The following is a 56,436-nucleotide window of genomic DNA, read 5'->3' as shown; positions in this document are numbered from 1 at the left end:
GCCGCCGACGCCATCGCCGCGGGCCACGCCAACGCCGTGCTCCTGGTCTACGGGTCCACCGCCCGCGCCGACATCAAGGCGCGGCGGCGCACCTCCAACCTGTCCTTCGGCGCGCGCGGGCCGCTGCAGTTCGAGGTGCCGTACGGGCACACGCTGGTCGCCAAGTACGCGATGTCGGCCCGGCGCCACATGCACGAGTACGGGACCACCCTCGAACAGCTGGCCCAGGTGGCCGTCCAGGCCCGCGCCAACGCCGCGACCAACCCGGACGCGATGTTCCGCGACCCCGTCACCGTCGAGGAGGTCCTCTCCGGCGACATGATCGCGGACCCCTTCACGAAGCTGCACTGCTGCATCCGCTCGGACGGCGGCTGCGCGGTGCTGCTGGTCGCGGAGGACCTCGTACCCGACACGGCGAAGGCGCCGGTGTGGGTCCTCGGCACCGGGACGGCCGTCTCGCACACGACGATGTCCGAGTGGGACGACTTCACCGTCTCCCCGGCGGCCGTCTCGGGGCGCCTGGCCTTCGAGCGGGCGGGGGTGACCCCGGCGGACGTCGACGTCGCCGAGATCTACGACGCCTTCACCTACATGACCCTGGTCACCCTGGAGGACCTCGGCTTCTGCGCGAAGGGCGAGGGGGGCGCCTTCGCGGAGAAGGGCCGCCTGCTGCGGGACGGCGACCTCCCGGTCAACACCGACGGCGGCGGCCTGTCCGCCTGCCATCCGGGGATGCGGGGCCTCTTCCTCCTGGTGGAGGCGGTCCGCCAGCTGCGCGGCGAGGCGGGGGCGGGCCAGGTCCGCAAACGGGGCGAGCGCCTCCCGGAAATCGCCCTCGCCTCGGGCACGGGCGGCTGGTTCTGCTCCTCGGGCACGGTCATCCTGTCCCGCTGACGGGGGGCGCCGCGCCACCCGGGCCCGCCGGAACGCGCCCTCAACCGCCGGGCGGGCCGGATCCGCCCTCGGCCGGCCCTGCCATACCCCAGCGGGCTTCGCCCCCGGTCGGCCCTGCCATACCCAGCCCCGCCGGCGTTTGAGGCGCCCCCGGAGGGCCGACGACCTGCGGCGCCCCATCGCCTCCGGCGGGCCCTCAAGCGCCGGGCGGGCTGGGTTTGCCGGGGAGGCCGGGTTTGCTCAGGCAGGCCGGCTTCGCCCGGGCAGCGTGGAATGGCCGGCCAGCGCGAAAGGGCACGGCTACCGCCGACCCGCACCCCACCCCAGCCCCGCCGGCGTTTGAGGCGCCCCCGGAGGGACCGGCCGCCCGCCCCGCCCCGGTCGGCCTCCGGCGGGCCCTCAAACGCCGGGCGGGCTGGGTTTGCCGGGGAGGCCGGGTTTGCCCGGGCAAGGCCACAACGCCCGCGGGGCACCCGCAGAGGCCCACCCCGGTGGTTCCATGGGCCGCGTGACCACCGATGACACCGCCGCAGACACCTTCCGTACGACCCTCCGCTCCCTCCGCGTGTGGGACACGGACGACCTCCCCGCCTTCGACCCGGAAACGGCCCCCGCCACTCCCCTCCCCCTCTTCCACACCTGGTTCACGCACGCCGCCCAGGCCGGCCAGCCGGAACCGCACACCATGACCCTGGCCACCGTCGACCCCGACGGCCGCCCCGACGCCCGCACCGTGATGCTGCACGGCGCCGACGCCGCCGGCTGGCACTTCGCCTCGCACTCCACCAGCGCCAAGGGCCGCCAGCTCGCGGCCCACCCCGAGGCCGCGCTCGGGTTCTACTGGCCCGCCGTCGCCCGCCAGGTCCGCGTCCGCGGCCGGGTCAGCACGGCGGGCGCCGCCGAGAGCCGCGCGGACCTCTCCGTACGCTCGCGCGGAGCGCTCGCCGCCGCCCTCACCGGCCACCAGAGCGAGGTGCTCGGCTCCCTGGACGAACTGGCCCGCGCCTCCGCCGACGCATGGGCGCTGGCCGCCGCCGAGCCCGACGCCCCCGCGCCCACCTGGACCCGGTACGTGCTGGACGCCGACGAGGTCGAGTTCTTCCAGGGCGACGCCCAGCGCCGCCACGTCCGGCTGCGCTACCGCCGCACACCCGACGGCACCTGGACCCGCGAGCTGCTCTGGCCCTGACCCACCGCTGGACAGTGGACAGGTGTCCATTTACTCTGGACACCTGTCCATAACGTGAATGTGAACCGAGGAAGGGACGGCCACCCCGTGCACACCACCGCACAGGTACTCGTCGGGCTCGTCGCACTGCTCCACACCTACATCCTGGTGCTGGAGATGTTCCTCTGGGAGCGCGCCCCGGGCCGGAGCCTCTCCGGCTTCGACGCCGCCATGGCCAAGGCCACCGCCCCGCTGGCCGCCAACCAGGGCCTCTACAACGGGTTCCTCGCCGCCGGCCTGGTCTGGGGGCTGATCGCCGCCGACCCCACCGGCTACCGCGCCCAGGTGTTCTTCCTCGGCTGCGTGGTCGTCGCCGGGCTGTACGGCGGCCTGACCGCCAACCGCCGGATCCTGCTCGCCCAGGCGCTGCCGGGCGCGCTCGCCCTGGCCGCCGTCCTCGTCGCCGGGCAGGCGGCCTGATGAGCCCGCGGCCCGCCGGGGACCCCCGCACCGCGCGCACCCGGGAGCGGCTGCACGAGGCGCTGCTCACTGAGTGCGCGGAGCGCCCGCTGCGGGAGATCACGGTGGCGGTGCTGGTCCGGCGGGCCGGGGTCGCGCGGGCCACGTTCTACCTGCACTACACCGACGTACAGGACCTGGCCGTCGACGCCTGCGCCGAGACGGTACGGGAGGCGGTCGAGGCACTGCACTCCTGGCGCGGGACCCCCGACCCCGCGGCTCCGCCGGCCGCCCTGACCGCGTTCTTCGAAGGCGTCGCCGCGGACGTACGGCGCGACCTGTACCGCACCCTGCTGCACCCGGGGGGCGGCGGCCCGCTGGGCGACACCCTGCACCGGGAGCTGCGGGCGCGCAGCCTGGCCGAACGCACGGCGGTGGGCGGCGCGGCCCCGGAGCTGATCGCCTCCGCGGTCGCCGCCACCTTCACCGGGGTCCTGGCGGACTGGGTGCACGGCCTGCTGCCCGGCACCCCGCGGGAGCTGGCGACCGACGCGTGGCGCCTCCTGATCGTCCTGCACCGCCACGGCGCCCCGCGCGAGATCCGGCCTCAGGACACCTGATCCGGCCCGCCCGCGGGCCCGCCCGCCGCCCCGTCCGCGGGCCGGAACACCGCCACCGCGACCGCGTCCGCCCCCTCCCCCCGCCCCCGGAAGGCCACCTCCAGCGGCATCCCGACGCGCAGCCGCTCCGCCGGGCAGTCCACGACCTCGGTCATCATCCGGGGCCCCTCCGCGAGGTCGACCACGGCCGCGACGTACGGCACCCGCGCACCGAAGGGCGGCAGGTCGTTGCGGTACACCACCGACCAGGTGTAGAGGGTCGCGCGCCCGCTCGCGGGCTCCCAGGTCACCCGCTCCTCGCCCGCCCAGCAGTGCGGACAGAACTCGCGCGGGTAGTGGTGGGTCCGCCCGCAGTCGGCGCAGTGGCGCAGCAGCAACCGCCCGCCGGCCGCCGCGTCCCAGTAGGGGCGGGTGAACTCGTCGGGCTCCGGCAGGTCGAAGCGTGCGGCCCCCGCGGGACCCGGCCCGCTCACAGGAACAGTCCCGTCGCCGCGTCCAGGGACCAGACCTGCCAGCTCATCGTGACCAGCGCGACGAACGAGATGAGCGCCATCATGGCGTTCTGCCCCTGCTCGGCCCAGTCGTGGATCATCAGCACCAGGTACAGCAGGTTCAGCAGCAGCCCGGCGACCAGCGCGACCGGGGTGAGGAATCCGGCGACCAGGCCGAGCCCCAGGGCGAGTTCTGCGTAGACGACGACGTACGCCATCACCTTCGGCCGCGGTTTCACCACCGCGTCGAAGCCGCCCCGCACGAACCCCCAGCGGTGCTTGCCCGCGACGTCCGCCGCCCACGCGATGCCCGTGCCCCGCTCGAACCAGCCCTTCTTGTCCTTGTGCCGCCAGCTCTCCAGCCACCACAGGCCGAGCCCGATCCGGAGCACGGCGAGCCATTCGGCCCCACTGAGCCAGACGCTCTGCATGCGGCAGCCCCTCACCCTCGGTCAACCCGGTCCGAACTGATCTGACGGTACGTCAGTTCACCGGATGCGCCGCCTTCGCGCAAGAGCCCGCACCACGCGCACGGCGCACGCGGCCCGTCCGTGACCGATCCGCAACCGATTCCCTCCTCGTCCGAGACCCACCGGCCGCGCCCGGCGATACGCTCACACCTCATGCCTGGAGCGCCCGCACAGCCCGACATGACGACCCAGCCCCGCCCCGTGTACGTGATCGGCGCCGGGCCGGGCGGCCTCGCCGTCGCCGCCGCCCTGCGCGCCCGCGGCGTCCGGGCCGTGGTGATCGAGAAGTCCGACGGGGTCGCCACCTCCTGGCGCGGCCACTACGACCGCCTCCACCTGCACACCACCCGCCGCCTCTCCGGCCTCCCCGGCCTGCGCATTCCGCGCCGCTTCGGGCGCTGGGTCTCGCGCGACGACGTCGTGCGCTACCTGGAGAAGTACGCCGAGTACCACGAGCTGGAGATCATCACCGGCGTGGAGGTCACCCGCATCGACCGGGCGACCGAGGAGGGCGGCGCACCCGGCTGGACCCTGCACGCCACCGGCGGCCGCGAGCTGGCCGCCGCCGCCGTGGTCGTCGCCACCGGCTTCAACCACACCCCCGCGCTCCCCGACTGGCCGGGCCGGGACACGTACACCGGCCGGCTGCTGCACGCGAGCGACTACCGCCGCGCCGCCCCCTTCGCCGGCCTCGACGTCCTGGTCGTCGGCGCCGGCAACACGGGCGCGGAGATCGCCGTGGACCTCACCGAGGGCGGGGCCGGCGGCCGGGCCGCGCAGGCCGTCCGCCTCTCCGTCCGCACCGCCCCGCACATCGTGCGCCGCTCCACCGCGGGCTGGCCCGCCCAGCGCACCGGCATCCTGGTGCGCCGCCTCCCCGTCCGCCTGGTCGACCGGCTGGGCGCCCTGGTCGCGAAGGCGTCGGTGCCGGACCTGTCGGCGCACGGGCTCCCCCGCCCCGCGACCGGCCTCTACAGCCGGGTCCGCGAGGGCGCGATCCCGGTCCAGGACGTCGGCCTGATCGACGCGGTGCGCGCGCGCACGGTCGTACCGGTCCCGGCGGTCGAGTCCTTCGACGGCGCGGCGGTGGTCCTCGCGGACGGGTCCCGGATCACCCCGGACGCGGTGATCGCGGCCACCGGCTACCGCCGCGCCCTGGAGGGGCTGGTCGGCCACCTGGGCGTGCTCGACGGGCGCGGGCGCCCGCTGGCGCGCGGCGGCCGTAGCCCCGTTTCGGCCCCGGGGCTGTATTTCACCGGTTTCACCAACCCCATCAGTGGAATGCTGCGGGAGCTGGCCCTGGACGCCGAAAAGATCGCCAAAGCCCTCCCGCGCCACCTCGCCTCAGGTCACTAGGGCGTCTCCCGGGCCGCCGGTCCGGCCCCGCCCGCCGCGCCCGGCGCCTTCACCAAACCCACCCACCAGCTTTCCTGCGCAGCCCTGTTCCTGACGGCCCGTCAGTTCAGTAACCTGACCAAGTGTCAGTTACTCGACGGTCACCGCGCACCGCGCGGTGACGGGCCCGTCACCGACGCGGCCATCGAGTCAGTCATCGAGCGGGAAGCGGGCGGAACGATGCTTGGATCTACTCACGGCACCCTCACCACTCACTTCCGCGCCCGGGTCGAGGCCTGCGGGGAGACCCCCAGGAACGCCGTCCACTCCACGGCGGCCCCCGCGGCGGAAGGCGCCGGCCCGTCCGCCCCCGTCGACGTCAGCGGCCGGCCGCTGCACGCCGACGTGCCGGACCTGGACCGGTTCTTCCGCCCCGAGTCCGTCGCCGTCATCGGCGCCTCCGACGCCGAAGGCCGCCCCAACACCGGCATCACCCGCCAGCTCATCGCCTGGGCGGACCGCGTCGGCGCCCGCCTGCACCCCGTGCACCCCACCCGCGCCGGCGTCTTCGGCCTGACCTGCCACGCCTGCGTCGCCGACCTGCCCGAACAGGTCGACCTGGCGGTCCTGCTCGTCGCCGACCCGCTGCCCGTCATCGAGGAACTCGCCGAGTCCAAGGTGAAGTTCGCCGTCGCCTTCGCCTCCGGCTTCGCCGAGACGGGCGACGCGGGCGCCGCCGCCCAGGCCCGGCTCACCGCCGCCGTTCAGCGCTCCGGGCTGCGCCTGCTCGGGCCGAACACCAACCTCAACGCCTTCGAGGCGTTCCGCGACGACCTCGACGGCCCGGCGATCGCATTGATCACCCAGTCCGGCCACCAGGGCCGCCCCGTCTACACCCTCCAGGAGCTGGGCATCCGCCTCTCCCACTGGGCCCCGACGGGCAACGAGGCCGACCTGGAGACCTCCGACTTCATCTCCTACTTCGCCGAACGGCCCGAGGTCGGGGCGATCGCCTGCTACGTCGAGGGGCTCAAGGACGGCCGGTCCTTCCTGCTCGCCGCCGACCGGGCCGCGCGCAACGGCGTCCCCGTCGTCGCCGTCAAGGTCGGCCGCACCGAGACCGGCGCCCGCATGGCCGCCTCCCACACCGGCAAGCTCACCGGCGCGGACCGGGTCGTGGACGCGGCGATGCGCCAGTTCGGCGTGATCCGCGTCGACGGGCTCGACGAACTACAGGACACCGCCGCCCTGTTGGCCCGGGCGCGCAAGCCGGTCGCCGACGGCGTCGTCGTCTACTCCATCTCCGGCGGCACGGGCGCCCACTTCTCCGACCTCGCCACCGAGGCCGGCCTCGGCCTGCCCACCCTCAGCCGCGCCAAGCAGGACGAACTCCACCAGTGGATCCCGGAGTACCTGAACGTCGCCAACCCCGTCGACAACGGCGGCCACCCCGTGGGCGACTGGCGCGGCCGCAAGATCATCGACGCGATCCTTGCTGACCCGGCCGTGGGCGTCCTCATCTGCCCCATCACCGGCCCCTTCCCGCCGATGAGCGACAAGCTCGCCCAGGACCTCGTAGACGCCGCCGAAGAGAGCGACAAGCTCATCTGCGTCATCTGGGGCTCCCCCGTCGGCACCGAAGAGGCCTACCGCACCACCCTCCTCGGCTCCTCCCGCGTGGCCACCTTCCGCACCTTCGGCAACTGCATCACCGCCGTACGGGCCTACCTCGGCCACCACCGCTTCACCGCCGCCTATCGCTCCCCCTTCGACGAGGCACCCCGGACGCCGTCCCCCTCGTACCGCAAGGCCCAGGCCCTCATGCGCCCCGGCCAGCAGCTCAGCGAGCACGCCGCGAAGCAGCTGCTGCGCGCCTACGGCATCCGCGTCCCGCGCGAACAGCTGGTCACCAGCGCCGCGGCCGCCGTCCGCGCGGCGGCGCTGGTCGGGTACCCGGTGGTGATGAAGGCCTCCGGCCCGCAGCTCGCCCACAAGAGCGAACTCGGCCTGGTCAAGGTCGGCCTGACCTCCGCCAGCCAGATACGCGACGCCTACCGCGAGCTGACCGACATCGCCCGCTACGAGAACGTCCCGCTCGACGGCGTCCTCGTCTGCCAGATGGTCGAGAAGGGCGTCGAGATGGTCGTCGGCGTCACCCAGGACGACCTCTTCGGCCCCACCGTCACCGTCGGCCTGGGCGGCGTCCTCGTCGAGATCCTCAACGACACCGCCGTCCGCGTCCCGCCCTTCGGCGAGGACCAGGCCCGCGCCATGCTCGGCGAACTCCGCGGGCACGCCCTGCTGGAGGGCGTACGGGGCGCCCCGCCCGCCGACGTCGAAGCGCTGGTCGAGGTCGTCCTGCGGGTCCAGCGGATGGCCCTGGAGCTGGGCGGCGAACTCTCCGAGCTCGACATCAACCCCCTCATGGTCCTCCCCCGCGGACAGGGCGCCGTGGCCCTGGACGCGCTGGCCATCTGCCGCTGAGCGCCCACCGCGCCCTCCCGGTCCCGGCCCCGCCCCCAGCCCTAGGAGCAACGCACACCGTGGACGAGGTCCTGCACCGCACCGAGAACGCCGTCTCGTGGATCACGCTGAACCGCCCCGAGGCCATGAACGCCCTCACCTGGGACCAGCGCGAGCACATCATGGCCCTGCTCGCCGACGCCTCGGCCGACCCGGCCGTCCGCGCCGTCGTCATCACCGCCACCGGCAAGGGCTTCTGCGCGGGCGCCGACCTGCGCGGCTCCCCCGCCCCGGCCGGCGAACGGGTCGCGGGCGACGTCGCCCGCATGATCCGGCGCGGCGCGCAGCGGTTCATCACGTCCGTCATGGACTGCGAGAAGCCGGTCATCGCGGCGGTCAACGGCACGGCCGCCGGGATCGGCGCCCACCTGGCCTTCGCCTGCGACCTGGTGCTGGCCGCGGACACGGCCCGCTTCATCGAGGTCTTCGTACGCCGCGGCCTGGTCCCGGACGGCGGCGGGGCGTACCTGCTCCCCCGCCTGGTGGGCCCGCAGAAGGCGAAGGAGCTGATGTTCTTCGGCGACGCCCTGCCCGCGGCCGAGGCGGAGCGCCTCGGCCTGGTCAACCGGGTCGTCCCGGCCGACGCCCTGGAAACCACCGCCCGTGAATGGGCGCAGCGCCTGGCCCAGGGCCCGACCCGGGCCCTGGCCCTGACCAAGCAGCTGGTCAACGCCTCCCTGGACGGCGACCGCGCCGCCTCCCTGGCGGCCGAAGCCACCGCCCAGGAGATCAACATGACGACGGCGGACGCGACCGAGGGCGTAGCGAGCTTCGTGGAACGCCGCACCCCGAAGTACCGGGGGGTGTGAGCCGCCCTCCGGTATATCGAGGCGGGCGGGGGTCAGGCCTGGCGGGGGTCAGGCCTGGCGGGGATTGGGCTTGAGCAGCGCGAAGACGGCGCCGCTCGGGTCCGCCAGCCACGCGATGCGGCCCACGTCCGGCACGTCCGCGCCGGGCATCAGCACCGTGCCGCCGCTGGTGCGCGCGGTGTCCACCACGGCGTCGACGTCGGCGACGGCGAAGTACGGAACCCAGCGCGCGTTCGTCTCCCCCTCCATCAGCGGCGCCACCCCGCCGAAGGACCCTTCCTGCTGGTCGCCGTCGGCGATGCTCACCACCCGGTAGGTCATCCCGGGCGCGTCCATCTCCGCGGAGCGCCAGCCGAACAGGCCGCGGTAGAACTCGACGGCCGCGAGCGGGTCGGCGACGTGCAGCTCCACCCAGCAGACGGAGTTGTCGGCGGAGGCGAGGGCCAGCCCGGGCGTCTTGTTCGGCTTCCAGACGGCGAAGTCGGCGCCCTGCTGGTCGGTGTACTGCGCGAGCCACCCCTCACCCATGACGTCCATCGGCTCGACGCGCACGGCGCCGCCGCCGTCCCGCACCGCCCGGGTGGTCGCGTCCATGTCGTCGGTCTGGAAGTACACGGTCCACGCGGAGGTCGCGCCCGGATTCAGCTCGCCGACGGCGGCGACCGTCTTGCCGTCCACCTGAAAGAACCCGTACCCGCCGGTCTCGGGCCCGAGCAGCTGGAACTCCCAGCCGAACACCGCACGGTAGAAGGCCGCGGCCCGGGGAATGTCCGGGCTGCCGAGGTCGATCCAGTTGGGCGATCCGGTGCGGAAGTCCGTACCGAGCATGTGTTCCTCCTGTGGTGGGGTTCCGGGTGAGGGGTACTGGGGCTACGGGCTGGGCTACGGGGCTACGGGCTGGGCTACGGGGCTACGAGGGCCACGCGTAGGTACGACTACACGCCCGAGCCCCGCCCACGCCGCCCACCCCCGCCCCACCTGGCTGCTTTCACCCGGGCGGGGGTACTGGGGGAGCGGCTTCGCCGCTCATGGGCCGCGCTTCGTGCTTCCGGGGTCGGTGATGCTCCGGGGGCTGCCCGTCAGTTCCACTGTCTTCCCGTGCCGGGGCGTCCCGTCAAGAGCGCTCCCTGCGGTCGCGTCGCTTCGCGATGGCCTGCGGCCACCCTTGACAGGACACCCCGTCCCGAAAAGCCAAGAACTGTCGGGCCGCCCCCGGGGGAGGCATGGGGGAGGCTGCCCATCGCCTGGGGCCCGGCGCCCGGCCGCAGCCCGAGTGGGGCCCATGTGACGCCCTTTGGGCGACAGGAACGCACCAAATCGCTACGCGCTTCTCCGAGAGAGGCGTCTGCGGCCTGTTCGGGGTTGCTGAGGGGCGCGGCGGGGCTCAAAGCTCGGCCAGACGAGAGTCCACTCGGGTCAAGCAGCCGTCGAGACTCAACAACCGCTCAAGATGCCCCTTTTGTGGGCTTCTGATCTCGACTTTTGGGGTGGCTGAGCATCCGACCCGCACCAACATCCGTCTGGCCGAAGTCTCAGCCCCATGCAGCCCACTGACGCTTCTCTCGGAGGAGCGCGTAGCGATTAGGGGCGCTCTTTCCGCCCAAAGGGCGGCGTATCGGCCCCACTCGGCCTGCGGCCGGGCGCGGACCGGCAGGAACGGGCACCCTCCCCCATGCCTCCCCCCGGGGGCGGCCCGACAGTTCTTGGCTTTCCGGGACGGGGTGGCATGTCAAGAGTGGCCGCAGGCCATCGCGCAGCGACGCGACCCCAGGGAGCGCTCTTGACAGGACGCCCCGGCACGGGAAGACAGTTGAACTGACGGGCAGCCCCCGGAACCACCCCGACCCCGACGCTCGAAACCTACCTACGAGCGGCGAAGCCGCTCCCCAGCCCAGCCGCGCCCCTTCCCATCTGACATACCGTCAGGTTCAATCGGTTGCGTGATGGGACACGCAGGGATGGCGGCCGCCGTCGTCCGATACCTCAGGTCCGCCGGGCAGCCGGGATCCGCCGCCTCGCCCGCAGTCGTCGACGCGCATCCGCGTCCCGAGCTCCGGGCCGTGGGCGAGGACGAGCGGGCGCCCATCGATCCGGCGGAGTTCCGGTCCGTGATGGGGAACTTCGCGAGCGGGGTCACGGTCATCACGGCCCCCGCGGCCGAGGGGGAGGGCTCCCCGGCCGGGTTCGCCTGCCAGTCCTTCGCCTCGCTCTCCCTCGACCCGCCGCTGGTGACCTTCATGGTGGCCCGCACGTCGACCACCTGGCCGCGGATCGCCCGTGCCGGGGTGTTCTGCGTCAACATCCTCGGCGCCGAACAGGGGCTGCTCTGCCGGGCGTTCGCCGTGAGCGGCGCCGACAAGTTCGCCGGGGTCGGCCACCGCCCGGCCCCCGTCACCGGTTCGCCGCAGCTGGACGCCGTACCGGCGTGGATCGACTGCCGCATCCACGCCGTGCACACCGGCGGCGACCACCTGATCGTCGTCGGCCGCGTCGAGGCGATGGGCGCGGCGGGCGAGGACGGCCCGCTGCTCTTCCACAAGGGAAGGTTCGGCCGCCTCAGCGGCTGACCCGCCCGCCCCGGCCCGCCGGGCGGGTGAAGTACTCCCGGGCCAGCGCCAGCACGCTCAGCCCGAACATCAGCACGCCGAGCGGGACGTGGAGCGAGGCCACGCGCGCGATGCCGAGCAGGACCTGCGCCGAGGCGAGGACGAGAAAGCCCGTCGCGTACAGGACGGGCCGCGGCGAGCCGCCGCCCGGCCGCCACGCCAGGATCGCGGCGAGCACGTACAGCATCGACGCGCCGTACATGACTCGTGCGCCGACCCCGTGCAGCAGTTCGCCGTGTACGGAGGTCAGCAGGAGTCCAGCAGTGGCCGCCTGGAAGAAGGTGGCTACGGTCTGCAGGGATATCGCGACCTGTACGAATCCGACCCGGCCCGCTCTCTCCTTCGCCATCTCCGGCTCTGCCGTCGTCTCCGCCGTCGTCCGTGTGCCCATCGTGTGGTCTCCTCTTCCGCCTCGCGGCGCCCGGTCGGTAGCCTCTCGGTGGTCCGACGACGCGGGCCACCGGAATGTGAGGCGACACCATGGCCGGCGCCACGACGGGTACCCCTGCCGCGGTCCGCGCGGCCGGCGCGGTCGACGGTGAGCGGCGGCAGCTCACCGGTCTCGCCTACCGGCTGCTCGGTTCGGTGACCGAGGCCGAGGACGCCGTGCAGGAGGCGTACGCCCGCTGGTACGCGATGTCCGCAGGGCGCAGGCAGGCCGTCGAGAGGCCCGGTGCCTGGCTGTCGACCGTGGTCGCCCGCATCTGCCTGGACGTGCTCGGCTCGGCGCGGGTCCGGTGCGAGCGGTACGTCGGCGCGTGGCTGCCGGAGCCGCTGCCCGGCCGTACGGAGTGGGAGCCCGGGCCCGGTGACCCCGCGGACCGGGTCGCCCTCGACGAGTCGGTGACCATGGCCTTCCTCGTCGTACTGGAGTCGATGACCCCGGCCGAGCGCGTGGCGTTCGTCCTGCACGATGTCTTCCGCTACCCCTTCGGCGAGATCGCCGGGATCGTCGGCCGGACGCCCGCGGCCTGCCGCCGGCTGGCGTCCTCGGCTCGCGGCCGCGTCCGTACCGCCCACACCCTCCCGCCACCCGAGGCCGAACAAGCCGTCCTGGTACGGCATTTCAAGGAGGCCTGGGAGGCCAAGGACATCGCGGCCCTGGTCGGCCTCCTGGACCCGGCCGCCACGATGACCGCCGACGGCGGCGGTCTGGTGGGCGCGGCCCTGCGCCCGGTCGAGGGCGGCGAGCGCATCGCCGCCTACCTGATCCACCTGGCCGACCGGGCCCCCGGCCTGACCCTCCTGGAGCGGACGGTCAACGGCCGCCCCGGCCTGGTCGCCCGGCACGGCGGCGCCACCGTCACCGTCGCCGCCTTCGGCCTCGCGGACGGCCGCGTCACCGGCATCTGGGCGGTCCGCAACCCCGACAAGCTCCGCCCGTGGAACGACCGGACCGCGCCCACCGCGCCCACCCCGCCCACCGGCACGGGCACGGACTTCGGCACCGGCACCCGCACCCGCACCGGCACCCGCACCCGCACCCCGCCCGAGTAGTCCGCGGGATGCCGCCAGCGCTGCCGCCGCCGCCCGCGCGGGTCAGAAGGTCAGCACCCCCCGTGCCACCTTGCCGTGGTGGGCGTCGTCCGCCGCCTTGGCGAAGTCCTCGACCGGGTAGGTCTCGGTGACCAGTTCGTCCAGCAGCAGGCGGCCCTGGCGGTAGAGCTCCGCGTAGAGGGCGATGTCGCGCTGGGGGCGCGAGGAGCCGTAGCGGCAGCCCATGACGGTCTTGTCGAGGTACATGGAGGAGACCTGGAACGACGCCTCCTCCTTGAAGCCCGGGACGCCGAGCAGGACCGCCTGGCCGTGCCGGTCGAGGAGGTCGATCGCCTGGCGGATCAGTTTCACGTTGCCGACGCACTCGAAGGCGTGGTCCGCGCCCGTCGGGAGGATCTCGCGGACCGCCGCCGAGGGGTCCGCGGCCGTCGAGGCGTCGATGAAGTGCGTGGCCCCGAACTGCCGGGCCACCGCCTCCTTCGCCGGGTTGGCGTCCACCGCCACGATCGTCGTCGCGCCCGCGATGCGGGCCCCTTGCAGTACGTTCAGGCCGATCCCGCCGGTGCCGATGACGACCACCGACTCACCGCGGTCCACCCTGGCCCGGTTCAGGACGGCGCCCACCCCCGTCAGGACCCCGCAGCCGATCAGCGCGGCCGAGGGGAAGGGGATGTCCTCGGGGATCTTCACCGCCTGCACGGCCTTGACGACCGTGCGCTCCGCGAAGGCCGAGTTGGACGCGAACTGGTACAGCGGCGAGCCGCCGCGCGAGAACGGCTGCCCCGGCATGCCGATCGCCTTGCGGCACATCGTCGGCCGGCCCCGGTCGCAGTCGGCGCACGCGCCGCAGTTCGCGAGCGTCGACAGCGCGACGTGGTCGCCCGGCGCCACGTGCGTGACGCCGGAACCGACCGCCTCCACGACGCCCGCCCCCTCGTGCCCCAGGACCACCGGCGGCGGGAAGGGGATGGTCCCGTCGATCACCGACAGGTCGCTGTGGCACAGCCCCGCCGCCCTGATCGCGACGAGCACCTCCCCCGGCCCGGGGCCGCGCACCTCCAGGTCGTCGACCACCCGGGCCTGCTTGCCGTCGAACACGACGCCTCTCACCTGGACTCCTTAGGCAGGCCGAGCACGCGCTCGGCGATGATGTTCCGCTGGATCTCGTCCGAGCCGCCGTAGATCGTGTCGGCGCGGGTGAACAGGAACAGCCGCTGCGCCTCGTCGAGGCCCAGCTCGTACGGAGTCCCCGGCGCCCAGGGCGCGGGCCCGGCGCTGGCCGCCGCGCCCCGGACCGCCACCGCCAGCTCACCGAGCCGCCGGTGCCAGCCGCCCCACAGCAGCTTGGCCACGCTGGGCGCCCCCGGGTCGGGGGCCGCGGCCCCCAAGGTGCGCAGCGCGTGCCACCGCATGGTGCGCAGCTCCGCCCACTGGTTCACGAGCCGGTCCCGCAGCACCGGGTCCGCGGCCTGGGCCGAGCCGAGGAAGGCGTGGACGACCCGCTCCAGTTCGGCGGCGAAGCCGATCTGCTGGACCAGGGTGGAGACCCCGCGTTCCAGGGCGAGCAGGCCCATGGCCACGCTCCAGCCGTTGCCCTCGCCGCCGACCACCTCGTGGGCTTCGGCCCCGTCGAAGAAGACCTCGTTGAACTCGGCGGTCCCCGACATCTGGCGGATGGGCCGGACCTCGATCCGGCCGGGCTGGTCCATCGGGACGAGGAGGAAGGACAGCCCGCGGTGGCGCCGCGAGCCCGGCTCGGTGCGGGCCAGCACGAAGCACCAGTCGGCCTCCCGGGCGAGTGAGGTCCAGATCTTCTGGCCGGTGACCCGGTGGCGGCCGTCCGCCGGGTCCCGGACCGCGCTGGTGCGGATCCCGGCGAGGTCCGAGCCCGCGTCCGGTTCGCTGTACCCCTGGCACCACAGCTCCTCGCCGCGGGCGATGCCGGGCAGGAAGCGGTCCCGCTGCTCCGGGGATCCGTAGGCGATCAGTGTCGGCGCGAGGAGGTTCTCGCCGATGTGGCCGACCCGGCCCGGTGCGCGCAGCGCCGCGTACTCCTCGGCCCACACCACCTGCCCGGTGAGCGGGAGCCGCTGCTGCCCGTAGGCGCCGTCGGGTACGTCCCACCCCTGGCCGATCCAGCCGCCGCGGCCCAGTTCCCGCTCCCAGGCGCGGCGTTCGGCGACCCCTTCGTGCTCGCTGCCGGGCCCGCCGAGGCCGCGCGCCCGCCCGTACGCTCCCACGAGGTGCTCGGTGAGCCACTGCCGCGCGCGGGCGCGCAGCTCCCCGTCCGCCGCCCCGAAGCCGAAGTCCATGGGCGCTCCTACGCGTTGGGGCGGTCCTTGGCGGCCGCCGCCTTGGCCATGGCCTCCAGCTGGGCCAGCATCGGCATGGGGTCGGTGCCGACCGTCCCCGGGAGGAAGTCTGCGATCTTCTCGGGGGTCCAGGAGCCCTCGGCGTAGCCGGCGCGCAGTTCCCGCGGCTGCGCCCAGACGGCGATCTTGGGTCCGGCGATCGTGTAGACCTGCCCGGTGATCTTCTCGCCGCCGACCGCGACGGCCTTGTCGCTGAGCAGGTAGGTGACGAGCGCGGCCACGTCTTCCGGCTCGCCGATCTCCTTGAGTTCCATCGGCACGTTGGCCGACATCCGGGTCCGGGCGACGGGGGCGACGGCGTTGGCGGTGACTCCGTAGCGGCTGAGGCCGAGGGCGGCGGAGCGCACGAGCGAGATGATCCCGCCCTTGGCGGCGCTGTAGTTGGCCTGGGCCACCGAGCCCTGGTGGTTGCCGCTGGTGAAGCCGATGAGGGTGCCGGTGCCCTGCTTGCGCATGACGGCGGAGGCGGCGCGGAAGAGGGTGAAGGTGCCCTTGAGGTGGGTGGCGACGACGGGGTCCCACTCCTCCTCGGACATGTTGAAGAGCATCCGTTCGCGCAGGATGCCTGCGACGCACACGACGCCGTCGATCCGCCCGTAGCGGGCGAGGGCGGTGTCCACCACGCGCTGTCCGCCCGCCATGGTCGAGATGTCGTCGGCCACGGCGACGGCCTCTCCGCCCGCGGCGAGGATCTCCTTCACCACGCCGTCGGCTATCTCGCTGGTGGGCTCGCCGCCCTCGATGCCGACGCCGTAGTCGTTGACGACGACCTTGGCGCCCTCGGCGGCCGCCGCGAGCGCGACCGCCCGCCCGATGCCCCGGCCCGCGCCCGTGACGGCGACGACCTTGCCTGCCAAGAAGTTCCCCATGCCCGGCCCCTTCCCGCTGTTTCTGACGGACCGTTAGATTCTAGGGGCAGTCGGATGCGCCAGCACAAGCCCCCGTCCACAAGGAGTGAGCGACCCATGGGCCTGCCCGCCGAGTTCCACGACATCGCCAAGCGCGTGAACAACTGGGGCCGTTGGGGCGCCGACGACGAGATCGGCGCCCTGAACCTGATCACCGGCGAGGTGGTGCGCGCGGCCGCCGCCGAGATCCGCACCGGGCGCCGGATCCCCCTCGCCCTGCCCCTCCGGGAGGACGGCGTCCAGGCCGGGCTGATCCCGGGCCGGATCAATCCGCTGCACACGATGGTCCAGATCAACCAGGAGCTCTTCGGCCCGGGCACGGTCGCGTGCAGCGACGACGCCGTGACCATGGGCCTGCAGGCGGCGACCCACTGGGACGCCCTCACCCACGTCTCGCACTCAGGGAAGATCTACAACGGGCGTCCCGCCGACACCATCACCGCGCACTCCCGCGCCCTGTTCAGCGGCATCGACAAGGCCGCGCCGATCCTCTCGCGCGGGGTCCTGCTGGACGTGGCCCGCGCCAAGGGCCTGGACCGGCTGCCCGGCGGGCACGCGGTCACCCCGGAGGACCTGGCGGAGGCCGAGGAGTTCGGCCGGGTCACCGTCCGGGCCGGCGACATCGTCCTCGTGCGCACCGGGCAGGTCCAGGTCTACCTGGCGGGCGACAAGCACGGCTACGGCTACCCGTCACCCGGCCTGTCCGTCCGCACCCCCGAGTGGTTCCACGCGCGGGACGTCGCGGCGGTGGCCAACGACACCCTGACCTTCGAGATCTTCCCGCCGGAGATCGAGAACCTGTGGCTCCCGGTGCACGCGCTCGACCTCGTCGAGATGGGCATGCACCAGGGTCAGAACTGGAATCTCGAAAAGTTGTCCACAGCCTGTGGAGAAGAACGGAAGTATTCGTTCCTGCTCTCGGCCATGCCGGAGCCCTTCGTCGGCGGGACGGGCACACCGGTCGCCCCGGTGGCCGTCCTCTGACCGGGCCCACCACCCGGGACCCGACGTTCTTTGTGGGTGGCGGCACACGTCCGTGCACGCCCCGAGCGCCGCACGGCAGCCGCCACCCCACGACCCGCACTCGTCAAGGTCTGCCCTTGGCGTCCCCTCGCGACGAATCGCTCCCCCCAAGAGTGATCAATGCATGACGGTCCGTCAACACCTCGTTAGAGGTACACGTGCGGTTCCCGCGCCTGATCACATTTTTCGGAAAAGTCCGCGGGGGGTGATCCCGGGGCCCTGGCGGCCCGGTCGACCTCGCACCAGATCCGCTTCCCGGCGCCCTCGCGCTGCCAGCCCCAGCGGTCCGCGAGGCCGTCCACCAGCTCCAGGCCGCGCCCGTTGGTGTCGTCCCCCTCCGCGTGCCGGGGGGCCGGCGGCCGGTCGCTCGCGTCGGCCACCTCGACCCGGACGCCCGGGCCGCCGAAGAGCATCCGCAGCACCGCCGGACAGCCGGTGTGCACCACGGCATTGGTCACCAGCTCGGAGATCAGCAGGAGCAACGTGTCCGCGAGCGGCTCGTCCTCCCCCATCCCGCATCCCGCCAGGCGGGACCGGGCCCACCTGCGCGCTCGGCCGACCTCTGCGGGATCCGGCCCGACCTCAAGCTGAACCTGAAGCACCTGCACCGCTCACACCACCCGAACCGGCGGACACATCGCCTCGCGACAATACGGAATCACGGACCGTGATCCCCTTGCGGAGCAGCATGGTTGACATACAGTCACCACAACAAGCGCTTCGGGCATATTCCCGCGCGAAGGAGTAGGCGTGCTGCATACTGTGCGGCGCCAGCGCCGCTCAACCGCTCGCATTCGTCGGAGCGTACCGGAGCACATGCCCGACTCCGGGCGGTATGGAGTCCCGCGAAGGACACAAACCGATATCAACTCTCCGTAATCAGACATGCGTCCTGCGCCGTCCCGGCCGTAACAGCACGTGTGCGCCCCGACGCCCGGGCCGGAGCCTCCCCCAGCTCCCGCGCGAGCAGCTCCTCCGCCAGGACTTCCTCGGCCTCCGCTGCCGTCCGCCACTGCTCCGCCCGCACCCACGCCCGCTTCAGGTGCAGGTGCACGTCCGCCTCCCAGGTGAACCCCATCCCGCCGTGCACCTGGAGGCAGTCCCGCGCGTTGCGCGCGGCCGCCTCGTCGGCCAGCAGCTTGGCCCCCGCGATCTCCCCCGGATCGCCGGTCACCGCCGCCGCGTAGACCGCCGTACGGGCCACCTCGCCCCGCACCAGCATCTGCGCGCACAGGTGCTTCACCGCCTGGAAGGCCCCGATCGGCTGCCCGAACTGCTCCCGCTCCTTCGCGTACCGGACCGCCAGCTCCGTGGTCCGCAGCGCGCTGCCCAGCTGGAGCGCGGCCGTCAGCAGTGCCCCCTCGTCCCGCAGCTCCCGCGGCGCGGCGCCCGCCTCCGCGGTCCGGTACAGGGGCGACAGCGGATCCACCGACCGCGCCGGCACCGCGTCGGGCACCGCCCGCGCGCCGCCCGCCCCCAGCACCGCGTCCGCCTCCCCCAGGTACGCGACGAAGGGCCCCCCGAGGTCGAAGGCGGTGACCACCGCCGTGCCCTGCGCCGCGCCCGGCACCACCCCCGCCGCCAGGTGCGTGGCCACCAGCGGCCCCGGCAGCAGCGCCCGCCCGGCCTCCTCGAAGACGAGCACCGCCTCCGCGAGCCCGAGCCCGACGCCCCCGTCGGGGCCGCCCTCCGGGAGCCGCAGCGCGAAGAACCCGGCCTCGCCCAGCTCCCGCCACAGCCCCCGGTCGACCACGCCCGCCGCCGCGCCCCCGCAGGGCGCCTGCGCCGCGTCGAGGGACGCCCGCAGCGCCTCGCGCCCGTACCGCCCCGCCAGCAGCTCGCGTACGCCCGCGCGCAGGTCCCGCTGGTCCTCGGTCAGCTGGAAGTCCACGGTGTCCCTCACCGGCCCTTCGGGAGGCCGAGGATCCGCTCGGCGACGATGTTCTGCTGGATCTGCGAGGTGCCGGCCGCGATCGTGTACGACAGGGACGAGAGCCGGTCCAGGGTCCACTCCTCGTCCAGCGAGAGCGCCCCGCCCGCCGCTCCCAGTACCTCGGCGGCCGCGTCGTACAGCTCCTGGCGGGCGTGCGAGTAGCGCAGCTTGAAGACGCTGCCGCCGATGCCCGGGACCCCGCCCGAGCGCGCCGACTCGCTCACGTTCCACTGGGTGAGCCGCCACAGGGCGCCGAACTCCCCGTACAGCCGCCCCAGCCTGCGGCGCAGCACCGGATCGTCCCAGCGGCCGTTGGCCCGGGCGGTCCGGGCCAGGGCGCCCAGCGTGCGGCGGCAGGCGACGACCTCGCCCACGAAGGCGGTGCCGCGCTCGAAGGACAGGGTGACCATGGTGACGCGCCAGCCGTCGTTCTCGGCGCCGACCCGGTTGCCGACGGGCACCCGTACGCCGTCCAGGAACATCTCCGCGAACTCGGTGGAGCCCGCGAGGGTGCGCAGCGGCCGCACGCTCACCCCGGGCGCGTCCATCGGCATGGCCAGCCAGGTGATCCCGCGGTGCTTGGGGGCCTGCGGATCGGTTCTGACCAGCAGTTCGCACCAGTCGGCGACCTCCGCGTGCGAGGTCCAGATCTTCGACCCGGTGATCACGTACTCGTCCCCTTCGCGCACCGCCTTCGTGCGCAGGGCGGCCAGGTCCGAGCCCGCGTCCGGCTCGCTGAACCCCTGGCACCACACCTCGTCCCCGCGCAGGACGGGCGGAAGCCAGCGGGCCCGCTGCCCGGGGGTGCCCTCGGCGGCGATGGTGGGGCCGGCGTGCAGCAGCCCGACGAAGTTGGCGCCGACGTACGGCGCACCGGCCCGCTCCGTCTCCTCCAGGAAGATCAGGTGCTGGGTGGGGGTGGCGCCGCGGCCGCCCGCGTCGACGGGCCAGTGGAGCCCGGCGTACCCCGCGTCGTACAACCGCCGCTGCCAGCCGAGGTCGTACGCGCGGCGGCCGGGCCAGTCGTCGGGGGAGGGCCGCGCGGGCAGTTCGGGGAGCACCTTGCCCAGCCACGCGCGCAGCCGGGCCCGGAACTCCCGCTCCTCCTCGGTGTAGGTGAGGTCCACCGCGGCTACCGCCGCGCCGGGCGCCGGTCGCGGTCGAGGTCGAGGCCGAGCATCCGGATGGCGTTGCCGCGCATCAGCTTGTAGACGGTCTCCTCGTCGAGGCCCTTGACGTGGTCGAGGGCGACCTCCTTGGTGTGCGGGAAGGTCGAGTCGACGTGCGGGTAGTCGGTCTCGAAGGTGGCGTTGTCGCGGCCCACGACGTCGAGCGAGGCGATGCCGTGCTTGTCGCGGAAGAAGCAGCAGAACATCTGCCGGTAGTAGTAGGTGGAGGGCGGCTCGGGGATCAGGTCGCGGACGCCGCCCCAGGCGCGGTGCTCCTGCCAGACGTCGTCGGCGCGTTCCAGGGCGTAGGGGATCCAGCCCATCTGGCCCTCGCTGTAGGCGAGTTTGAGGGTGGGGAACTTCACGAGCACGCCGCTGAAGAGGAAGTCCATCATCGAGGCCATCGCGTTGTTGAAGCTGAGCGAGGCCTGGACGGCGGGCGGCGCGTCGGGGGAGGCGGCGGGCATCTGGGAGCTGGACCCGATGTGCATGTTGACGACCGTGCCGGTCTCCTGGCAGGCGGCGAAGAAGGGGTCCCAGTACCCGGAGTGGATGGACGGCAGCCCCAGGTGGGTGGGGATCTCGGAGAAGGTCACGGCGCGCACGCCGCGGGCGGCGTTGCGGTGGATCTCGGCGACGGCGAGGCCGATGTCCCACAGCGGGATGATGCAGAGCGGGATCAGCCGGCCGCCGCTGTCGCCGCACCACTCCTCTACCATCCAGTCGTTGTACGCGCGCACGCAGGCCAGGGCCACTTCCTTGTCGTGGGCCTCGGCGAAGGTCTGCCCGCAGAAGCGGGGGAAGGTCGGGAAGCACAGCGAGGCCTCGACGTGGTTGAGGTCCATGTCGGCCAGCCGCGCCGCCGGGTCCCAGCAGCCGCGGCGCATCTCGGCCCGGGTGATGCCTTCGAGGGTCATGTCGTCGCGGTCGAAGCCGACGGCGGCGATGTTGCGCTTGTACGGGAACTTGAGGTCCTCGTAGATCCACCAGTCGGTGGGCGGTCCGTCCGGGTCCATGGTGATCACGTACTTGCCGCCGGTGTAGGCGAGTTCACCGATGCCCGCGGTGAGCGCCTTCGGGCCGCGGTCGCGGTACTTGGCGGGGAGCCAGGTGTCGAAGAGGTGCGGCGGTTCGATCACGTGGTCGTCGACGCTGATGATCCGGGGCAGTTCCATGTGTCCGGTTCCCCTCGCTGGCGCATCTGATGGATCGTCAGAAACAAGCTAGCTCCGCCACCCCTGGACCGACAAGCGCCGGAGCCCTACGCTCTGCGCTGTATCTGACGGAGGGTCAGATACATGGCGCGAGCAGCCTTTGGACCGGGAGGCCGGTAATGACGGACGACACGGTGACCGCGATCGCGCGGGACCTGGAGCGGTCCCCCACCCTCTGGGAGCTGATCGCGCGCCGCGCCGCCCTCACCCCGGACGCGCCCGTGCTCATCGAGGCCGCCGAGCACCCCGCCGACGACCGCACCCTGACCTTCGGCGCCCTGCGGGAGCGCGCCGAACGCGTCGCCGCGGGCCTGTACGGCATGGGCGTGCGCCCCGGCACCGTCGTCGCCTGGCAGCTGCCCACCCGCATCGAGACCGTCCTGCTGTCCGTCGCCCTCGCCCGGATCGGCGCCGTCCAGTCCCCCGTCATCCCCTTCTACCGGGACCGCGAGGTCGGCTTCGCGCTGCGCGAGTCCAAGGCCGAGTTCTTCGCCGTCCCCGGCGTCCGGCGCGGGTACGACCACACCGCCATGGCCGAACGCCTCGGCGCGCGGGGCGTGTTCGAGGCGTACGAGGACCTCCCCGACGGGGACCCGGCCGTCCTGCCCCCGCCGCCCGCCTCCGGCACCGGCGTCCGGTGGATCTACTGGACCTCCGGCACCACCTCCGACCCCAAGGGCGTCCTGCACACCGACCGCTCCCTGATCGCGGGCGGCTCCTGCCTCGCCCACGCCCTGCACCTGGGCCCCGCCGACGTCGGCTCGATGGCCTTCCCCTTCGCGCACATCGCCGGGCCCGACTACACCGTGATGCTGCTGCTCTACGGGTTCCCCGCGGTGCTCTTCGAGAAGTTCGCCATGCCGGACGCGCTGGCCGGCTACCGGCGGCACGGGGTCACCATCGCGGGCGGCTCCACCGCCTTCTACTCGATGTTCCTGGCCGAGCAGCGCAAGGCCCCCGGCGTACCGCTGATACCGACCCTGCGCCTGCTGGCGGGCGGGGGCGCGCCCAAGCCGCCCGAGATCTACCACGCGGTGGTCCGCGAGCTGGGATGTCAGCTGACCCACGGCTACGGCATGACCGAGGTACCCATGATCACCATGGGCTCGCCGCTGGACACCGCCGAGCACCTCGCCACCACCGAGGGCCGCCCGCCCGCGGGCATGTCCATCCGCATCACCGGCCCCGACGGCTCCCCCCTGCCCGCCCTGACCGACGGCGAGGTCCGGCTGCGCGGCGAGGCCGTCTGCCAGGGCTACCTCGACCGCGCCCAGTCGGCCGCGGCCTTCGACGCCGACGGGTACCTGATCACCGGCGACCTCGGCCACCTCACCGAGGACGGCTACCTCGTCCTGACCGGCCGCAGCAAGGACGTCATCATCCGCAAGGGCGAGAACATCTCCGCGAAGGAGATCGAGGACCTGATGCACCGGCTCCCGGGCGTCGGCGACGTGGCCGTCATCGGCCTGCCGGACCCGGAGCGCGGCGAACGCGTCTGCGCCGTCGTCGAACAGGGCGCCGGGGCCGAGCCGTTGACCCTGGAGCGGGTGACCGCGTACCTGCGCGCCGAGGGCCTGGCGACCCACAAGCTCCCGGAACAGCTGGAGCTGGTGGACGCCCTCCCGCGCAACGACGCCCTGCGCAAGGTCCTCAAGTACAAGCTGCGCGAGCGCTACGCGTAGGGCGTGTTTTAAAAGTAGCGCCGGGGCGCCCGCAGGCCAGGCGGGACTTTTAAAACGCGCCCTAGGAGGCGTCCAGGGCGGCCAGGTCCGCCGCCGAGAGGCGGACGGCGCCGGCGGCCACGTTCTGGGCGAGGTGGCCGAGGTCGCCCGTACCGGGGATGGCCAGGACGTGCGGGCCCTGGTGCAGGGTCCACGCCAGCCGGATCTGCGCCGCGCTCACCCCGTGCGCGCGGGCGACGGTCCGCACCGCGTCCGCGCCGTCCTCCTCGCCCGTGTACCCCCGCTCGCCGCCCCCGGCCGCGCCCGCCGTACGGCCGCTCCCGGCGATCGAGTAGAAGGGCACGAAGGCGATGCCCTGCTCCCCGCAGGCGCGCAGCAACTCCGCCTGCGCGGGCGATCCGCCGATGCCGTGCGCGTTCTGTACGCAGACCACCGGCGCGATGGCGCGTGCCTCGGCGAGCTGGTGGGGGCGGACGTTGGACAGCCCCAGGTGCCGGATGAGCCCCGCCTCGCGGAGGTCGGCCAGCGCGCCGAAGCGTTCGGCGACCGGACCGTCGCCCACGACGCGCAGGTTCACCACGTCCAGGTGATCCCGGCCCAGCTGGCGCAGGTTCTCCTCCACCTGCCCGCGCAGCTGCCCCGGACCGGCGTGGGCGGTCCACTCCCCCGAGGCGTCACGGGCGGGCCCGACCTTGGTGACGACGACGAGGTCGTCGGCGTAGGGCGCCAGCGCCCGGTTGATCAGCTCGTTGGCCGACAGCAGCGGCGAGAAGTAGAACGCGGCGGTGTCGAAGTGGTTCACGCCCAGCTCCACCGCCCGGCGCAGCACCGCGACCGCCTGGCCGCGGTCGCGCGGCACGGCGCCGGGTATCAGCGCCTCGCCGGTCTGCGGCAGGCGCATCGTGCCGAAGCCGATCCGGTTGACCTCCAGGTCACCGAGCTTCCAGGTGCCGGAGGCCGCGGCGGTGACGGCCTCCGAGGCGTGGGCGGGGGCCGGGGTCAAGTGCGAGGTCACGTACGGGGCCGCTTTCGGAGTCGGGTGCGGGGCGGGGCTCTGGGCGGGGTGAGGGGGCCGGTCCGGGGCCCGGTCTGGGGTCATGGCGGAATGATCTCCACACGATAGGGTGACCGCCACTGATTCGGACATGTGTGAATCCTCAAGGGGCGGGCGCCTTGGCGGAACTGGCCTTCACGGCGAGCGACCTGGCACAGGTGCGCTTCGCCGTCTCACCGATGTGGCAGGTCGTGACCAGCTTCCGGCTGTTGTCCGCCCGCACCGACGCCTCCCCGCTGCACCGGCCCTGGACCGAGCAGGTCCGGCCCCGGGTGGCGGCCGCCGGGCTGGACCGGGGCTGGCTCGCGGAGCTCGTCCCGCCGACCGGCTTCTTCCCGTACTTCCTGAACCCCGCCCCCACCGGGCCCGCCCCCACTCTGGCCGGGGAACTGGCCGCGATCGGGGCCGCCTCCGCCGAGCGGGTGCGCCGCGACCTCGACCACCTCGCACACCACCAGGGACCCCCCGGTCCGCGGCTGCGCTCCCTGCACCACGACCCGCCGGCCCGGCTGGCCCGCGTCACCCAGGAGATCGGCGCCTACTGGGACCTGGCGCTCGCCCCCTACTGGGCGCGGATCCGCGCGGTGCTCGACACCGACGTCCTGCACCGGGCCCGCCGGGTCGCCGCGCACGGCGCGGGCGAGGTCCTGAACGAACTGCACGCGTCGGTGCGGTGGGACGGCAGCGCGCTCCACCTGACCCGCCGCGGCAGGCCCATGCCGCGGACCACCACCGGCCCGGGCATGCTGCTGGTCCCCTCGGCCTTCACCGGGCCGCGCCTGCTGACGACCCAGGTCCCGCCCGATCCGCCGCAACTCGCCTACCCCGCGCGCGGTACCGGCTCACTGTGGGCGCCCGGGCCCGCCGCCGACCCGGAAGCGCTGAGCGCCGTACTCGGCAGGTCGCGGACGCGTCTGCTGACCGAGCTGGACACGCCCGCGTCCACCACGCAGCTGGCCCACCGCACCGGTCTGTCCCCGGCCGCGGTCTCCCAGTACCTGGGCGCACTGCGGCGGGCCGGTCTGGTCAGCGCGCACCGGGCCGGGCGCTCGGTCCTGTACGCGCGCACGGCCGCCGCCGACACCCTGCTCCGGGCCGCCTCCGCCTCCGGCTAGACGCGCGGGCGGGCGCGGGCGTACCCGGGTGTCCGCTGAACGGCGTACGGCGCGGGGCCTGCACACCCGCCGGTTCAGGCGTCCGGGGCCGCCACGCCGCAGTAGCCCGCGAAGGCGGTGAGGATCTCGTCCTCGGAGATCAGGCCGTCGCCGTCGGTGTCGAGGGCCGCCGCCACGCGGGTGGCCAGCTCCGGCTCGGTGCCGAGGACGCGCAGCACGCGCGCCGCCGCCTCCGGGCTGGTGCCCGGGCCGCCCCCGGCGTCCGCGTCCGCGGCCACCGCGATGACCGCGTGCAGGAAGGGGCGGGCGATCTCGGCGAACCGCTCTGGAGAGTCCCGCAGCCGTTTGGCCGCGCCGGTGATGAACTCCTCGCGGGTCACCCGCTGGTCACCGTCCACGTCGGCGATCCCGGCCATGCCCTGCCAGAAGGCCTCGGCGCCGTTGAAGACGGCCTGGCCCTTGTCGCATCGGGCCGCCGTACCGAATTCGGCCAGTACGGCCTTGGCGGCCGCGCTGAAGTCCTCGCGATCGATATAGCCGTTGCCGTCCTGGTCGAAAGTGGCGAATCGGGCGGCGATCTTGCGCTCGTACTCTGCGCTGTCCATCTTCGGCTTCCGCCTTCACGTGTGCGGTGGGGTTCAGATCAAGACAGGCGGAAGCGTAAGGCCTCGGTGGCCTGCGCGTTAAGCGAAGTCGGCAAGCAGGTGGCCGCATCGAACCCGCGCACGGGAAGCGCGACGGGGCGCGTACGGATGTGCCCATGACGCAGCGTCGGGTCCTTTACCACGGAGGGTGCGCTTGCGGGGCGGGCTTGCCCCAAAACAGGCGCGCGGGCCATGTGCCCACTACATTCGAGGAGTCGACACACGGCTGGGGGCACGATGGCGAAGGACGCACCACCCCGCTGGGACCGCCGGATGCAGCAGCGGCTCGCGCGCGGGGAGGCCGCCGCGCTCGGAGAGCTGTACGACCGCTTCGCGTCGCTCGTCCACAGCCTCGCCCACCGCGTACTGCGCGACGAGAAGGCCGCGGACCGCATCACCCGCGAAGTCTTCGGCTACATCTGGGAGAACCCGGACGCCTACGACCCCAAGCAGGGCTCCATGCGTTCCTGGGTCGCCCGGATCACCCAGGGCCGGGCCGTCGCCCGGCTGCGCCAGGCGGAACTGGGCCGCGGCTCGCGCGAGGAACTGGAACAGAAGGTCCGCAGCGCCAACGTCGCCGCCCGCGCCGACTACATCGTCACCTCGATGCCCGCTCCCCTGCGGGCCGCCCTCGAACTCGCCTACTTCAAGCGGCGCGACTACCGCCAGGCGGCCTCCGATCTGCGGATCAGCGAGGACGAGGCGCGCCGCCGACTGCGGCTCGGCCTGCAACTCCTTTCCACCGCCCACCACCTGCCGCAGGAAGACCTCTCCCCGCCCGGATACGGAAGCAGCCGATGAACGGCCCCGCCGAGTCACCCGACGACGCGTACGACGGGCGCGGCGACCGTTCCGGCGCCGGCGCCTGGATACCCGGCCCGCGCGGAGCCGCCGACGACTGGGACCGGCTGCCCCCGGTCACGTCCCTGCCGCCGGCGGCCGACCGCGAGCCGCCGGACGCCGACCAGGGGTCCCCGGAGGGGGACCGTGAGGCTGCGGAGGCCGACCGCGAGGCTGCGGAGGCGGACCGTGAACTGCCGGAGGCCGACGACCGGGAGCCGCCGCAGGCCCTCGGCCCCCAGCCGCCGCAGGCCGGCCCGGAGCCGCCCCCGGCCGCCGAACCGCCGCCTCCCGTACGCCCCGGCGCGCCGCCCACGCACGCCGTGCTGAAGTCCCTGCTCGGCGCGTGGGCGCTCGCCGCGTGCTCGGCGGAGGAGACCGAGGCCGTCGAGGACCACCTCACCGCCTGCGCGCCCTGCGCCGACGAGGCGCTGCGGCTGCGCGACGCGGTCGGCCTGCTGCGCCCCGAGGAGAGCCTCGACCTCAAGCCGCTGCTGCGGTCGCGGGTGCTGGAGGACTGCCTGGGCAGGCGGCCGGCCCGGATCCCCGTTCCGGTGTGGGCGACCCCGTACGACACCGAGACGGCACGGCTCGACGCGCTGCTGCGGGACTTCGGCGACGCGGAATGGCACACGCCGGTGCGGCTGAAGTGGTTCCAGGACGAGGGTCCGCGGTCCCGGCGGACGACCGTGGCCGGGGTGATCGGCCACCTGCTGACCGTCGACGGCCTGATCGCGGCCGCCCTCGGGCTGGACGACCCGCTCGGCCCGGACGCGCCGCCCGGCCCCGCCGGACGCACCGAGCGGTTCTGGAGCTCTTCCCCGCACCCCGTCACCCGCCAGGTCCGCGAACCGTGGCGGGAGCAGGGGCACACGCTGGTGCGGACCGTGTCCTTCGCCGGGCACGGGATCGCCGAGCTGGCCGTGGCCTACGGGGACTTCGCGCTGCCGCTGGGGGACGCCTTCCTGGAGCGGGCCTTCGAGTGCTGGGTGCACGCGGGGGACATCGCGGAGGCGGTGGACTACCCGTACGACCCGCCGTCCGGGCCGCACCTGCACCGCATGATCGACCTGGCGGCGCGGCTGCTCCCGGGCGCGCTGGCGGGTCGCCGCCGCGCCGGGCTGGCCGCCCCGCCCCGACGCCTGGTCGCGGCCGGCGCCCCCGGCCGCACGCTGCACCTGGAGATCGAGGGGGCGGGCGGTGGCGGCTGGGACATCGCCCTGGACTCCCCGGCGGCGGCGACCTCCGCGGAACACACGGTGGCCGAGATCGCCCTGGACGGCGTCGAGTTCTGCCAACTGGCCGCGGGCCACATCTCCCCGCAGGACGCGGCGGCGGGCCAGCTCGGCGACCGCGAAGCCATCCGCGAAGTCCTCTTCGCCACGGCCTCCCTGAGCCGCCTGTAGCCGGGGCGCTCCAGCCCCGCCGGTGGCGCTGGAGCGTGCCCGGCGGGGCTGGAGTTGGCCGGCCTCAGGTGAAGACGACCGTGCGGGAGCCGTTCAGCAGAACGCGGTGTTCGCTGTGCCACTTGACCGCCCGCGCCAGCGCCTGGCATTCGACGTCGCGGCCCACCGCCACCAGCTGGTCCGGCGTGACGTCGTGGGCGACGCGCTCGACCTCCTGCTCGATGATCGGGCCCTCGTCCAGGTCGGCCGTCACGTAGTGCGCCGTGGCGCCGATCAGCTTCACGCCCCGGGCGTGCGCCTGGTGGTACGGCTTCGCGCCCTTGAAGCTCGGCAGGAACGAGTGGTGGATGTTGATGATCCGCCCGCTCAGCGCCTTGCACAGGGTGTCGGACAGCACCTGCATGTACCGCGCCAGGACCACCAGCTCGACGTTCTCCGCCCGCACCAGCTCCAGCAGCTCGGCCTCGGCCGCCGCCTTCGTGTCCTTGGTGACCGGGATGTGCACGAAGGGCACCCCGTACGAACCGACCAGCTCGGCGAAGTCCGTGTGGTTGGAGACCACGGCCGCGATCTCGACCGGCAGCGCCCCGATCCGCGAGCGGAACAGCAGGTCGTTCAGGCAGTGCCCGAACTTCGACACCATCAGCACGATCCGCATCCGCTCGTCCGCACGGTGGATCTGCCAGTCCATCCGGAAGGAGTCGCCGATGGCCGCGAAGCTGGCCCGCAGCTTCTCCAGCGTCACCGGCGGCGTCGCCGAGAAGTGGACCCGCATGAAGAAGAGGCCCGTGTCGTGGTCACCGAACTGCTGGCTGTCCTCGATGTTGCACCCGGTCATGAACAGATAGCTGGACACGGCGTGCACAATGCCCTGCTTGTCGGGACAGGACAGGGTGAGTACGTACTGCTGGGGCTCGTTCCGGTCATTCCGGTCGTTCTGCTGCGGGTCGTCGCTCATGACCCGCAAGACTTTCACATCCGCGGCGCTCCCCGGATCATCACGCCGCCCGCGTGAGGATCCTCAGCACGTCGAGGGAGCGCGGCCGCACGTCGGGGTCGTCCCCGTCGGCCGCCGCCAGCCGTACGTGCGCCTCGCGCGCGGCCCGGACCGCCTCCGGCCAGGCGTGGTGCTCCAGGTAGACGGAGACCGGGGCGTCGGGCCCGACCTGGTGCAGGATCCGCAGCACCCGCAGGACGGCGAGGTCCACGAGGGCCGCCTCCTGGGAGTCGCGGAAGATCGTGCCGACGTACTTCTCGGCGGACCAGCTGTCGAGCCAGGTGTCCTCGACCAGCCGGTAGACGGCGTCGGTGACGTCTCCGTAGCCGTCGAGACCGGCCAGCCAGGTGTCCTCCTGGAACGCCGGGTCGGAGAGCATGTGCAGAGCCGAGCGCACGTTGGTGCGCCAGCGCCACCACGGCATGTCGTTGAGGGCCATGCCGCCCATGGTGGAGGAGCGGCGGCCGCGGCGGGAAGAGTTCTTCGGACCTGGGTCGAATGTCACGCGTTCGATCGTACGTTCCCCCCGGCCGCGCCCCGGCGCCGCTCCCCGCCCGGCAGGCCGCCCCCTCCCGCCCGGCCGCGCACCCCGGCGACCCCCGCAATTCACGCGGGTGTCACCGGATGTTGTGTACACCTCACACTTCAGTTCCCCGGGGCCCGGAAGTGTGACGGGTCATGACCGACTGGCGAACCGCCTCACGTTCCCGCTCCCGCACGCTCCTGACCAGGGCGGTGACCACGGTGACGAGCACGGTGGCGGGTGCGTGTCTGCTGACCGGCTGCGGACTGGTCCCCGGAGCCACGGGGGGCTCCGGCGGCACCATCACCGTCATGACCTGGGCCCCCGAGGGCACCAAGGCGACCAACATGGGCGGCATGCCCGCCATGGCCAAGGCCTACGAGCGCTGGATCAACGGCAAGGGCGGCATCAACGGCCGCAAGCTCCACGTCCTGACCTGCAACGAACACAACACCGCCGGCGGCGCCGCCGACTGCGCCCGGCAGGCGATCGCCGCCCGGGCCGTGGCCGTCGTCGGCTCGTACAGCCAGTGGGGCCGCGCCTTCATGGCCCCGCTCGAAGCCGAGGGCATCCCCTTCATCGGCGGCTACGGCGTCTCCGCCGAGGAGTTCCAGAGCACCCTGTCCTACCCCGTCAACGGCGGCCAGCCCGTCCTCCTCGCCGGGGCCGGGCACCAGCTGGGCAAGGCCTGCGACGACGTGGCGCTCGTACGGCCCGACACCCTCGCGGGCGACTCCATGCCGATCCTCCTCAACGCCGGGTTCAAGGCGGTCAAGCCGCAGCGCGAGGCCGCCGACGTCCGGGCGCCCGAGGACTCCGCGAACTACGTCGACGAGGCGCGCGCGGCCCTCACCGAGGCCGCCAAGAGCAAGGGCAAGGAGAAGGACAAAGACAGGGAGAAGACCGCCGCGGCGGCATCGGACAAGGACGGAGGGTGCGTGGCGGCCGTCCTCGGCGAGCGCACCGAGACCTTCTTCGACTCCTTCCGGCGCCTCGACACCCAGGCGAAGAAGCCGCAGCTCTCCTCCGTCCTCGGCAGCGTCAGCCAGTCCCTCGTGGACCGCACCGGCGGCAAGGAGAGCCAGTTCGAGGGCGCCTACGTCACCAGCTGGTACCCCGTCTCGGGCGACCCGCTGTGGCAGCCGATGCGCAAGGTCATCGCCGAGAACGCCTTCGGCGACAACCGGGTCAATCCGGACGACACCGGCACCCAGACCACCTGGATCGCCTACTCCGTCTTCAGCGAGATCGTCAAGCGCCTCGGCAAGGACGGGGAGGTGACCGGCCGCACGGTCTCCCGCGCCCTCAACCACTCGCCGGGCGTCGAGACCGGCGGCCTCACCCCCGGCCTCAGCTGGCGCTACCAGGACATGCGCGCGGTCGGCGGGTTCCCCCGCATGGCGAACTGCCGGGTCACCTTCCAGGTCGTCCAGGACGGCCGGATCGTCGCCCAGCCCGGCGAGACCACCATGGACATGACCCAGACCCTGGAGGCGGCCCCGCGCTCCGGCTGAACCGCCGACAGGGGGCCGGGGGGCGCGGGGACCCGGTCCCGCAGCCCCCGCCCCGCGCCGCGCCGCCCCGCGCCGCGCACGCGCACCCGGCACCCGGCACCCGCACCCGCTCAGAGCTGGGACTTGTCCCGCTGCGTGAGGCCGTACTGGGCCGCGATCTTGTTCCACATGGCCGCGGCCGACTCCTTGGCCTTGGTGGCCTCGCCGCTCGCCTTGTTGGCGTCACTGGCGTGGCCGGTGGTCTTGGCCTTGCCGTCCTTGCAGGTCTTGCGGTCGTTCGCGGCCTCGTCCGCCCAGGCCGCGTAGTGCTCGTCCGCCGAGCCCGAGGACTTCCAGGCCTTGGTGAGGGCCGCCGTCAGCTTCGCGTGGTCGGTCAGCTTGTCGGTCTTCACCTCCTGGAGCTTGGTGACCAGTTCCTCGCGCTTGCGGGCCGCGTCGCGCAGGTCGGTGGCGGCCTGGCCGAGGTTCTTGCAGGCCTTCACGTCGTCCACGGCGCGGATCACGGCGGCGCGGCTGTCGTTGCTGTCCGCGAGCACCTTGTCGAGCTGGACTGCCTGCGCGCGCGCCGGATCGACGGGCGCCTGGTCCGCCGGCGGCTTGGCCGAACCGGAACCGGCCGACGCGCTCGGTACGGCGTCCACCGCGGCCGGGTCGTTGTTCTGGGCCTTGCCGTTGCCCAGCAGGGCGCCCACGCCCAGCCCGGCCACGGCCAGCGCGAGCACCGCGACCCCGATGACCACCGGCGACACCTTCCGCGCGGGCTCCGGCGGCGGCTGCTGGAAGGGGGCGGGCTGGTGGAACTGCGGGGGCGGCGGAGGCTGCTGGTGGCCGTGGCCGGGCCCCTGCGGGAACTGCGGCGGCTGCTGCTGGAACTGCGGCTGCGGCCTCGGGCGGCGCTGCTGGAACGGCGGCGCGGGCGGCGGCGCCTGGCTGCGCACCGGCTCCTGGACGGGCGGCAGCACCTGGGTGTGCCCCTGCTCGTCGCCGTACCCCGGCCCGGGTCCCGGCCCGGAAGCCTGCCCGGGACCCTCGCCGCGGAACAGGCCGTCGAACACGTCCGGCGGCCCCTGGGCGGGCCCCTGCCCCTGCCCCCGGCCGGCACCCGGACCGGGACCCGGACCCGGACCCGCCGGAACCGGCGGGATGTACTGGGTCGCGGCCTCGTGCATCGCGGGCCCGGCCCCGGGTCCCGGGCCGCCCGGACCGGGAGCACCCGGACCGGGACCGGCCTGAACGGGCGGGATGTACTGCGTCGGCGCCTCCATCGGCCCCGGCGCGCCCGGGACCGGCGGGATGTACTGCGTGGGTGCCTCCATCGGCCCCGGGTGGGCCGGGACCGGCGGTATGTACTGGGTCTCGGCCTCCGGGATCGGCGGGTAGCCGTAGCCGTGCGGCTGGCCCGGGCCCTCGTACCCCGGCCCCAGGACGTGGCCGGGCGGCGGCCCCTGGGGCGGGTACCCGTACGCGGGCGCGCCGGGTGCGGGCGCCCCCGGCGCGGGGGCCCCGTACACCGGCGGTTCGTACGCGGGCGCGTCGTACACGGGTGCTTCGTACACGGGGGGCTGGGGCTCCGCGGGATGCCGCGAGTCGCCGCCTTGTCCGCTCTGCGTCACCGGGACTCCTTCTCCGACCGTCCGAACCTACGGAACCGTCGGTCACGCTACCCGGTCACCCCCCGCGTCCGTTACGCCACCTGTGTCTCCAGCCGCGCGCTGAACTCCCTGACCGCCGCTTCCTCCCGGTAGGGATCCAGCCGCGAGCGGAAGTCGTCGAGGTACTCCGCGCCCCGGTTCGAGCGCAGGCCGGAGAGCAGGTCGACCGCCTGCGCGGCCGTGTGGCAGCCCTGTTCGACCTCGCGGCGCTGCACCTGCGAGGTCGCCAGCAGCAGCAGCCCGATGGCTCGTCTGCGGGCCTTGGTCCGGGGCAGTGCCCGCAGGGCCTCCTCCGCCCGCCGTCCCGCCGCGTCGGCCTGCCCCAGGTCACGGTGGCAGTGGGCGAGTTCGTCGGCCAGGTAGGCCTGGTCGAAGTGGCGGATCCAGACCGGGTCGTCGCCGGACTCCGGTTCGGCCCGCTCCAGCGCGGTCACGGCCCGCGAGGACAGCACCGCCGTGGCCCGGGCGTCGCCCAGCAGCGCGTGCCCGCGCGCCTCGGCGGCGTAGAACATGGCCTCGGCCCGCGGGGTGACCATCCCGCGCGTGCCCTCCTGCGCGGCCCGCGCCAGCTGCGCGATCTCCCGGGGATTGCCCAGTTCGGCCGCGAGGTGGCTCATGGAGGCGGCGAGCACGTAGCCGCCGTAGGCCCGGTCGCCCGCCGCCTGGGCCAGGCGCAGCGCCTGGATGTAGTAGCGCTGGGCGAGCCCCGGCTGGCCGGTGTCCACCGCCATGTAGCCCGCGAGTTCGGTGAGCCGGGCCACGGCCGCGAAGAGCGCGCGGCCCACCGGCTCCCGGTAGGAGCCGCCGATCAGGCCGGAGACGACGCTGTTGAGGTAGTGGACGACCACGGGCCGCACGTGCCCGCTGCCGAAGCGGTGGTCGAGGTCGGTGAGGGCCTCGGTGGTCGCCCGGACCGCCTCGACGTCGGACATGCCGACGCGCGAGCCGCCCGTACGGGCCACCTGGGCGTCGGCCCCGGTGATCAGCCAGTCGCGGCTGGGCTCGACGAGCGCGGAGGCGGCCACGGTCGATCCGGACAGGAAGTCGCGGCGGCCCACGTCGCTGCGCCACAGCTCGCACACCTGCTCGATGGCGCCGACGACGGTCGGGGAGAACTGCAGTCCCACGCCCGAGGCGAGGTTCTTGCCGTTGGCCATGCCGATCTCGTCGATGGTGACGGTCCGGCCGAGTTTGCGCCCGAGGGCCTCGGCGATGATCCCGGGGGCCCGGCCGCGCGGCTGCTGGCCGCGCAGCCAGCGGGCCACGGACGTCTTGTCGTAGCGGAGGTCGAGGCCGTGCTCCGCACCACACATGTTGACCCGACGGGCGAGGCCGGCGTTGGAGCAGCCGGCTTCCTGGATGAGTGCCTGCAACCGTTCGTTGGGCTGACGGGCGACGAGAGGCCTGGCTGCCATGAGAAAAACCCCCTGCTGGCCGCGGGTGATCGTGCGTGTGATCACTTCCCGGCTGATCTGCGAAGAATGCGGAACACCACCCGGAACGTGGTGAGTCGTACCCGGTCGTGCACTCGGGGCGTCACGTGAGCGGGCGGCGGCCGCCCTCCGGTCCGCTGCCAGGTGTCGCTACCCACCCCCCGGCTCCCGGTCCCCCGCGCGCCCCCGCCCGTGCACCGGTGCGCCCCACATGCAGGATCGATGCTCCCTCGAACGGCTGGTTTACGGCCGTAACTCCCGGTGACGACGGGAGTTGTGCTGATCGTGGAAGAGACCATCGGAGTCACGGAGACCGCGCCCATCCCCCAGCAACGCGGCGAACAGCTGCTGGACCATGCCGTGCGGTACACGGAAGAGCGGCACTGGGACGTGTTCGCCGGCACCTGGCTGGAACCCGGGGACGGCCGGGAGGTCTGCTCCTGCGGGGTCGCCACCTGCGAGAGGCCCGGCGCGCACCCGGGGGTGAAGGAGTGGGCGGCCCTCGCGTCGGGCAGCGCGGTCCGGGTCCGCCAGCTGTGGTCGCGCCAGCCCGCCGCCTCGATCCTGCTGCCCACGGGACGCACCTTCGACGCGATCGAGGTCCCGGAGGTGTCCGGCTTCCTCGCGCTGGCCCGGCTGGAGCGGCTCGGGCTCACCATCGGGCCGGTGACCGCGACCCCGGACCGGCGGATGCAGTTCTTCGTCCTGCCCGGCGCCGGCGCCAAACTCCCCGACCTGCTGCGGAAGCTGGGCTGGCAGCACGCCTCGCTCGACCTCGTCGCACGCGGCGAGGGGGACTACGTCGCCGCCCCGCCCACCCGCTACGGCGGCAAGGGCCAGGTCCAGTGGGTCCGCCGCCCCACCCCGGCGAACCGGTGGCTGCCCGACACCGAAGAGCTGATCGACGTACTGGCCTACGCGTGCGGGCGCGAGGCGGCCGCGGCCCGGGCCCGCCAGGGCTGACCAGCCGGGGCTGACCAGCCGGCGCTGACCGGCCGGGGGTCGAAATGTCCTGGCCAGTACATTCGGCCCTTCAACTGCCGCTGCCTGCCCTCGTAAGGTGAACTCGACCCACGGGGACAGAACGAGAGGCAGGGCGCGATGCCGGACCAGGCATTGTCGACGGGGGACACGGCACAGGTGGCCGCCCCCGCCGTACGGATCGAAGGGCTGTGGAAGCGGTTCGGCGAGCAGATCGCGGTCGGGGGGATCGATCTGGAGCTGCCCGCGGGGCAGTTCATCGGTCTCGTCGGACCGAACGGCGCCGGCAAGACCACCACGCTGTCGATGGTGACCGGGCTGCTGCGCCCGGACCAGGGCCGCGTCGAGGTCGCCGGACATGACGTATGGCAGGACCCGGTTCAGGTCAAATCCCGGATCGGCGTGCTGCCGGAGGGGCTGCGGCTCTTCGAACGGTTGTCCGGGCGGGAACTGCTCGGCTACATGGGCCGGTTGCGCGGGTTGCCGGGCCCGGAGACGGACAAGCGGGCGACGCAGCTGCTCGACGTCCTGGACCTCGCGGGCTCCCAGCACAAGCTCGTCGTGGACTACTCCACCGGCATGCGCAAGAAGATCGGCCTCGCGGCCGCCCTGCTGCACAACCCCGAAGTGCTCTTCCTGGACGAGCCGTTCGAGGGCGTGGACCCCGTGTCGGCGCAGACCATCCGCCGGGTGCTGGAACGTTACACCGCCTCCGGCGCCACGGTCGTCTTCTCCTCGCACGTGATGGAGCTGGTCGAGTCGCTCTGCGACTGGGTCGCCGTCATGGCGGCCGGGCAGATTCGCGCCGCCGGCCCGCTGGACACTGTCCGCGGCAGCGCTCCCAGCCTGCAGGACGCCTTCCTCGAACTGGTCGGCGCGCACGGTCTCGACACGGGCGAATCGCTGGACTGGCTCGGCGGCGGGGCGGCCGCCCGATGAGCGCGGCCACGGCGCCCGTCGCCGGCTCCGGGACGGGAACGGGGGCGGGCCGGGGGAACGGCTCCGCCGAGGTCCCGCTCACGGCGGTCTTCGTCCGGCTCAAACTGTCCCTGCTCCGCAATGGCCTCCGGGGTTCGTCGAAGCGGAAGGCGGCCTACCTCGGCACGCTGGTCCTGGCGCTCGTCGTCGGCGGGTTCCAGATGTTCGGCCTGGCCCTGCTGCGCGGGAACGCGCACGCGGGCACGGTCGTGGTGCTGCTCGCCGCGATCCTGGCCCTGTTCTGGTCGGTGATGCCGCTGTTCTTCCCCAGCGGGGACGAGACCCTCGACCCGAGCCGGCTGGTGATGCTGCCGCTGCGGCCCCGGCCGCTGGTGCGGGCCCTGCTGGCGTCCTCGCTCGTCGGCATAGGACCGCTCTTCACGCTGTGCCTCGCCGTCGGATCGGCCGTCGCGGTGGCCCACGGACCGGCGGGTGTGATCGCCGCCGTCCTCGGGGTGCCGCTGCTGCTGCTCGGCTGCGTGGCCCTGGCGCGGGCGGTGGCCACCGCCAACGTCCGGCTGCTGAACAGCCGCAAGGGCCGGGACCTGGCCGTGCTCAGCGGCCTGCTGATCGCGATCGGCGCCCAGTTCGCCAACTTCGCCAGCCAGCGGCTCTTCCAGGACGGCGGCCTGAGCACCCTGGAACCCGCCGAGGCCGTGGTGCGCTGGCTGCCGCCCGCGACCGCCCTCGGCATGGTCGACTCGGTCAGCCGGGGCGCGTACGCGGTCGCCGCCGCCCAGCTCGCGCTGACCGTCGGCGCGATCGCGCTGCTGCTGCGGTTCTGGGAACGGACCCTCACCCACCTGATGGTCACCCCGGACGGCTCCACCCTCGCGGCGGCCGGTCCGGCGAAGAAGCGCGGCACCGGGCGGGCGGAGGGGGCCGGTTCCCGGTCCCTGCTGCCGGACGGACGGACCGGGGCGGTCATCCAGCGCGCCCTGCGGTACGCCGTCCGCGACCCCAAGACGAAGGCCGGCTGGGCGACTTCGCTGGCCGTCGGCCTGATCATCCCCGTCGCCAACGCCCTCCAGGGACAGGGTTCCGTCTACCTCGCCTGCTTCGGGGCGGGCATGCTCGGCGTCCAGATGTACAACCAGTTCGGGCAGGACACCTCGGCGTTCTGGATGGTCGCCCAGACCATCTCGACCCCGCGCGAGGCCTACGCCGAACTGCACGCCCGGGCCCTCGCGCTGGCCCTGGTCACCGTCCCGTACACGGTGCTCGTGACCGTGGTGACGGCGGCGATGGTGGGCGACTGGGCCGCCCTGCCGGAGGTCATCGGGCTCTCGCTGGCGCTGCTGGGCGCGATGCTGTGCGCGGGGGCGCTGGCCTCGGCCCGCTTCCCGTACTCCATCCCGACCGACGGTGCGTTCAAGAACGTCGCCCCGGGACAGGCGGGGCTGGCCTGGCTCGGCATCTTCCTCGGCCTGGTCTCCTCGGCCCTGCTGTGCGCACCGCTGATCGCGCTGACCATCTGGCTGCACGTGGCGGACCTGCACGGCGTTCTGTGGCTGCTGCTCCCGGTGGGCGCCGCCTACGGCACCCTGACCGCGTGGACGGGCCTACGCCTGTCCGCCCCCACCGTCGCCCGCCGCCTCCCGGAAATCCTGACAGCGGTAAGCAAGGGCTGACTCTCGGGTCCGGGTCCGGGCGGAGCCCGCATCCCAGCCCCGTCCGGACCCCCTCCCCCAGCCCGTCAGTCGCTTGAGGACCGGGTCCGGGCGGAGCCCGGGGAACGGAGGAAGGGCGGGTCGGGGACGGCTCCGCGCAGCGGCCCGCCCCCGGCCCACCCGTCAGGCAGACGCCCGGACCCCGTCAAGGAACGGTTCGAGCACCGCCCGCCAAGCCCCGGGCTGGTCGTAGTGCACGTAGTGCCCGGCATCAGGAATCTCCGCATACTGCCCCGCCGGCAACACCCGCACCATCTCCTGCGCCTCGGCCCGCCCCAACTCCCCGTCCAGCCCCCGTACCACCAGCGTCGGGCACCGGACCTGCGCCAGCTCCTCCCAGTGCGCGTCGTGCACCCACGTCTCGCGTGCGGTGAGCATCTGCCGACGGGAGAAGAGGGGGCGCCACCCGTCCTGCGCCTGGTGCATGACCTCGGCGAAGAAGGCACCGCGCCCGGGATCGGGCCGCTCGACCCGGGGATCGTCCTCGCCGAACCAGCGGCGGGCGGCGTCCTGCGTGGGGAACGGCAGAGGCCACCGGTGGAACCACTCCTCCCACTCCCGCTGCGAGGCCGCACCGAGCGCGGAGGCCCGCATGTCACAGATGACGAGGGCTTCGACGAGGTCGGGCCGGCGGGCGGCGAGCTGCCAGGCGGTGAGAGCGCCCATGGAGTGCCCGATGAGCGTGACGGGAGCCAGGCCGAGCTGTTCTACGGCGGCTTCGGCGTCGGCCACGAAGGCCTCGCGGGCGAAGGCGGCCGGGATGTCCGGTCCGTTGGCCAGGCGTTCGCTCTGGCCGTGGCCGCGCTGGTCGAGGGCGACGACGCGGCGCCGCTCGGCGAGCCAGCGGGCAGTACCGGCCCAGTGGAAGGCACGGCCCATCAGGCCGTGGAGTAACAGCACGCCGGAGCCGGGCCCCGGTACGGATCCCGGTGCGGATTCCGGGTCGGACCCGGAACCGGCACCGGAGCCGGACCCCGCGGCCCCCGCCCCCGCGTCCTCGCCGGGGGCGCCTGGGGCGGCGGGTTCCCGGAACTCCCAGGCCGCGAGGCGTACGCCGTCGGACCCCGTTACATCGAAGCGCTGTACCACCGCAGATGCACCCCCTTCGCTCCCCGCCAGACTATCGAACCCGCATTCGAAAACTGCCTTCTCGACCGCAACACCACTCTTTCGAATGACCTTGCTCAAGGATTGGCCGCCGCTGCCGAGGGGAGATCTTCAACGGGAGGCGGGCCGCTCGGGGAAGACGGTCCGAGGGGATGACCTTGAGAGCTCGGGGCTCCGGGTCACAAGGGGAGGACCGGTCCCGGTGCCGTGAGGCACCGGGACCGCCCCCACCGCGAGCGCTACCCCGCCCGGAAGATCCCGACGGTCACCGCTTGGCCACGAACACGTGCGAGGCGACTTCCGCCTCCAGCTCGGCGGCCTCGCCGCCACTGCCCACCAGCACCCCGCCCGGCGACTCCGTCACGCTGACGACCGAGCCGGGCTGCACGCCCGCCCGCCGCAACGTGTACATGAGCTGGGCGTCCGTCTGGATCGGCTCGCCGATCCGCCGGACGACCACGGTCTTGCCGTCGGCGCCCGGGTCCAGCTCCGCCAGGCTCACCATGCTGTCGTCGAGGAACGGATCCGCCTCGGCCTTCTCGCCCAGCTCCTCCAGACCCGGGATCGGGTTCCCGTACGGCGACTCGGTCGGGTGGCGCAGCAGCTCCAGCACCCGCCGCTCCACCGCTTCGCTCATCACGTGCTCCCAGCGACAGGCCTCCGCGTGCACCTGCTCCCATTCGAGTCCGATCACGTCGACGAGGAGGCACTCGGCCAGCCGGTGCTTGCGCATCACGCGCGTGGCCAGCCGGCGCCCCTCCTCCGTCAGCTCCAGGTGCCGGTCGCTGGCGACGGCCACCAGGCCGTCGCGCTCCATGCGTGCCACCGTCTGGCTGACCGTCGGGCCGCTCTGATCGAGCCGCTCCGCAATCCGGGCGCGCATGGGGACCACGCCTTCCTCTTCCAGCTCGAGGATGGTGCGGAGATACATCTCCGTGGTATCGATCAGTCCGGACATTCGTGCCCCTCGGGATATCGTGCGCTGGCCCTGCACCCAATTCTGACGCATCAGGCCGACAACCGTCCCGTGCCGGAGGGCAAGGGCCGTCCCGGACCCCCTCGGAGCCCCCGCCCCCGGATTGACGCCGGTATTGACACGCCCTTGGTCCAGACCGCACGGTGAGCGGCGGACACGGACGCACCCCACCCCCGGAAGGGCCCCTCAGCGCATGAGCGAGAGCAAGCTGGCCGGTCAGTTCATCGATGCCGCCATCGGCCTCCTGGAACGGGTGCGTGAAGAGGAGTCCTCGAACATCGCCGGGGCCGGCGCCGTGATCGCCGACGCCGTCGCCGCCGGAAACCGGCTCTTCGCCTTCGGCGCCGGACACTCCTCCCTCCCCGCGATGGACGTGGTCTACCGGGCCGGCGGCCTCGCGCTGATGAACTTCCTCGCCGTCCCCGGCACCGCCGGCATCGACGTCATGCCCGCGACGCTCGGCAGTGCGCTGGAGCGGGTGGACGGGCTGGCGGCAGCGGTCCTGGACAGCAGCCCGGCCGCCGACGGCGACGTCCTCGTGATCATCTCCCTCTCCGGGCGCAACGCACTGCCCGTCGAGATGGCGATGAACGCGCGGGCCATCGGCCTCAAGGTGATCGGCGTGACCTCGGTGGCCTACGCGACCGAGACCCGTTCGCGGCACGCCTCGGGCACCTTCCTGCGGGACCACTGCGACATCGTCCTCGACAGCAAGATCGCCGTGGGCGACGCCGAGCTGAGCCTGGAGGGCATCGACGCCCCCTTCGCCCCGGCGTCCACGGTCGTCACCAGCGCGATCATGCAGGCCGTGATGGCCGCGGCGGCCGGCGACCTCGCCGCCCGCGGCATCGAACCCCCGCTGCTGCGGTCGGGCAACGTCGACGGTGGCCATGAGTGGAACGGCCGCGTCATGCAGGAGTACGGGGACCGCATCTTCTTCCGCCACTGAGCCCGCCCCTTCCGGCTACGCTCCCCTGACCGCGCGCCCGCCGAGGGCTCGCACGGGTGGGGGAACGGGAAGCATGGAACAGGGGTCCGTGGTCACCGCACCGGGGGAACAGAGGGAACGGGTGTGCCCGCACTGCGCGGCGCCGCTCACCGCCACCGACGACCGGTTCGTCGTCTGGTGCGCGGCCTGCGACTGGAACGTGGACCCCGGCGCGCCGGACCCCGGGCCGGGCCGGCTCGCCGCGTCCCGCCGCCGGCTGGCGCTGCGGCACGGCACACAACTCGCCGCCGCTATGGCGGGAGGGCACGGGCCCCGGCCGGCCGCTCCGGGACGCGGCCTCGCTGACCGCCCTCGCGCTGGCCGTGCTGGTGCACGGCTTCACCGCGGCGCTGCTGGTGGCCGGGCTGCTGCTGATCGTGCTGGGCTGGGAGACCGGGATCGAGCCGGTCGAAGGCCTCGTCCTGCTCGCGGTGGCCGTCGCCCTGCGGCCCCGGCCGGGACGGCTGCCGGACGGCGGGCCGGTGCTGCGCCGCCCGGACGCGCCCGAGCTGTTCGCGCTGATCGACGAGGTGGCCGCCGTCACCGGCACCACCGGTGTGCACGCCGTCGCGGTGAGCGGCGACGTCAACGCCGCCGTGACGACGTACGGGATCCGCCGCCGCCGGCTGCTGATCCTGGGCCTCGGCCTGTGGGAGGTCCTCGAACCGCAGGAGCGGGTCGCGCTGCTCGGGCACGAGCTGGGGCACTTCGCCAACGGGGACCTGCGGCACGGGGCGCTCACCCACGGGGCGCTGCGCTCCCTCGCCCTCTGGGTGACCGCGCTGGCGCCGAGCCGGGCGACCACCGTGTGGGACACGCTGTTCAACATCGTGGGCCACCTCCCGCGCTGCGCGGCGTACGGCCTCCTGCTCCTGCTCGACCGCCTCACCCTGCGCGCCTCCCAGCGGGCCGAGTACCAGGCGGACCTGGGCGCCGCGCGGGCCGGTTCGACCGCGGGCGCGGTGGGCCTGATGGACCGGCTGCTGGTGAGCGGGTCGGTCGAGGTGGAGCTGCGCCGGGAGTCCGTGGCGGCCCAGATGACCGGCGGGCGGGCCGGGCATGCCGCCCGGGAAGCCGCCGAGCAGGGGCTGTGGGAGCGGATCGCGGCGCACCTGGCGTCCGTACCGGAGCACGAGTACGAGCGGCTGCGCCGGGTCGCCGCCCTGCGCGGGCACAGCGTGGACGACACGCACCCGCCCACGCACCTGCGCCGCCAGTGCCTCGAACGGCGTGCGCCGGAGCGGGCCCGGGTCGGCTACGACGGGCGGCGGGCCGCCGCGGTGGCGCGCGAGGTCATCCGCCACCACGCGGGCTGACCGGGCGGGCGGTCCGTCCTCCGCTCACACCGCGGAGGTCGACAGGGCCAGGTCCATCGCCACCCGGGAGGCGACCTCCTCCGCGTAGGCGGCGTCCACCCGGTCGAACGGCGGACGGGACGGGCCGCGCAGGAACGTCAGGACGCCCAGGCTCCGGCCCCGGCTGCGCAGCACCACGCACAGCCCGTGCGCCGCGCCCCGCGGCCAGTGGCGGGCGCCGGCCCAGCCCTCCCCCGCCGCGCCGTCCGGCGCGCTGGCCCGGACCGACCCGATCCGGTCCAGCGCCTGGAGCGCCGGGTGCCCGGGCTCGTAGCGCACCGGGATCGCCCCCGGCCCCGGCAGCAGCGGGCCCGCCGCGGGCACCGCCCCCGTCGGTGACACGGGCGAGCGGACCAGCCGCGCCCCGTCCGCGGCCAGTACGTCGATCAGCGCGTGGTCCGCGAACCCGGCCAGCGCGAACTCCAGCCGGACCGCGGCCGCCTCCGCCGGCTCCTCGCACTCCCCCGCCGCCCGGCCCGCCCGGTGCAGCTGCTGGGAACGGAACCGCAGCTGCGCGGTGTCCAGTTCGGCCTGCCGGGCCTCCGTGACGTCCTGGAACAGCCAGCCGACACCCAGCGGCACCGGCTCCTCCGCCAGCGGCGAGGCCAGCCGCAGGAAGCCACTGCGCCAGCAGCGCCGCCGCAGGCCCGCGGACGTCCGTACCGACACCCACAGCTCCACCGGCCCGGGCGGCGGCCCCTCGGCCAGGACGTGCTGGAGCGCGCCCTCCAGCTCCTCCACGCCCTGCGCGAGCAGCTCCCCGAGCGGCCGCCCCAGCAGCGCGGTCCGCCCCGAACCGAAGGCGGTGGCCGCCCGCGCGTTGACCACGGCGGGCCGCAGGTCCACGTCGACGAGCACGACCCCCCAGGAAGCGTCGTCCAGCAGCGCCTCGCTGAGCGCGATGGAGCGCTCCAGGTCGATCTGCGCGTGCACCTCGCTGAACGCGCAGTACACCCCGGCCGGCTTCCCGTCCGCGCCCGGCACCCCGGCCGACTGGGTCCGTACGAGCACCCGGCCGCCGTCCTTGGTGAGCAGCGCGAACTCGTGCACCTGCCGACCGGGCACGTCCTGCGCGGCCATCAGCCTGGCCTCGACGTCCTGCGCGTCGGCGGCCCGCGCCGCCCACCCGGCGAACCCCCGCCGCCCCACGGCCTCGGCGGCCGACCACCCGAGGATCCGCTCGGCCTCACGGTTCCAGTGCGTGATCACCCCGTCGGCGTCGAACGCGCAGAGCGCCGCGTCCATCCCGTCCAGCAGCGCGGCGAGCAGATCATCGGTGGTCTCACTACGTCCGAAAGCACTCACCTGGGACCCCCTGCAGGTGTTCGCGTGTGCGGCACGTCAGATCATTGAACTGGAACGTGACGCAGCCCACACCTGATTCACCGGATTCCCCCGAATTAAATCGCTTGAGGGGGGCGCGGCGCCGTCCTAGGCTTGCCGTACACGAGAAGGGAGGTGGTTCCGGAAATGTCTGGCAACCGGACGCGTGAGGTGACTGCGGGCTGACGCCCGTTGTCGTACGCACCCAAGCAGTGCAGTGCCGACAAGGTTCGTCGGCGCCAATCCACAGCAGTCACCCGACCCGCGGGCTCGCCGGTACGTCCGGCCGGCTTCTCTCACTGCAGGAGAGAAACCCGAGCCCGCGGGTCGTCTGTTTTTCCCGGCCGCCGGGCTGGAGCTACGGGCAGAGGCGCTCCACGCGCCACTTCTCGCCGTCGAGGACGTATTTCAGCCGGTCGTGCAGGCGGTTCGCGTGGCCCTGCCAGAACTCGACCTCCCGCGGGACCACGCGGATCCCGCCCCATTCCGGCGGCACCGGTACCTGCTCCCCCTCCGGGTAGCGCCGCGCGAGTTCCTCGTAGCGGCGGTCGAGTTCGGCGCGCGAGGAGATGACCCGGGACTGCTCGCTCGCCCAGGCTCCCAGCTGCGAGCCGTGCGGCCGCGAGCGGAAGTAGGCGGCGGTCTCGTCCCGGCCGATCCGCACCGTGCTGCCGGTGACCAGGACCTGGCGGGCGATCGGGTGCCACGGGAAGAGCAGGGCGGCGGAGGGGTTCGCGGCCAGTTCCGTGCCCTTGCGCGAGCCGTAGTTGGTGAAGAAGACGAAGCCGCGGTTGTCGAACTGCTTGAGCAGCACCGTGCGCGAGCTGGGCCGCCCGTCCGGAGTGGCGGTCGAGAGGACCATCGCGTTCGGCTCGAAGAGGCGCGCGTCGGCGGCCTGGCGGAACCACTGCCCGAACTGCTCCATGGGGTCCGCGGCGAGGGCGTCCTCGGCGAGGATCTCCGAGCGGTAGTGCATCCTCATGAGGGCGGGGTCGAGATCCTTTTCTGTCACCCCGCCATCCTGCCGCAGGAGGACTTCCGGGGGTGTGCCGTATGTCACGCTTCCGCAGGACATCCCGAGCGGACAAAATCTTGGGGCCGGTCCGCTGGTTCCCGGGAGGGTGACCAACGGCCCCGCCGGGCATCAACGGGGATGACCGCGCCGGACCGCGAATCACGCCGGGAGCCGCGCGTGTTCGCATCTATCTGAGGAGCCGCCTGATGTCCGACTTCGTACCCGGGCTCGAAGGGGTCGTCGCGTTCGAGACCGAGATCGCCGAACCCGACAAGGAGGGCGGATCCCTCCGCTACCGGGGGGTCGACATCGAAGACCTGGTCGGTCACGTGTCCTTCGGGAACGTCTGGGGCCTGCTGGTCGACGGTGCGTTCAACCCGGGCCTGCCCGCCGCCGAGCCCTTCCCGATCCCGGTGCACTCCGGGGACATCCGGGTCGACGTCCAGTCCGCGCTGGCCATGCTGGCGCCGGTGTGGGGCCTGCGGCCGCTGCTGGACATCGACGAGGCCACCGCCCGTGACGACCTCGCGCGCGCGGCCGTGATGGCCCTGTCGTACGTCGCCCAGTCCGCCCGCGGCCAGGGCCTGCCCATGGTGCCGCAGAGCGAGATCGACAAGGCCGACTCCGTCGTCGAGCGCTTCATGATCCGCTGGCGCGGCGAGCCCGATCCGAAGCACGTCAAGGCCGTCGACGCCTACTGGACCTCGGCCGCCGAGCACGGCATGAACGCCTCCACCTTCACCGCCCGGGTCATCGCGTCCACCGGCGCCGATGTGGCCGCCGCCCTGTCCGGCGCCGTCGGCGCCATGTCGGGGCCGCTGCACGGCGGGGCGCCGTCCCGGGTGCTGGGCATGATCGAGGAGATCGAGCGCACCGGTGACGCGGTGGCGTACGTGAAGAAGGCCCTGGACAAGGGCGAGCGGCTGATGGGCTTCGGCCACCGCGTCTACCGCGCCGAGGACCCGCGCGCCCGCGTGCTGCGCCGCACCGCCAAGGAGCTGGACGCGCCGCGCTACGAGGTGGCGGCGGCGCTGGAGAAGGCCGCGCTGGAGGAGCTGCACGCGCGGCGTCCCGACCGGGTGCTCGCGACGAACGTGGAGTTCTGGGCCGCGATCATGCTGGACTTCGCGGAGGTCCCGGCGCACATGTTCACCTCGATGTTCACCTGCGCCCGTACCGCCGGGTGGTCCGCGCACATCCTGGAGCAGAAGCGCACGGGCCGCCTGGTCCGGCCGTCGGCGCGCTACGTCGGCCCGGGCTCCCGCGCCCCGCAGGCCGTCGAGGGCTACGGCGACATCGCGCAGTAACCCGCCCGTCCTCGGGCCCGCCCCCGGTCAGTCCGGGGCCGGGCCCAGGGCGGTGTCCAGGATGGCCGCCCACTGGGTGACCACCCGTTCCCGGCGGGCGGTGTCGTCGGTGAGGACGTTCGCCAGGCCCAGCCCGCGCGCCATGTCCAGGAAGCCCTGGACGCTCTCCCGCACGCCGGGTACGGACTCGTCGGCGCCCAGGAGCTCCACGGCGATGCGGTGGGTCTCGCGCCCGACCTTGGCCTCCAGTTCGACGACCGGGGGCCGCAGCTGCTCCTCGTTGGAGGCGGCCACCCACAGCTGGAGGGCCGCCCGGAAGAGCGCGCCCGTGTACAGGTCGACCACGGCGTGGACGACCTCGGCGCGCGGCGCGGGGGCCGTGTGGAACAGCTCGCGCAGGGCGGTGGAGCGTTCCTCGGCGACGTACTGGACGGCGGCCGTGAACAGGGACTCGCGGGTGGGGAAGTGGTGCTGGGCCGCGCCCCGGGAGACGCCGGCGCGCTCGGCGACCACGGCGACGGTGGAGCCCGCCCAGCCGTGTTCGGCGAGGCAGGAGACGGCCGCCTCCAGGAGGTGGCGGCGGGTGACCCGGCTGCGGGCCTGCTTGGGTCCGGCGTGGGTCGGGCGGGCGCCCGGCCGGCCGGGGTCGGTCATGACGCCCATGACGGGTTCCGGCGCTCGAAGAGGGCGGTGATGCCCTCGCGGGCCTCGGTGGAGCCGAAGAGGGACGCGGACAGCTCCGTCAGCCGTGTTCCGTCCCGCTCCAGGGCCGCTCGTACGGGCGCGGTGACCAGCGCCTTCGAGGCGGCGAGGCCCTGCGGGGAGGCCTTGCGCAGCCCGGCGAGGACCGGTTCGAGGGCGTGGTCGACCTCGTCTGCGTGCAGGGTGAGCAGGCCGATCCGGGCGGCCTCGGCCGGCCCGAAGCGCTCGGCGGTGAGGAAGTAGCGGGCCGCGGCCCGGGGGTCGAGCCGGGGCAGCAGCGGGATGGAGATGACCGCCGGGGCGAGGCCCAGGTGGCTCTCGGTGAAGGCGTACGAGGACTGCGGGCCGCCGGCGGCGATGTCGCAGGCCCCGAGCAGCCCGAGGCCGCCGGCCCGGACGTGGCCGGTCACCCGGGCCACGACCGGCTTGGGCAGCTCGGCCAGTTCGCGCAGGAGGGCCAGGAAGTCCTCGGGTGCGAAGGGGTTCTTCAGGTCCGCCCCGGCGCAGAAGGTGCCACCGGTGTGGGTGAGGACGATGGCCCGGACCGCCGGGTCCGCTCCCGCCGCGGCGAGGGCGGCGCGCAGCTCGCCGACGAGTTCCGCGGAGAGCGCGTTGCGGTTGCCGGGTGAGTCGAGCGTGAGGGTGGTGATGCCGCGGCTGTGCGCGGATCCGATGATCGGGGTCATGTCCGTTCCTCCGGCCCTTTCCGTTGCGGTGCGGCGTGCTAGTACGACTTGGGCAGGCCCAGGGTCTGGTGCGAGACGAAGTTGAGGATCATCTCGCGGCTGACGGGTGCGATACGGGCCACCCGGGACGCGGTGATGAGGGAGGCGAGTCCGTATGCGCGGGTGAGGCCGTTGCCGCCCAGCGTGTGGACGGACTGGTCCACCGCCCGTACGCAGGCCTCGGCGGCAGCGTACTTGGCCATGTTGGCGGCTTCTCCGGCGCCCGCGTCGTCTCCGGCGTCGTAGAGGTGGGCGGCCTTGCGCATCATCAGGCGGGCCAGTTCGAGTTCGATGTGCACGGCTGCCAGGGGGTGGGCGATGGCCTGGTGGGCGCCGATGGGCTCCTTCCACACCTGCCGGGTGCGGGCGTAGTCCACCGCTGTGGCCAGGGCGTAGCGGCCCATGCCGATGGCGAATGCGGCGGTCATGACGCGTTCGGGGTTGAGTCCGGCGAAGAGCTGGAGCAGGCCGGCGTCCTCGTCGCCGACCAGTGCTTCGGCGGGCAGCCGGACCTCGTCGAGGACGAGTTCGAACTGCTTCTCGGCAGCGTGGAGCTCCATGTCTATGACCGAACGGGTGAAGCCGGGAGCGTCCCGGTCCACGATGAAGAGGCAGGGCTTGAGGCGTCCGGTGCGGGCGTCTTCGGTGCGGCCGACGATGAGGGTGGCGTCGGCGATGTCCACGCCGGAGATGAAGACCTTGCGGCCGGTGAGCACCCAGTCGTCGCCGTCGCGGCGGGCGGTGGTGGTGATGCGGTGGGAGTTGGAGCCGGCGTCGGGTTCGGTGATGCCGAAGGCCATGGTGCGGCTGCCGTCGGCGAGGCCGGGGAGCCAGGCTCGCTTCTGGGCTTCGGTGCCGAAGCGGGCGATGACCGTGCCGCAGATGGCGGGCGAGACCACCATCATCAGCAGCGGGCAGCCCGCGGCGCCGAGTTCTTCGAGGACGATGGAGAGTTCGGCGATGCCGCCGCCTCCGCCGCCGTACTCCTCGGGGAGGTTGACGCCGAGGTAGCCGAGCTTGGCGGCGTCGGCCCACAGCTCGTCGGGGTGGCGGCCCTCGCGGGCCACCCGGGCGAGGTAGTCGCGGCCGTAGCGCTGCCCGAGGGCGGCGACGGCGGCGCGCAGGTCGCGGTGTTCCTGGGATTCCACAACGGAATTGCTCATGCGGGCGGTTCCTCCTGGACGACGGCGAGCAGGGCGCCGAATTCGACCTGGCGGCCGAGGGCGGCGTGGAGCGCGGTGAGCGTGCCGGAGGCGGGCGAGACGATGCGGTGCTCCATCTTCATGGCCTCCAGCCAGAGCAGGGGCTGCCCGGCGGTGACGGCGGAGCCGGTGGCGAGGCCCTCGGCGATCCGCACGACGGTGCCGGGCATGGGGGCGAGCAGCGATCCGGGTCGGGTGCGGTCCTGGGGTTCGGCGAAGCGGGGGCGGCGGGTGAGGGTGTGCGCGCCGAGTGGTGAATCGACGTACACCTCGGGCTTGTTCGGTGCCTGTTTCACGTGAAACATCCGGTGGACCCCGTCGACGTCGAGGGTGACGGCTTCCGGTGCGGTGCTCACGACGCGCACGCCGGGGTGGTCCACGAGCTGCGGGGGGCCGCTGCGGGCGGGCCGGTAGCGGACCTCGTACTCCGTGCCGTCGGCGGTGTAGCGGCGCAGCTGCGGCTGGGAGGGGACGTTGCGCCAGGCACCGATGCGGGTGGCGAGGGTGGCGCCGGGGGCGGGGGCGGCTTCGGCGAGGGCGGCGGCGACGGCGGCGAGTCCGGCGTCGGGGGCCGCGTCGGTGAGGTCGGCCAGGTGGCGTGCGTAGAACCCGGTGTCGAGGCGGGCCGCGGTGAACTCGGGGTGGCGCAGGGAGCGTACGAGCAGGTCCCGGTTGGTGGTGAGCCCGTGGATACGGGCCCGGGCCAGGGCGCGGGCCAGCGCGCGGACGGCTTCGGCCCGGGTGGGGGCGTGGGCGATGACCTTGGCGAGCATCGGGTCGTAGTGCACCCCGACCGTGTCGCCGTCGGAGAAGCCGGTGTCGATCCGGATCCCGTCGCCGGGGACGGACAGGGTGTGCAGGACGCCCGCCTGGGGGCGCCAGTCGCGGGCCGGGTCCTCCGCGTAGAGCCGGGCCTCGACGGCGTGCCCGGTGGGCGGCGGCGGGTCCAGGGGCAGGGCGGCGCCTTCGGCGATGCGCAGCTGGAGGGCGACGAGGTCGAGGCCGAAGACGGCTTCGGTAACGGGGTGTTCCACCTGGAGGCGGGTGTTCATCTCCAGGAAGTACGGGCGGCCGTCGGCGGTGACGAGGAACTCGACGGTGCCCGCGCCCTGGTAGGACACCGCGCGCGCGGCGGCGACGGCGGCTTCGTGGAGGGTGGTGCGCAGGCGTTCGGGGAGGGCCGGGGCGGGGGCTTCCTCGATGACCTTCTGGTGGCGGCGCTGGAGGGAGCAGTCGCGGGTGCCGAGGGCCCAGACGGTGCCGTGGGCGTCGGCGAGGATCTGCACTTCGACGTGCCGGCCGCGCTCGACGTAGGGCTCGGCGAAGACCTCGCCGTCGCCGAAGGCGGACCTGGCTTCGGCCGCGGCGGCTTCCAGTTCCTCCTTGAGGGAGTCCAGTTCACGGACGACCCGCATGCCGCGACCGCCGCCGCCCGCGGCGGCCTTGAGCAGCAGCGGCAGGTCGGCGGCCGTGGCGGTGGCCGGGTCGACGGGGTCCAGCAGAGGGACCCCGGCGGCGCGCATCAGCTCCTTGGCGCGGGTCTTGGAGGCCATGGCCTCGATCGCCTCGGGCAGCGGTCCGATCCAGAGCAGCCCGGCGGCACGCACGGCCCGGGCGAAGCCGGCGTTCTCGGAGAGGAACCCGTACCCGGGGTGGACGGCGTCGGCGCCCGCGGCGAGGGCGGCCTGCACGAGGAGGTCGCCGCGCAGGTAGGTCTCGGCGGGGGCGGCGCCGGGGAGCCGCACGGCCGCGTCGGCTTCCCGGACGTGCAGGGCGCCGGCGTCGGGGTCGGCGTACACGGCCACGGTGTCGAGGCCGAGGGCGCGGGCGGTGCGGAAGATCCGTACCGCGATCTCGCCGCGGTTGGCGACGAGGAGAGAACCGATCGCCCGGGGGGCCGCGCTCGGGGCGGAGGGGGTCTCGGGTGAGGTGGAGGTGGTGGAGGTGGTCATGTCGGGGCTCACATCCGGAAGACGCCGAAGCCGCCACGGGCGCCCTCGACGGGGGCGTTGTGGACGGCCGAGAGGCACAGGCCGAGGACGGTGCGGGTGTCGCGCGGGTCGATGACCCCGTCGTCGTACAGCCGCCCGGACAGGAACATCGGCAGGGACTCCGACTCGATCTGCTGCTCCACGAAGGCGCGCATCCCGGCGTCGGCCTCGTCGTCGTACGGCTGTCCCTTCGCGGCGGCCGAGGCGCGGGCGACGATCGAGAGGACGCCCGCGAGCTGCTGGGGACCCATGACCGCGGATTTGGCGCCGGGCCAGGCGAAGAGGAAGCGGGGGTCGTAGGCGCGGCCGCACATGCCGTAGTGCCCGGCGCCGTAGGAGGCGCCGATGAGGACGGACAGGTGCGGGACCTTGGAATTGGACACCGCGTTGATCATCATCGCGCCGTGCTTGATGATCCCGCCCTGCTCGTACTCCTTGCCGACCATGTAGCCGGTGGTGTTGTGCAGGAAGAGGAGCGGGATGTCGCGCTGGTTGGCGAGCTGGATGAACTGGGCGGCCTTCTGCGACTCGGCGCTGAACAGCACGCCCTGGGCGTTGGCGAGGATGCCGACCGGGTAGCCGTGCAGGCTCGCCCAGCCGGTGACCAGGCTGGTGCCGTAGAGCGGCTTGAACTCGTCGAAGTCGGAGGCGTCGACGAGGCGGGCGATCACCTCGCGCGGGTCGAAGGGGGTCTTGAGGTCGGCGGGCACGATCCCGAGCAGCTCCTCCGCGTCGTACAGCGGCTCCGGGGCCGGCTGCGGCTCCGGGTGCGCCGGGCGGTGGTTCAGCCGGGCCAAGATCCGCCGGGCCTGGCGGATCGCGTCCTCCTCGTCGAGGGCGTAGTGGTCGGCAAGGCCGGAGGTGCGGGCGTGCATGTCGGCGCCGCCGAGCGACTCGTCGTCGCTCTCCTCGCCGGTCGCCATCTTGACCAGCGGCGGACCGCCGAGGAACACCTTCGACCGGTCCTTGATCATCACGGTGTGGTCGGACATCCCGGGGACGTAGGCGCCGCCCGCGGTGGAGTTGCCGAAGACGACGGCGATGGTGGGGATGCCCTCGGCGGAGAGCCGGGTGATGTCCCGGAAGATCGCCCCGCCGGGGATGAAGATCTCCTTCTGGGAGGGGAGGTCGGCGCCGCCGGACTCGACCAGGCTGATGCAGGGCAGCCGGTTGGCGCGGGCGATCTCGTTCGCCCGCAGGGCCTTCTTGAGGGTCCACGGGTTGGAGGCACCGCCGCGCACGGTCGGGTCGTTGGCGGTGACGAGGCACTGGACGCCCTCCACCACCCCGATCCCGGTGACCATCGAGGCGCCCACCGGGTAGTCGCTGCCCCAGGCCGCGAGCGGGGACAGCTCCAGGAACGGGGTGTCCGGGTCCAGGAGCAGCTCGATCCGCTCGCGGGCGAGCAGCTTGCCGCGCGCCCGGTGGCGGGCCGTGTACTTCTCGCCGCCGCCCGCGAGCGCCTTGGCGTGCTCGGCGTCGAGGGCTTCGATGCGCTCCAGGGCGGCGGCCCGGTGGGCGAGGTGGTCGGGATCGCGGGTGTCGACGCTGGTGCCGAGCCGGGTCATGGGCGGCTCACCTCCGGAAGGGACGGCGGGGGAAGAGGGGGGAGAAGGCTGACGGGGACGTCGAGGTGGCGGGCGCGCAGCCATTCGCCGAGCGCCTTGGCCTGCGGGTCGAAGCGGTGCCCGGAGGCGACCCCGTCGCCGAGGATGCCGGTGACGACGAAGTTCAGGGCGCGCAGGCCGGGCAGGTCGTGCCGGACGACCCGCAAGGTGCGGGTCTCGGGGAGCAGTTCGCGGAACAGGTCCACGGTGAGGGTGCGGTGCAGCCAGTCCCAGGCGGCCGCGCTCTCCACCCACACCCCGACGTTGGCGTCCCCGCCCTTGTCCCCGCTGCGGGCCCCGGCCACCAGCCCGAGGGGGACGCGGCGGGTGGGCGCCGAGGGGGCGGCCGCGGGGGCCGGCGGGGCGGGGAGGGGCAGGGGGTCGGGGGCCCGTGCGGGGGGCGCGGGCGCCGGGAGGGCCAGGCGGGTGCCGTCGGGGAGGACCGCCACGTGGGGGACGGTGTCCGCAGGGAGGTGGGCGGAGCTGAACACTCCGTACGGCTGGGCCGGTCCCGGCGGGGCGGTCACGTGGAAACCGGGGTAGCTGCCCAGCGCCAGCTCGACGGCCGCGCCGGTCAGGGCGCGCCCGACCCGGTCGGCGGAGGGGTCCCGGACCACCAGGCGGAGCAGGGCGCTCGCCGCCTCCTGGGTGTCCGCGTCCGCGTGATCGGTCCGGGCGAGGGTCCAGCGGACGTCGGCGACGCCCTCCAGCACCCCGGCCAGCTGGGCCCGTACGAGTTCCGCCTTCGCCTCGATGTCCAGGCCGGTCAGGACGAAGACGACCTCGTTGCGCCAGCCGCCGATCCGGGTGATCCCGGCCTTGAGGGTCGGCGGCGGCGCCTCGCCCCGGACCCCCCCGATCCCGACCCGGTCCGGGCCCTCGTCGGTGAGCCGCACGGTGTCGAGGCGGGCCGTCACGTCGGGGCCGGCGTACCGGGCGCCCTGGGTCTCGTAGAGCAGCTGCGCGGTGACGGTTCCGGTGGTCACCGCGCCGCCCGTGCCGGGGTGTTTGGTGATGACGCTGGAGCCGTCCGCGGCGATCTCGGCGAGCGGGAACCCGGGGTGGACCGGGCGCGCGGGGCCGCCGTGGCGGGTGAAGAACGAGTAGTTGCCGCCGGTCGCCTGGGTGCCGCACTCCAGGACGTGCCCGGCCACCACCGCCCCCGCCAGCCGGTCGTGGTCCGCGGGACCCCAGTCGTGCCACCAGGCGGCGGGGCCGCTGACGAGCGCCGCGTCCGTCACCCGGCCGGTGACGACGACGTCCGCGCCCGCCCGCAGGCAGGCCGCGATCCCGGCGCCGCCGAGGTAGGCGTTGGCGGTCAGCACCCCTTCGGCGTACGGCATCACGTCATCGCCCTCGACGTGCGCGACGCGCACCGGTACGCCCGTCTTCGCGGCCAGGGCCCGCACGGCGTCCGCGAGCCCGGCCGGGTTGAGGCCGCCCGCGTTGGCGACGATCCGCACGCCCCGCTCGTGCGCCAGGCCGAGGCCCTCCTCCAGCTGGCGCAGGAAGGTCTTGGCGTAGCCGAGGCCCGGGTCCTTCAGCCGGTCGCGGCCGAGGATCAGCATGGTGAGTTCGGCGAGGTAGTCCCCCGTGAGCACGTCCAGCGCGCCGCCGGTCAGCATCTCGCGCACCGCCGCGAACCGGTCGCCGTAGAACCCGGACGCGTTCCCGATGCGCAGCGCGCGCCGCGCGCCGCTCACGCGGGACCACCGCCCGGCGCACGGCCGGGACCGGCCGGGCCCGCGAAGGCCTGCGCGATGTCCAGCCACTGCCCGGCGTCGGCGCCCCGGGCCACCACGGCGAGGTCGGCGCGGTGGGCCCGCTGGGTCACCAGCAGGCAGAAGTCGAGGGCGGGCCCGCTGACCCGCTGCGCGGCGTCCGGGGGACCGTACGCCCATACGTCGCCCGACCCGTCGGGAGCGGTCAGCTCGACCCGGAACTCCGCGGCCGGTAGGGGCAGTCCGCGCACGGCGAAGGCGTAGTCGCGGGCCCGCACCCCGATCCGGGCGACGTGCCGCAGCCGGTCGGTCGGTGTCCGGCGCACGCCGAGCGCGTCGGCGACGTCCTGGCCGTGCGCCCAGGTCTCCATCAGCCGGGCGCTGGCCATCGAGGCGGCCTTCATCGGCGGCCCGTACCAGGGGAACCGGGCGTCGGGCGCGGCCGCGGCGAGCGCCCGGTCCAGGGCTTCGCGGCCGGCCCGCCAGCCGGTCAGCAGCTCCCCGGGCGGGAGCGCGGCCCCCTCCCGCGCACCGTCGTCGACGAAGCGGTCGGGCGCGGCGAGCGCCGCCGCGACCAGCTCGGCGAAGCCGTCGGCGTCGGTGAGCGCCAGCAGCGACGCCCGGTCGGTCCACGCCAGGTGCGCGATCTGGTGGGCGACGCTCCACCCGGGCGCCGGGGTGGCCCGGGCCCAGTCGGCCTCTTCCAGCCCGGCGACCAGCAGGTCGAGGGCGCGCCCCTCCTCACGGAGATCGGCGTGGACGACTGCCAGGGCGTTGTCGGTGGTGCTGTCGGCGGTGGACGACGACTCGGGCACGGTGCGCTCCCTCGGGACCCCAGGACACGGCTGTGGGGGGAAGCGTGGCAGCGCACAAGAAAACAATCAAGCGTGCTTGCATTATTTTTGCCCGCCAGGATCGATTTCAGGAACGGGCCTGCTGAGCCGGTGCGTTGACGGAAGTCAGACCCTCCAAGCGCCGCAGGCAGCCCCGGCGCTGGACCACGGAGAGCCCGGCGACCGCCGCGCCCAGCGCCAGCCAGCCGGCCGGTCCGGCCGCCATGACCACACCGGTCAGGAGCAGCGGTCCGGCGGACTTCTGCACGGACTGGGCCATCCCCGCGACGCCCAGGTAGGCGGCCCGGGACCCTTCCGGGGCGAGCGAGACCGCCAGCTCCCAGGAGCTGACGGACCGGACCAGCTCGGCCGCGGTGACCAGCAGCGCGGCGCCGAGCAGCGCGACCGACGCCCTCCAGGCCCCGCCGCCGGTGGCCACGGCCACCGCGACGCAGCCCCCGAGCAGGGTGAGCCCGTAGAGGAGCACCACTGCGGCGGCCCGGCGCGGGCCCCGGAACCGGGCGGATACGCGCAGTTGGAGGACGACGACGAGCACGGTGTTGATCGCCAGGAAGGCCGGAACGATCGCGTGCGGCGCCGATGTGTGGCCGACGAGCCAGAGCGGCAGGCCCACGTTCAGGATCGAGTCGTCGAGGTTCATCGGGATGTCCAGCAGCACGAACCGCAGGTAGCCGCGATCGCGCCAGGGACTGCGCGGGGCGCCGGGCGCCGCGTCGGTCGAACGGGCCGCCACGCGCCCGTGGGCCCGGGGCTCGTGGGTGCGCCACACGAGGGCGGCGGCCAGGACGAACGACAGCGCGTTGCCGAGGATCAGCGCCGCGTACGCCGCCGCGCTCCCGACGGCGAGCCCGATCGCGGCGATTCCGGCCCCCACGGCCACACCGGCGTTGGCCGCACTGCGCGTCAGCGCCTGGTACTCGGAGCGCCGATCGCCCGCGACCCGCGTGGCGAAGAGCATCTCCAGCGTCTTCGCGGCCCGGTCACCCAGGTACGTGACGGCGACCACCGCCAGCAGCACGTCGAAGCGCGTGCACACGAGCATCAGGCACAGGGTCGCCACGCGCAGCAGATGGCACCCGATCAGCAGCGCCCGTACGGGAAACCGCCCGGCCAGCCACCCGGCCAACGGTGACCCGGCGATGCCTGCCACCCCGGCCACCCCGAGCAGCAGCCCCAACCGCCGCACGTCCAGCCCGACGACGAACGTGAAGTAGAGCACCGACGAGGCGGACCACACCCCGGACCCGGTCCGGTCCAGCAACTGCGCACCCAGCATGATGCGCGCGTCCCGCCCCCCGGGCGGGCGACGCAACTGCGCGAGCAGGCCGTTTCGCGCCCCGAGCGTTGCCCCGTCCCCCACTGCCGCCTCCGTATACGCCGCGGGCACCCTCCAGGTCTCTTGACGTCAAGAGACCTGCTTGCGGAGGCAGCTTGCCGGGGATCTGTCTCGACGTCAAGATACTTTGGGGGGTGGGGGGCCCGGCTGCGCCGGGTCGCGGCGTCGCCGCGAGGGGGGGGGGGTTGGAGGGTGGGGGTGGGGGTGGTTGCGGGGGGTGCGCGGGAGTTGAACTGTGTTAGCGTGG

The 56,436-nt window shown here is 73.8% G+C and carries 50 protein-coding genes (1 of these 50 only partly in view); 21 read left to right on the top strand and 29 right to left on the bottom strand.

All coding sequences use genetic code 11. The features are described 5' to 3' along the window. The 4 genes from ABZY31_RS18340 to ABZY31_RS18325 form a co-directional block, all read left to right on the top strand. Positions 1–894, top strand: partial view of an acetyl-CoA acetyltransferase gene (locus tag ABZY31_RS18340; RefSeq protein ID WP_356411382.1) — the 3' portion only. The gene continues 324 nt to the left of window position 1, outside the view; the window shows 894 of its 1,218 coding nt (coding positions 325–1,218); the start codon falls outside the window, past its left edge; it ends in the stop codon at positions 892–894. A 508-nt stretch (positions 895–1,402) separates the two neighbouring features. Continuing rightward, complete coding sequence (locus ABZY31_RS18335; RefSeq protein ID WP_356411379.1) at positions 1,403–2,083, top strand: pyridoxal 5'-phosphate synthase; 681 nt, start codon at positions 1,403–1,405, stop codon at positions 2,081–2,083. Positions 2,084–2,170: 87 nt separating this feature from the next. Then, positions 2,171–2,542, top strand: a complete 372-nt coding sequence (locus ABZY31_RS18330; protein WP_356411377.1) for a DUF1304 domain-containing protein — start codon at positions 2,171–2,173, stop codon at positions 2,540–2,542. Next, positions 2,542–3,141: a TetR/AcrR family transcriptional regulator gene (locus ABZY31_RS18325; protein ID WP_356411374.1), complete on the top strand. Its 600-nt coding sequence runs from the start codon at positions 2,542–2,544 to the stop codon at positions 3,139–3,141. Before ABZY31_RS18330 ends, ABZY31_RS18325 begins: the two co-directional genes overlap by 1 nt. Here the strand turns inward: ABZY31_RS18325 and ABZY31_RS18320 are convergent. Both ABZY31_RS18320 and ABZY31_RS18315 read right to left on the bottom strand, forming a co-directional pair. Further along, entirely contained in the window at positions 3,129–3,614 is a 486-nt protein-coding gene (locus ABZY31_RS18320) for a Zn-ribbon domain-containing OB-fold protein (RefSeq protein WP_356411372.1), read from the bottom strand. The two genes, ABZY31_RS18325 and ABZY31_RS18320, sit on opposite strands and share 13 nt — an antisense overlap. Next, positions 3,611–4,063, bottom strand: a complete 453-nt coding sequence (locus tag ABZY31_RS18315) for a DoxX family protein (protein ID WP_356411369.1) — start codon at positions 4,061–4,063, stop codon at positions 3,611–3,613. Before ABZY31_RS18315 ends, ABZY31_RS18320 begins: the two co-directional genes overlap by 4 nt. 192 nt (positions 4,064–4,255) lie before the next feature. Here ABZY31_RS18315 and ABZY31_RS18310 point away from each other — a divergent pair, with 192 nt between their 5' ends. The 3 genes from ABZY31_RS18310 to ABZY31_RS18300 all read left to right on the top strand — a co-directional run bounded on the left by ABZY31_RS18310 (position 4,256) and on the right by ABZY31_RS18300 (position 8,769). Then, a complete protein-coding gene (locus ABZY31_RS18310; RefSeq protein ID WP_356411366.1) occupies positions 4,256–5,458 on the top strand; it encodes an NAD(P)/FAD-dependent oxidoreductase in 1,203 nt (400 codons plus the stop codon). Positions 5,459–5,677: 219 nt separating this feature from the next. Beyond that, the gene (locus ABZY31_RS18305; protein ID WP_356411363.1) at positions 5,678–7,921 is read left to right on the top strand and encodes an acetate--CoA ligase family protein; all 2,244 of its coding nucleotides are present in this window, start codon (positions 5,678–5,680) and stop codon (positions 7,919–7,921) included. A 125-nt stretch (positions 7,922–8,046) separates the two neighbouring features. Then, the gene (locus ABZY31_RS18300) at positions 8,047–8,769 is read left to right on the top strand and encodes an enoyl-CoA hydratase-related protein (protein ID WP_356411508.1); all 723 of its coding nucleotides are present in this window, start codon (positions 8,047–8,049) and stop codon (positions 8,767–8,769) included. A 48-nt stretch (positions 8,770–8,817) separates the two neighbouring features. On the opposite strand, the gene ABZY31_RS18295 is transcribed toward ABZY31_RS18300, so the two are convergent. Then, positions 8,818–9,597, bottom strand: coding sequence for a VOC family protein (locus tag ABZY31_RS18295; RefSeq protein ID WP_356411360.1), 780 nt, complete (start codon positions 9,595–9,597; stop codon positions 8,818–8,820). A gap of 1,115 nt (positions 9,598–10,712) precedes the next feature. Here ABZY31_RS18295 and ABZY31_RS18290 point away from each other — a divergent pair. Further along, positions 10,713–11,336: a flavin reductase family protein gene (locus ABZY31_RS18290; protein ID WP_356411505.1), complete on the top strand. Its 624-nt coding sequence runs from the start codon at positions 10,713–10,715 to the stop codon at positions 11,334–11,336. Here the strand turns inward: ABZY31_RS18290 and ABZY31_RS18285 are convergent. Then, positions 11,326–11,766, bottom strand: coding sequence for a hypothetical protein (locus ABZY31_RS18285; RefSeq protein ID WP_356411357.1), 441 nt, complete (start codon positions 11,764–11,766; stop codon positions 11,326–11,328). The two genes, ABZY31_RS18290 and ABZY31_RS18285, sit on opposite strands and share 11 nt — an antisense overlap. 89 nt (positions 11,767–11,855) lie before the next feature. On the opposite strand from ABZY31_RS18285, the gene sigJ reads away from it, so the two are divergent. Continuing rightward, positions 11,856–12,872, top strand: a complete 1,017-nt coding sequence (sigJ, locus tag ABZY31_RS18280; RefSeq protein ID WP_356411354.1) for an RNA polymerase sigma factor SigJ — start codon at positions 11,856–11,858, stop codon at positions 12,870–12,872. A gap of 42 nt (positions 12,873–12,914) precedes the next feature. Here the strand turns inward: sigJ and ABZY31_RS18275 are convergent, their stop codons facing one another. The 3 genes from ABZY31_RS18275 to ABZY31_RS18265 are packed head-to-tail and all read right to left on the bottom strand — an operon-like array spanning position 12,915 to position 16,113. Then, a complete protein-coding gene (locus ABZY31_RS18275) occupies positions 12,915–13,982 on the bottom strand; it encodes a Zn-dependent alcohol dehydrogenase (RefSeq protein ID WP_356411351.1) in 1,068 nt (355 codons plus the stop codon). Next, the gene (locus ABZY31_RS18270; protein WP_356411348.1) at positions 13,979–15,184 is read right to left on the bottom strand and encodes an acyl-CoA dehydrogenase family protein; all 1,206 of its coding nucleotides are present in this window, start codon (positions 15,182–15,184) and stop codon (positions 13,979–13,981) included. The genes ABZY31_RS18275 and ABZY31_RS18270 overlap by 4 nt, the downstream gene beginning before the upstream one ends. An 8-nt stretch (positions 15,185–15,192) precedes the next feature. After that, positions 15,193–16,113 carry an SDR family oxidoreductase gene (locus ABZY31_RS18265; RefSeq protein ID WP_356411345.1) on the bottom strand — a complete coding sequence of 307 codons (921 nt, stop codon included), beginning with the start codon at positions 16,111–16,113 and terminating at the stop codon, positions 15,193–15,195. A 96-nt stretch (positions 16,114–16,209) separates the two neighbouring features. Between ABZY31_RS18265 and ABZY31_RS18260 the strand changes: the two genes are divergently transcribed. Beyond that, the gene (locus ABZY31_RS18260) at positions 16,210–17,136 is read left to right on the top strand and encodes a cyclase family protein (protein ID WP_356411342.1); all 927 of its coding nucleotides are present in this window, start codon (positions 16,210–16,212) and stop codon (positions 17,134–17,136) included. Between the two features lie 185 nt (positions 17,137–17,321). On the opposite strand, the gene ABZY31_RS18255 is transcribed toward ABZY31_RS18260, so the two are convergent. The 4 genes from ABZY31_RS18255 to ABZY31_RS18240 form a co-directional block, all read right to left on the bottom strand. Further along, complete coding sequence (locus ABZY31_RS18255) at positions 17,322–17,783, bottom strand: ATP-binding protein (RefSeq protein ID WP_356411339.1); 462 nt, start codon at positions 17,781–17,783, stop codon at positions 17,322–17,324. Positions 17,784–18,040: 257 nt separating this feature from the next. Then, a complete protein-coding gene (locus ABZY31_RS18250; protein WP_356411502.1) occupies positions 18,041–19,066 on the bottom strand; it encodes an acyl-CoA dehydrogenase in 1,026 nt (341 codons plus the stop codon). A gap of 8 nt (positions 19,067–19,074) precedes the next feature. Then, complete coding sequence (locus tag ABZY31_RS18245) at positions 19,075–20,235, bottom strand: acyl-CoA dehydrogenase (RefSeq protein WP_356411337.1); 1,161 nt, start codon at positions 20,233–20,235, stop codon at positions 19,075–19,077. Between the two features lie 5 nt (positions 20,236–20,240). Further along, positions 20,241–21,452 carry an amidohydrolase family protein gene (locus ABZY31_RS18240; protein WP_356411334.1) on the bottom strand — a complete coding sequence of 404 codons (1,212 nt, stop codon included), beginning with the start codon at positions 21,450–21,452 and terminating at the stop codon, positions 20,241–20,243. Positions 21,453–21,610: 158 nt separating this feature from the next. Between ABZY31_RS18240 and ABZY31_RS18235 the strand changes: the two genes are divergently transcribed. After that, positions 21,611–23,173, top strand: a complete 1,563-nt coding sequence (locus tag ABZY31_RS18235) for an AMP-binding protein (protein ID WP_356411331.1) — start codon at positions 21,611–21,613, stop codon at positions 23,171–23,173. Positions 23,174–23,234: 61 nt separating this feature from the next. On the opposite strand, the gene ABZY31_RS18230 is transcribed toward ABZY31_RS18235, so the two are convergent. Continuing rightward, the gene (locus ABZY31_RS18230) at positions 23,235–24,272 is read right to left on the bottom strand and encodes an aldo/keto reductase (protein ID WP_356411328.1); all 1,038 of its coding nucleotides are present in this window, start codon (positions 24,270–24,272) and stop codon (positions 23,235–23,237) included. An 83-nt stretch (positions 24,273–24,355) separates the two neighbouring features. Here ABZY31_RS18230 and ABZY31_RS18225 point away from each other — a divergent pair, with 83 nt between their 5' ends. After that, a complete protein-coding gene (locus ABZY31_RS18225; protein ID WP_356411499.1) occupies positions 24,356–25,342 on the top strand; it encodes a DUF5937 family protein in 987 nt (328 codons plus the stop codon). Positions 25,343–25,416: 74 nt separating this feature from the next. On the opposite strand, the gene ABZY31_RS18220 is transcribed toward ABZY31_RS18225, so the two are convergent. After that, on the bottom strand, positions 25,417–25,947 hold the full coding sequence (locus tag ABZY31_RS18220; protein ID WP_356411325.1) for an EF-hand domain-containing protein: 531 nt from the start codon (positions 25,945–25,947) through the stop codon (positions 25,417–25,419). 276 nt (positions 25,948–26,223) lie between these two features. On the opposite strand from ABZY31_RS18220, the gene ABZY31_RS18215 reads away from it, so the two are divergent. Both ABZY31_RS18215 and ABZY31_RS18210 read left to right on the top strand, forming a co-directional pair. Next, positions 26,224–26,787, top strand: coding sequence for a sigma factor (locus ABZY31_RS18215; RefSeq protein WP_356411323.1), 564 nt, complete (start codon positions 26,224–26,226; stop codon positions 26,785–26,787). Beyond that, entirely contained in the window at positions 26,784–28,232 is a 1,449-nt protein-coding gene (locus tag ABZY31_RS18210; RefSeq protein ID WP_356411321.1) for a zf-HC2 domain-containing protein, read from the top strand. The genes ABZY31_RS18215 and ABZY31_RS18210 overlap by 4 nt, the downstream gene beginning before the upstream one ends. Before the next feature lie 64 nt (positions 28,233–28,296). Here the strand turns inward: ABZY31_RS18210 and purU are convergent, their stop codons facing one another. Continuing rightward, a complete protein-coding gene (gene purU / locus ABZY31_RS18205) occupies positions 28,297–29,190 on the bottom strand; it encodes a formyltetrahydrofolate deformylase (protein WP_356411318.1) in 894 nt (297 codons plus the stop codon). A 40-nt stretch (positions 29,191–29,230) separates the two neighbouring features. Continuing rightward, positions 29,231–29,677 carry a hypothetical protein gene (locus ABZY31_RS18200; RefSeq protein ID WP_356411496.1) on the bottom strand — a complete coding sequence of 149 codons (447 nt, stop codon included), beginning with the start codon at positions 29,675–29,677 and terminating at the stop codon, positions 29,231–29,233. A gap of 230 nt (positions 29,678–29,907) precedes the next feature. Here ABZY31_RS18200 and ABZY31_RS18195 point away from each other — a divergent pair, with 230 nt between their 5' ends. Then, positions 29,908–31,266: an ABC transporter substrate-binding protein gene (locus tag ABZY31_RS18195; RefSeq protein ID WP_356411315.1), complete on the top strand. Its 1,359-nt coding sequence runs from the start codon at positions 29,908–29,910 to the stop codon at positions 31,264–31,266. Between the two features lie 110 nt (positions 31,267–31,376). Here ABZY31_RS18195 and ABZY31_RS18190 read toward each other — a convergent pair whose 3' ends face one another. Together ABZY31_RS18190 and ABZY31_RS18185 are read right to left on the bottom strand one after the other, a co-directional pair. Continuing rightward, a complete protein-coding gene (locus ABZY31_RS18190) occupies positions 31,377–32,822 on the bottom strand; it encodes a hypothetical protein (RefSeq protein WP_356411313.1) in 1,446 nt (481 codons plus the stop codon). Positions 32,823–32,950: 128 nt separating this feature from the next. Further along, on the bottom strand, positions 32,951–34,333 hold the full coding sequence (locus tag ABZY31_RS18185) for a transcriptional regulator (protein WP_356411310.1): 1,383 nt from the start codon (positions 34,331–34,333) through the stop codon (positions 32,951–32,953). 294 nt (positions 34,334–34,627) lie between these two features. Between ABZY31_RS18185 and ABZY31_RS18180 the strand changes: the two genes are divergently transcribed. The 3 genes from ABZY31_RS18180 to ABZY31_RS18170 all read left to right on the top strand — a co-directional run bounded on the left by ABZY31_RS18180 (position 34,628) and on the right by ABZY31_RS18170 (position 37,941). Then, a complete protein-coding gene (locus tag ABZY31_RS18180; protein WP_356411493.1) occupies positions 34,628–35,314 on the top strand; it encodes a bifunctional DNA primase/polymerase in 687 nt (228 codons plus the stop codon). A gap of 138 nt (positions 35,315–35,452) precedes the next feature. Then, positions 35,453–36,271: an ABC transporter ATP-binding protein gene (locus ABZY31_RS18175; protein WP_356411307.1), complete on the top strand. Its 819-nt coding sequence runs from the start codon at positions 35,453–35,455 to the stop codon at positions 36,269–36,271. Further along, positions 36,268–37,941 (top strand): transporter, encoded by a 1,674-nt coding sequence (locus ABZY31_RS18170; protein ID WP_356411304.1) that lies wholly within the window; start codon positions 36,268–36,270, stop codon positions 37,939–37,941. Before ABZY31_RS18175 ends, ABZY31_RS18170 begins: the two co-directional genes overlap by 4 nt. A 162-nt stretch (positions 37,942–38,103) precedes the next feature. Here the strand turns inward: ABZY31_RS18170 and ABZY31_RS18165 are convergent, their stop codons facing one another. Both ABZY31_RS18165 and ABZY31_RS18160 read right to left on the bottom strand, forming a co-directional pair. Then, entirely contained in the window at positions 38,104–39,069 is a 966-nt protein-coding gene (locus ABZY31_RS18165) for an alpha/beta hydrolase (RefSeq protein ID WP_356411301.1), read from the bottom strand. A gap of 283 nt (positions 39,070–39,352) precedes the next feature. Next, the gene (locus ABZY31_RS18160) at positions 39,353–40,045 is read right to left on the bottom strand and encodes a metal-dependent transcriptional regulator (RefSeq protein WP_356411299.1); all 693 of its coding nucleotides are present in this window, start codon (positions 40,043–40,045) and stop codon (positions 39,353–39,355) included. Positions 40,046–40,256: 211 nt separating this feature from the next. Here ABZY31_RS18160 and ABZY31_RS18155 point away from each other — a divergent pair, with 211 nt between their 5' ends. Further along, complete coding sequence (locus ABZY31_RS18155) at positions 40,257–41,012, top strand: SIS domain-containing protein (protein ID WP_356411297.1); 756 nt, start codon at positions 40,257–40,259, stop codon at positions 41,010–41,012. A 362-nt stretch (positions 41,013–41,374) separates the two neighbouring features. Then, positions 41,375–42,367 carry a M48 family metallopeptidase gene (locus tag ABZY31_RS18150; RefSeq protein ID WP_356411295.1) on the top strand — a complete coding sequence of 331 codons (993 nt, stop codon included), beginning with the start codon at positions 41,375–41,377 and terminating at the stop codon, positions 42,365–42,367. Positions 42,368–42,391: 24 nt separating this feature from the next. Here ABZY31_RS18150 and ABZY31_RS18145 read toward each other — a convergent pair whose 3' ends face one another. Together ABZY31_RS18145 and pdxH are read right to left on the bottom strand one after the other, a co-directional pair. Then, entirely contained in the window at positions 42,392–43,711 is a 1,320-nt protein-coding gene (locus ABZY31_RS18145; RefSeq protein WP_356411292.1) for a PAS domain-containing protein, read from the bottom strand. Between the two features lie 376 nt (positions 43,712–44,087). Beyond that, entirely contained in the window at positions 44,088–44,711 is a 624-nt protein-coding gene (pdxH, locus tag ABZY31_RS18140) for a pyridoxamine 5'-phosphate oxidase (RefSeq protein WP_356411491.1), read from the bottom strand. A 239-nt stretch (positions 44,712–44,950) separates the two neighbouring features. On the opposite strand from pdxH, the gene ABZY31_RS18135 reads away from it, so the two are divergent. Beyond that, positions 44,951–46,051, top strand: a complete 1,101-nt coding sequence (locus ABZY31_RS18135; RefSeq protein WP_356411289.1) for a citrate synthase 2 — start codon at positions 44,951–44,953, stop codon at positions 46,049–46,051. Between the two features lie 27 nt (positions 46,052–46,078). Here ABZY31_RS18135 and ABZY31_RS18130 read toward each other — a convergent pair whose 3' ends face one another. The 8 genes from ABZY31_RS18130 to ABZY31_RS18095 form a co-directional block, all read right to left on the bottom strand. Next, a complete protein-coding gene (locus ABZY31_RS18130) occupies positions 46,079–46,705 on the bottom strand; it encodes a TetR/AcrR family transcriptional regulator (protein WP_356411286.1) in 627 nt (208 codons plus the stop codon). Then, complete coding sequence (locus ABZY31_RS18125) at positions 46,702–47,439, bottom strand: enoyl-CoA hydratase family protein (protein WP_356411283.1); 738 nt, start codon at positions 47,437–47,439, stop codon at positions 46,702–46,704. The genes ABZY31_RS18130 and ABZY31_RS18125 overlap by 4 nt, the downstream gene beginning before the upstream one ends. A gap of 38 nt (positions 47,440–47,477) precedes the next feature. Then, positions 47,478–48,641, bottom strand: a complete 1,164-nt coding sequence (locus ABZY31_RS18120; protein ID WP_356411281.1) for an acyl-CoA dehydrogenase family protein — start codon at positions 48,639–48,641, stop codon at positions 47,478–47,480. Then, on the bottom strand, positions 48,638–50,632 hold the full coding sequence (locus ABZY31_RS18115) for a biotin carboxylase N-terminal domain-containing protein (RefSeq protein ID WP_356411279.1): 1,995 nt from the start codon (positions 50,630–50,632) through the stop codon (positions 48,638–48,640). Before ABZY31_RS18115 ends, ABZY31_RS18120 begins: the two co-directional genes overlap by 4 nt. A gap of 8 nt (positions 50,633–50,640) precedes the next feature. Continuing rightward, positions 50,641–52,239 (bottom strand): carboxyl transferase domain-containing protein, encoded by a 1,599-nt coding sequence (locus ABZY31_RS18110; RefSeq protein WP_356411277.1) that lies wholly within the window; start codon positions 52,237–52,239, stop codon positions 50,641–50,643. After that, positions 52,236–53,981: an acyclic terpene utilization AtuA family protein gene (locus tag ABZY31_RS18105; protein WP_356411274.1), complete on the bottom strand. Its 1,746-nt coding sequence runs from the start codon at positions 53,979–53,981 to the stop codon at positions 52,236–52,238. Before ABZY31_RS18105 ends, ABZY31_RS18110 begins: the two co-directional genes overlap by 4 nt. Beyond that, positions 53,978–54,769: a TIGR03084 family metal-binding protein gene (locus tag ABZY31_RS18100; protein ID WP_356411488.1), complete on the bottom strand. Its 792-nt coding sequence runs from the start codon at positions 54,767–54,769 to the stop codon at positions 53,978–53,980. Before ABZY31_RS18100 ends, ABZY31_RS18105 begins: the two co-directional genes overlap by 4 nt. Positions 54,770–54,920: 151 nt before the next feature. Next, positions 54,921–56,213 (bottom strand): MFS transporter, encoded by a 1,293-nt coding sequence (locus ABZY31_RS18095; RefSeq protein WP_356411271.1) that lies wholly within the window; start codon positions 56,211–56,213, stop codon positions 54,921–54,923. Positions 56,214–56,436 lie beyond the last annotated feature (223 nt).

Origin of the sequence: Streptomyces sp. NPDC006529 (assembly GCF_040611795.1) — a bacterium.
In the GTDB taxonomy this organism is placed as follows: Bacteria; Actinomycetota; Actinomycetes; order Streptomycetales; family Streptomycetaceae; genus Streptomyces.
Note: the sequence above shows the minus strand (reverse complement) of the source record. Positions and strands in the feature narration are given on the sequence as shown.

Bases quoted from the DNA above. Each gene is read 5' to 3' on its own strand.
- ABZY31_RS18260 (WP_356411342.1), top strand. From the start codon at position 16,210: ATGGGCCTGCCCGCCGAGTTCCACGACATCGCCAAGCGCGTGAACAAC.
- ABZY31_RS18120 (WP_356411281.1), bottom strand. From the start codon at position 48,641: ATGAGCAATTCCGTTGTGGAATCCCAGGAACACCGCGACCTGCGCGCC.
- ABZY31_RS18240 (WP_356411334.1), bottom strand. From the start codon at position 21,452: ATGGAACTGCCCCGGATCATCAGCGTCGACGACCACGTGATCGAACCG.
- ABZY31_RS18185 (WP_356411310.1), bottom strand. From the start codon at position 34,333: ATGGCAGCCAGGCCTCTCGTCGCCCGTCAGCCCAACGAACGGTTGCAG.
- ABZY31_RS18290 (WP_356411505.1), top strand. From the start codon at position 10,713: ATGGGACACGCAGGGATGGCGGCCGCCGTCGTCCGATACCTCAGGTCC.
- ABZY31_RS18300 (WP_356411508.1), top strand. From the start codon at position 8,047: ATGAACGCCCTCACCTGGGACCAGCGCGAGCACATCATGGCCCTGCTC.
- ABZY31_RS18210 (WP_356411321.1), top strand. From the start codon at position 26,784: ATGAACGGCCCCGCCGAGTCACCCGACGACGCGTACGACGGGCGCGGC.
- ABZY31_RS18325 (WP_356411374.1), top strand. From the start codon at position 2,542: ATGAGCCCGCGGCCCGCCGGGGACCCCCGCACCGCGCGCACCCGGGAG.
- ABZY31_RS18265 (WP_356411345.1), bottom strand. From the start codon at position 16,113: ATGGGGAACTTCTTGGCAGGCAAGGTCGTCGCCGTCACGGGCGCGGGC.
- ABZY31_RS18125 (WP_356411283.1), bottom strand. From the start codon at position 47,439: ATGACCCCGATCATCGGATCCGCGCACAGCCGCGGCATCACCACCCTC.
- sigJ (WP_356411354.1), top strand. From the start codon at position 11,856: ATGGCCGGCGCCACGACGGGTACCCCTGCCGCGGTCCGCGCGGCCGGC.
- ABZY31_RS18220 (WP_356411325.1), bottom strand. From the start codon at position 25,947: ATGGACAGCGCAGAGTACGAGCGCAAGATCGCCGCCCGATTCGCCACT.
- ABZY31_RS18270 (WP_356411348.1), bottom strand. From the start codon at position 15,184: ATGGACTTCGGCTTCGGGGCGGCGGACGGGGAGCTGCGCGCCCGCGCG.
- ABZY31_RS18200 (WP_356411496.1), bottom strand. From the start codon at position 29,677: ATGGGCGGCATGGCCCTCAACGACATGCCGTGGTGGCGCTGGCGCACC.
- ABZY31_RS18215 (WP_356411323.1), top strand. From the start codon at position 26,224: ATGGCGAAGGACGCACCACCCCGCTGGGACCGCCGGATGCAGCAGCGG.
- pdxH (WP_356411491.1), bottom strand. From the start codon at position 44,711: ATGAGGATGCACTACCGCTCGGAGATCCTCGCCGAGGACGCCCTCGCC.
- ABZY31_RS18230 (WP_356411328.1), bottom strand. From the start codon at position 24,272: ATGACCCCAGACCGGGCCCCGGACCGGCCCCCTCACCCCGCCCAGAGC.
- ABZY31_RS18295 (WP_356411360.1), bottom strand. From the start codon at position 9,597: ATGCTCGGTACGGACTTCCGCACCGGATCGCCCAACTGGATCGACCTC.
- ABZY31_RS18135 (WP_356411289.1), top strand. From the start codon at position 44,951: ATGTCCGACTTCGTACCCGGGCTCGAAGGGGTCGTCGCGTTCGAGACC.
- ABZY31_RS18170 (WP_356411304.1), top strand. From the start codon at position 36,268: ATGAGCGCGGCCACGGCGCCCGTCGCCGGCTCCGGGACGGGAACGGGG.
- ABZY31_RS18155 (WP_356411297.1), top strand. From the start codon at position 40,257: ATGAGCGAGAGCAAGCTGGCCGGTCAGTTCATCGATGCCGCCATCGGC.
- ABZY31_RS18195 (WP_356411315.1), top strand. From the start codon at position 29,908: ATGACCGACTGGCGAACCGCCTCACGTTCCCGCTCCCGCACGCTCCTG.
- ABZY31_RS18160 (WP_356411299.1), bottom strand. From the start codon at position 40,045: ATGTCCGGACTGATCGATACCACGGAGATGTATCTCCGCACCATCCTC.
- ABZY31_RS18305 (WP_356411363.1), top strand. From the start codon at position 5,678: ATGCTTGGATCTACTCACGGCACCCTCACCACTCACTTCCGCGCCCGG.
- ABZY31_RS18310 (WP_356411366.1), top strand. From the start codon at position 4,256: ATGCCTGGAGCGCCCGCACAGCCCGACATGACGACCCAGCCCCGCCCC.
- ABZY31_RS18110 (WP_356411277.1), bottom strand. From the start codon at position 52,239: ATGACCCGGCTCGGCACCAGCGTCGACACCCGCGATCCCGACCACCTC.
- ABZY31_RS18285 (WP_356411357.1), bottom strand. From the start codon at position 11,766: ATGGGCACACGGACGACGGCGGAGACGACGGCAGAGCCGGAGATGGCG.
- ABZY31_RS18130 (WP_356411286.1), bottom strand. From the start codon at position 46,705: ATGACCGACCCCGGCCGGCCGGGCGCCCGCCCGACCCACGCCGGACCC.
- ABZY31_RS18175 (WP_356411307.1), top strand. From the start codon at position 35,453: ATGCCGGACCAGGCATTGTCGACGGGGGACACGGCACAGGTGGCCGCC.
- ABZY31_RS18235 (WP_356411331.1), top strand. From the start codon at position 21,611: ATGACGGACGACACGGTGACCGCGATCGCGCGGGACCTGGAGCGGTCC.
- ABZY31_RS18315 (WP_356411369.1), bottom strand. From the start codon at position 4,063: ATGCAGAGCGTCTGGCTCAGTGGGGCCGAATGGCTCGCCGTGCTCCGG.
- purU (WP_356411318.1), bottom strand. From the start codon at position 29,190: ATGAGCGACGACCCGCAGCAGAACGACCGGAATGACCGGAACGAGCCC.
- ABZY31_RS18115 (WP_356411279.1), bottom strand. From the start codon at position 50,632: ATGACCACCTCCACCACCTCCACCTCACCCGAGACCCCCTCCGCCCCG.